This window comes from Priestia sp. D51 (genome assembly GCF_053345675.1).
The window spans coordinates 56469-112603 of the sequence record NZ_JBLTIR010000002.1 but is presented as its reverse complement, the minus strand read 5'-3'; the positions used below and the strand labels follow the sequence as shown (position 1 = coordinate 112603).

65 protein-coding genes and 1 pseudogene (2 of these 66 cut by a window edge) are annotated in these 56135 nt (G+C 37.7%); 43 read left to right on the top strand and 23 right to left on the bottom strand.

Translation table 11 applies throughout. The features are described from left to right. Together ACNHOZ_RS07245 and cobO are read left to right on the top strand one after the other, a co-directional pair. Positions 1 to 554, top strand: partial view of a nitroreductase family protein gene (locus ACNHOZ_RS07245; RefSeq protein ID WP_048019202.1) — the 3' portion only. Its footprint begins 16 nt before the window's first position; only the last 554 of its 570 coding nucleotides appear in the window; the start codon falls outside the window, past its left edge; it ends in the stop codon at positions 552 to 554. Positions 555 to 585: 31 nt separating this feature from the next. After that, positions 586 to 1125, top strand: a complete 540-nt coding sequence (gene cobO, locus ACNHOZ_RS07240; RefSeq protein WP_014459837.1) for a cob(I)yrinic acid a,c-diamide adenosyltransferase — start codon at positions 586 to 588, stop codon at positions 1123 to 1125. Between the two features lie 26 nt (positions 1126 to 1151). On the opposite strand, the gene spoIIP is transcribed toward cobO, so the two are convergent. After that, entirely contained in the window at positions 1152 to 2321 is a 1170-nt protein-coding gene (gene spoIIP, locus ACNHOZ_RS07235) for a stage II sporulation protein P (protein WP_033579162.1), read from the bottom strand. A gap of 160 nt (positions 2322 to 2481) precedes the next feature. Then, entirely contained in the window at positions 2482 to 4050 is a 1569-nt protein-coding gene (locus tag ACNHOZ_RS07230; RefSeq protein ID WP_048019203.1) for an RQC-minor-2 family DNA-binding protein, read from the bottom strand. Positions 4051 to 4299: 249 nt separating this feature from the next. Between ACNHOZ_RS07230 and ACNHOZ_RS07225 the strand changes: the two genes are divergently transcribed. Continuing rightward, the gene (locus ACNHOZ_RS07225) at positions 4300 to 5892 is read left to right on the top strand and encodes an APC family permease (protein WP_048019204.1); all 1593 of its coding nucleotides are present in this window, start codon (positions 4300 to 4302) and stop codon (positions 5890 to 5892) included. Positions 5893 to 6047: 155 nt separating this feature from the next. Then, positions 6048 to 6587, top strand: coding sequence for an SMI1/KNR4 family protein (locus ACNHOZ_RS07220; RefSeq protein WP_048019205.1), 540 nt, complete (start codon positions 6048 to 6050; stop codon positions 6585 to 6587). Between the two features lie 42 nt (positions 6588 to 6629). Here the strand turns inward: ACNHOZ_RS07220 and ACNHOZ_RS07215 are convergent, their stop codons facing one another. Beyond that, positions 6630 to 7130 (bottom strand): GNAT family N-acetyltransferase, encoded by a 501-nt coding sequence (locus tag ACNHOZ_RS07215; RefSeq protein WP_033579159.1) that lies wholly within the window; start codon positions 7128 to 7130, stop codon positions 6630 to 6632. A 270-nt stretch (positions 7131 to 7400) separates the two neighbouring features. Here ACNHOZ_RS07215 and ACNHOZ_RS07210 point away from each other — a divergent pair, with 270 nt between their 5' ends. Next, a complete protein-coding gene (locus tag ACNHOZ_RS07210) occupies positions 7401 to 8891 on the top strand; it encodes a sensor histidine kinase (RefSeq protein WP_033579158.1) in 1491 nt (496 codons plus the stop codon). Next, positions 8869 to 9552: a response regulator transcription factor gene (locus tag ACNHOZ_RS07205; protein WP_033579157.1), complete on the top strand. Its 684-nt coding sequence runs from the start codon at positions 8869 to 8871 to the stop codon at positions 9550 to 9552. The genes ACNHOZ_RS07210 and ACNHOZ_RS07205 overlap by 23 nt, the downstream gene beginning before the upstream one ends. A 42-nt stretch (positions 9553 to 9594) precedes the next feature. Here the strand turns inward: ACNHOZ_RS07205 and ACNHOZ_RS07200 are convergent, their stop codons facing one another. Both ACNHOZ_RS07200 and ACNHOZ_RS07195 read right to left on the bottom strand, forming a co-directional pair. Then, positions 9595 to 11214: a SulP family inorganic anion transporter gene (locus ACNHOZ_RS07200; protein ID WP_047750849.1), complete on the bottom strand. Its 1620-nt coding sequence runs from the start codon at positions 11212 to 11214 to the stop codon at positions 9595 to 9597. Positions 11215 to 11230: 16 nt separating this feature from the next. After that, positions 11231 to 11818: a beta-class carbonic anhydrase gene (locus ACNHOZ_RS07195; protein WP_013057294.1), complete on the bottom strand. Its 588-nt coding sequence runs from the start codon at positions 11816 to 11818 to the stop codon at positions 11231 to 11233. A gap of 248 nt (positions 11819 to 12066) precedes the next feature. Between ACNHOZ_RS07195 and ACNHOZ_RS07190 the strand changes: the two genes are divergently transcribed. The 4 genes from ACNHOZ_RS07190 to ACNHOZ_RS07175 all read left to right on the top strand — a co-directional run bounded on the left by ACNHOZ_RS07190 (position 12067) and on the right by ACNHOZ_RS07175 (position 14926). Further along, entirely contained in the window at positions 12067 to 12729 is a 663-nt protein-coding gene (locus ACNHOZ_RS07190) for a hypothetical protein (RefSeq protein ID WP_048019206.1), read from the top strand. A 155-nt stretch (positions 12730 to 12884) separates the two neighbouring features. After that, entirely contained in the window at positions 12885 to 13331 is a 447-nt protein-coding gene (locus ACNHOZ_RS07185; RefSeq protein ID WP_048019207.1) for a MerR family transcriptional regulator, read from the top strand. After that, complete coding sequence (locus tag ACNHOZ_RS07180; protein ID WP_048019208.1) at positions 13301 to 14473, top strand: MFS transporter; 1173 nt, start codon at positions 13301 to 13303, stop codon at positions 14471 to 14473. Before ACNHOZ_RS07185 ends, ACNHOZ_RS07180 begins: the two co-directional genes overlap by 31 nt. 153 nt (positions 14474 to 14626) lie before the next feature. Further along, positions 14627 to 14926, top strand: coding sequence for a TIGR04104 family putative zinc finger protein (locus ACNHOZ_RS07175; RefSeq protein ID WP_016764349.1), 300 nt, complete (start codon positions 14627 to 14629; stop codon positions 14924 to 14926). Between the two features lie 32 nt (positions 14927 to 14958). Here ACNHOZ_RS07175 and ACNHOZ_RS07170 read toward each other — a convergent pair whose 3' ends face one another. Further along, positions 14959 to 16158, bottom strand: coding sequence for a multidrug efflux MFS transporter (locus ACNHOZ_RS07170; RefSeq protein ID WP_048019624.1), 1200 nt, complete (start codon positions 16156 to 16158; stop codon positions 14959 to 14961). A gap of 284 nt (positions 16159 to 16442) precedes the next feature. Here ACNHOZ_RS07170 and ACNHOZ_RS07165 point away from each other — a divergent pair, with 284 nt between their 5' ends. The 7 genes from ACNHOZ_RS07165 to ACNHOZ_RS07135 all read left to right on the top strand — a co-directional run bounded on the left by ACNHOZ_RS07165 (position 16443) and on the right by ACNHOZ_RS07135 (position 20430). Further along, a complete protein-coding gene (locus tag ACNHOZ_RS07165) occupies positions 16443 to 16883 on the top strand; it encodes an alanine:cation symporter family protein (protein ID WP_329959221.1) in 441 nt (146 codons plus the stop codon). Positions 16884 to 17019: 136 nt separating this feature from the next. Further along, on the top strand, positions 17020 to 17382 hold the full coding sequence (locus ACNHOZ_RS07160) for a YidH family protein (RefSeq protein ID WP_048019210.1): 363 nt from the start codon (positions 17020 to 17022) through the stop codon (positions 17380 to 17382). Between the two features lie 281 nt (positions 17383 to 17663). After that, positions 17664 to 18494, top strand: coding sequence for a YihY/virulence factor BrkB family protein (locus tag ACNHOZ_RS07155; protein WP_048019211.1), 831 nt, complete (start codon positions 17664 to 17666; stop codon positions 18492 to 18494). A 146-nt stretch (positions 18495 to 18640) separates the two neighbouring features. Beyond that, positions 18641 to 19183 carry an alkaline shock response membrane anchor protein AmaP gene (gene amaP, locus ACNHOZ_RS07150; protein ID WP_048019212.1) on the top strand — a complete coding sequence of 181 codons (543 nt, stop codon included), beginning with the start codon at positions 18641 to 18643 and terminating at the stop codon, positions 19181 to 19183. Between the two features lie 15 nt (positions 19184 to 19198). Beyond that, complete coding sequence (locus ACNHOZ_RS07145; RefSeq protein WP_048019213.1) at positions 19199 to 19408, top strand: DUF2273 domain-containing protein; 210 nt, start codon at positions 19199 to 19201, stop codon at positions 19406 to 19408. Between the two features lie 27 nt (positions 19409 to 19435). Beyond that, complete coding sequence (locus ACNHOZ_RS07140; RefSeq protein WP_048019214.1) at positions 19436 to 19876, top strand: Asp23/Gls24 family envelope stress response protein; 441 nt, start codon at positions 19436 to 19438, stop codon at positions 19874 to 19876. Positions 19877 to 19959: 83 nt separating this feature from the next. Further along, positions 19960 to 20430, top strand: coding sequence for a DUF523 domain-containing protein (locus ACNHOZ_RS07135; RefSeq protein ID WP_048019215.1), 471 nt, complete (start codon positions 19960 to 19962; stop codon positions 20428 to 20430). 45 nt (positions 20431 to 20475) lie between these two features. Here ACNHOZ_RS07135 and ACNHOZ_RS07130 read toward each other — a convergent pair whose 3' ends face one another. Together ACNHOZ_RS07130 and ACNHOZ_RS07125 are read right to left on the bottom strand one after the other, a co-directional pair. Next, on the bottom strand, positions 20476 to 21645 hold the full coding sequence (locus ACNHOZ_RS07130; RefSeq protein WP_048019216.1) for an MFS transporter: 1170 nt from the start codon (positions 21643 to 21645) through the stop codon (positions 20476 to 20478). Between the two features lie 104 nt (positions 21646 to 21749). Beyond that, positions 21750 to 22508 (bottom strand): TrmB family transcriptional regulator, encoded by a 759-nt coding sequence (locus ACNHOZ_RS07125; RefSeq protein WP_048019217.1) that lies wholly within the window; start codon positions 22506 to 22508, stop codon positions 21750 to 21752. Positions 22509 to 22726: 218 nt separating this feature from the next. On the opposite strand from ACNHOZ_RS07125, the gene ACNHOZ_RS07120 reads away from it, so the two are divergent. Beyond that, complete coding sequence (locus tag ACNHOZ_RS07120; protein ID WP_048019218.1) at positions 22727 to 22954, top strand: hypothetical protein; 228 nt, start codon at positions 22727 to 22729, stop codon at positions 22952 to 22954. Between the two features lie 32 nt (positions 22955 to 22986). Here ACNHOZ_RS07120 and pssA read toward each other — a convergent pair whose 3' ends face one another. Continuing rightward, a complete protein-coding gene (pssA, locus tag ACNHOZ_RS07115) occupies positions 22987 to 23478 on the bottom strand; it encodes a CDP-diacylglycerol--serine O-phosphatidyltransferase (protein WP_196299084.1) in 492 nt (163 codons plus the stop codon). Positions 23479 to 23648: 170 nt separating this feature from the next. On the opposite strand from pssA, the gene ACNHOZ_RS07110 reads away from it, so the two are divergent. From ACNHOZ_RS07110 to ACNHOZ_RS07095, 4 genes and pseudogenes are all read left to right on the top strand, one after another. After that, complete coding sequence (locus ACNHOZ_RS07110) at positions 23649 to 24056, top strand: MarR family winged helix-turn-helix transcriptional regulator (protein WP_033579142.1); 408 nt, start codon at positions 23649 to 23651, stop codon at positions 24054 to 24056. Beyond that, positions 24049 to 24388: pseudogene (locus ACNHOZ_RS07105) on the top strand (DUF3147 family protein). Before ACNHOZ_RS07110 ends, ACNHOZ_RS07105 begins: the two are co-directional and overlap by 8 nt. 67 nt (positions 24389 to 24455) lie before the next feature. Beyond that, the gene (locus ACNHOZ_RS07100) at positions 24456 to 25151 is read left to right on the top strand and encodes an SAM-dependent methyltransferase (protein WP_048019220.1); all 696 of its coding nucleotides are present in this window, start codon (positions 24456 to 24458) and stop codon (positions 25149 to 25151) included. Positions 25152 to 25294: 143 nt separating this feature from the next. Then, the gene (locus tag ACNHOZ_RS07095) at positions 25295 to 25495 is read left to right on the top strand and encodes a hypothetical protein (RefSeq protein WP_048019221.1); all 201 of its coding nucleotides are present in this window, start codon (positions 25295 to 25297) and stop codon (positions 25493 to 25495) included. Here ACNHOZ_RS07095 and ACNHOZ_RS07090 read toward each other — a convergent pair. From ACNHOZ_RS07090 to ACNHOZ_RS07070, 5 genes are all read right to left on the bottom strand, one after another. Further along, positions 25492 to 25962, bottom strand: a complete 471-nt coding sequence (locus ACNHOZ_RS07090; protein WP_447697077.1) for a DUF4188 domain-containing protein — start codon at positions 25960 to 25962, stop codon at positions 25492 to 25494. The two genes, ACNHOZ_RS07095 and ACNHOZ_RS07090, sit on opposite strands and share 4 nt — an antisense overlap. Beyond that, positions 25959 to 26513 carry a PadR family transcriptional regulator gene (locus ACNHOZ_RS07085; RefSeq protein WP_034266508.1) on the bottom strand — a complete coding sequence of 185 codons (555 nt, stop codon included), beginning with the start codon at positions 26511 to 26513 and terminating at the stop codon, positions 25959 to 25961. Before ACNHOZ_RS07085 ends, ACNHOZ_RS07090 begins: the two co-directional genes overlap by 4 nt. A gap of 76 nt (positions 26514 to 26589) precedes the next feature. Next, a complete protein-coding gene (locus ACNHOZ_RS07080) occupies positions 26590 to 26721 on the bottom strand; it encodes a hypothetical protein (protein WP_013057274.1) in 132 nt (43 codons plus the stop codon). Positions 26722 to 26813: 92 nt separating this feature from the next. Next, a complete protein-coding gene (locus ACNHOZ_RS07075; RefSeq protein WP_048019223.1) occupies positions 26814 to 27710 on the bottom strand; it encodes a hypothetical protein in 897 nt (298 codons plus the stop codon). A 147-nt stretch (positions 27711 to 27857) separates the two neighbouring features. Then, positions 27858 to 28331: an Hsp20/alpha crystallin family protein gene (locus ACNHOZ_RS07070; RefSeq protein WP_047750864.1), complete on the bottom strand. Its 474-nt coding sequence runs from the start codon at positions 28329 to 28331 to the stop codon at positions 27858 to 27860. 70 nt (positions 28332 to 28401) lie between these two features. On the opposite strand from ACNHOZ_RS07070, the gene ACNHOZ_RS07065 reads away from it, so the two are divergent. Beyond that, on the top strand, positions 28402 to 28641 hold the full coding sequence (locus ACNHOZ_RS07065) for a hypothetical protein (RefSeq protein WP_048019224.1): 240 nt from the start codon (positions 28402 to 28404) through the stop codon (positions 28639 to 28641). Positions 28642 to 28766: 125 nt separating this feature from the next. Here the strand turns inward: ACNHOZ_RS07065 and ACNHOZ_RS07060 are convergent, their stop codons facing one another. Beyond that, on the bottom strand, positions 28767 to 29000 hold the full coding sequence (locus ACNHOZ_RS07060) for a hypothetical protein (RefSeq protein ID WP_013057270.1): 234 nt from the start codon (positions 28998 to 29000) through the stop codon (positions 28767 to 28769). A gap of 12 nt (positions 29001 to 29012) precedes the next feature. Then, positions 29013 to 29243: a hypothetical protein gene (locus ACNHOZ_RS07055; protein ID WP_033579133.1), complete on the bottom strand. Its 231-nt coding sequence runs from the start codon at positions 29241 to 29243 to the stop codon at positions 29013 to 29015. A gap of 184 nt (positions 29244 to 29427) precedes the next feature. Here ACNHOZ_RS07055 and ACNHOZ_RS07050 point away from each other — a divergent pair, with 184 nt between their 5' ends. The 9 genes from ACNHOZ_RS07050 (at position 29428) to ACNHOZ_RS07010 (ending at position 39571) form a co-directional block, all read left to right on the top strand. Continuing rightward, positions 29428 to 30432, top strand: a complete 1005-nt coding sequence (locus ACNHOZ_RS07050) for an XdhC family protein (RefSeq protein ID WP_048019225.1) — start codon at positions 29428 to 29430, stop codon at positions 30430 to 30432. A gap of 2 nt (positions 30433 to 30434) precedes the next feature. Then, positions 30435 to 31079 (top strand): NTP transferase domain-containing protein, encoded by a 645-nt coding sequence (locus ACNHOZ_RS07045; RefSeq protein WP_048019226.1) that lies wholly within the window; start codon positions 30435 to 30437, stop codon positions 31077 to 31079. Between the two features lie 18 nt (positions 31080 to 31097). Next, positions 31098 to 33428 (top strand): xanthine dehydrogenase family protein molybdopterin-binding subunit, encoded by a 2331-nt coding sequence (locus ACNHOZ_RS07040; RefSeq protein ID WP_196299080.1) that lies wholly within the window; start codon positions 31098 to 31100, stop codon positions 33426 to 33428. Further along, positions 33415 to 34248 carry an FAD binding domain-containing protein gene (locus ACNHOZ_RS07035; RefSeq protein WP_048019228.1) on the top strand — a complete coding sequence of 278 codons (834 nt, stop codon included), beginning with the start codon at positions 33415 to 33417 and terminating at the stop codon, positions 34246 to 34248. Before ACNHOZ_RS07040 ends, ACNHOZ_RS07035 begins: the two co-directional genes overlap by 14 nt. A 1-nt stretch (position 34249) precedes the next feature. Beyond that, positions 34250 to 34729, top strand: a complete 480-nt coding sequence (locus tag ACNHOZ_RS07030; protein WP_048019229.1) for a (2Fe-2S)-binding protein — start codon at positions 34250 to 34252, stop codon at positions 34727 to 34729. A 71-nt stretch (positions 34730 to 34800) separates the two neighbouring features. Beyond that, on the top strand, positions 34801 to 35253 hold the full coding sequence (locus tag ACNHOZ_RS07025) for a hypothetical protein (protein WP_372451734.1): 453 nt from the start codon (positions 34801 to 34803) through the stop codon (positions 35251 to 35253). 431 nt (positions 35254 to 35684) lie between these two features. Further along, positions 35685 to 37319, top strand: coding sequence for an MrcB family domain-containing protein (locus tag ACNHOZ_RS07020; protein WP_048019231.1), 1635 nt, complete (start codon positions 35685 to 35687; stop codon positions 37317 to 37319). Beyond that, on the top strand, positions 37273 to 38985 hold the full coding sequence (locus ACNHOZ_RS07015) for a DUF2357 domain-containing protein (protein ID WP_048019232.1): 1713 nt from the start codon (positions 37273 to 37275) through the stop codon (positions 38983 to 38985). Before ACNHOZ_RS07020 ends, ACNHOZ_RS07015 begins: the two co-directional genes overlap by 47 nt. A gap of 187 nt (positions 38986 to 39172) precedes the next feature. Next, the gene (locus ACNHOZ_RS07010) at positions 39173 to 39571 is read left to right on the top strand and encodes a hypothetical protein (RefSeq protein ID WP_048019233.1); all 399 of its coding nucleotides are present in this window, start codon (positions 39173 to 39175) and stop codon (positions 39569 to 39571) included. A gap of 22 nt (positions 39572 to 39593) precedes the next feature. Here the strand turns inward: ACNHOZ_RS07010 and ku are convergent, their stop codons facing one another. The 4 genes from ku to sspO all read right to left on the bottom strand — a co-directional run bounded on the left by ku (position 39594) and on the right by sspO (position 41673). After that, positions 39594 to 40427, bottom strand: coding sequence for a non-homologous end joining protein Ku (gene ku, locus ACNHOZ_RS07005; RefSeq protein ID WP_048019234.1), 834 nt, complete (start codon positions 40425 to 40427; stop codon positions 39594 to 39596). A 150-nt stretch (positions 40428 to 40577) separates the two neighbouring features. After that, complete coding sequence (locus ACNHOZ_RS07000) at positions 40578 to 41018, bottom strand: Hsp20/alpha crystallin family protein (RefSeq protein WP_048019235.1); 441 nt, start codon at positions 41016 to 41018, stop codon at positions 40578 to 40580. A gap of 152 nt (positions 41019 to 41170) precedes the next feature. Further along, positions 41171 to 41311 carry a small acid-soluble spore protein P gene (locus ACNHOZ_RS06995; protein WP_013057256.1) on the bottom strand — a complete coding sequence of 47 codons (141 nt, stop codon included), beginning with the start codon at positions 41309 to 41311 and terminating at the stop codon, positions 41171 to 41173. A gap of 212 nt (positions 41312 to 41523) precedes the next feature. Then, positions 41524 to 41673, bottom strand: a complete 150-nt coding sequence (sspO, locus tag ACNHOZ_RS06990; protein WP_013083371.1) for a small acid-soluble spore protein O — start codon at positions 41671 to 41673, stop codon at positions 41524 to 41526. A gap of 221 nt (positions 41674 to 41894) precedes the next feature. On the opposite strand from sspO, the gene acnA reads away from it, so the two are divergent. From acnA to ACNHOZ_RS06970, 4 genes are all read left to right on the top strand, one after another. Beyond that, entirely contained in the window at positions 41895 to 44615 is a 2721-nt protein-coding gene (gene acnA / locus ACNHOZ_RS06985) for an aconitate hydratase AcnA (RefSeq protein WP_048019236.1), read from the top strand. 195 nt (positions 44616 to 44810) lie between these two features. Further along, on the top strand, positions 44811 to 45410 hold the full coding sequence (locus ACNHOZ_RS06980) for a TlpA disulfide reductase family protein (protein ID WP_028413159.1): 600 nt from the start codon (positions 44811 to 44813) through the stop codon (positions 45408 to 45410). A gap of 212 nt (positions 45411 to 45622) precedes the next feature. Continuing rightward, a complete protein-coding gene (locus ACNHOZ_RS06975) occupies positions 45623 to 45766 on the top strand; it encodes an FbpB family small basic protein (protein WP_014459884.1) in 144 nt (47 codons plus the stop codon). Between the two features lie 44 nt (positions 45767 to 45810). Further along, the gene (locus ACNHOZ_RS06970; protein WP_014459885.1) at positions 45811 to 45954 is read left to right on the top strand and encodes an acid-soluble spore protein N; all 144 of its coding nucleotides are present in this window, start codon (positions 45811 to 45813) and stop codon (positions 45952 to 45954) included. 31 nt (positions 45955 to 45985) lie between these two features. On the opposite strand, the gene ACNHOZ_RS06965 is transcribed toward ACNHOZ_RS06970, so the two are convergent. Continuing rightward, a complete protein-coding gene (locus ACNHOZ_RS06965) occupies positions 45986 to 46597 on the bottom strand; it encodes a hypothetical protein (protein WP_034266493.1) in 612 nt (203 codons plus the stop codon). Between the two features lie 172 nt (positions 46598 to 46769). Between ACNHOZ_RS06965 and tlp the strand changes: the two genes are divergently transcribed. From tlp to ACNHOZ_RS06950, 3 genes are all read left to right on the top strand, one after another. Beyond that, positions 46770 to 47012: a small acid-soluble spore protein Tlp gene (gene tlp / locus ACNHOZ_RS06960; protein ID WP_048019237.1), complete on the top strand. Its 243-nt coding sequence runs from the start codon at positions 46770 to 46772 to the stop codon at positions 47010 to 47012. A gap of 112 nt (positions 47013 to 47124) precedes the next feature. Then, a complete protein-coding gene (locus tag ACNHOZ_RS06955; RefSeq protein ID WP_048019238.1) occupies positions 47125 to 48552 on the top strand; it encodes a phospholipase D family protein in 1428 nt (475 codons plus the stop codon). Positions 48553 to 48630: 78 nt separating this feature from the next. Then, positions 48631 to 49053 carry an acyl-CoA thioesterase gene (locus ACNHOZ_RS06950; protein WP_048019239.1) on the top strand — a complete coding sequence of 141 codons (423 nt, stop codon included), beginning with the start codon at positions 48631 to 48633 and terminating at the stop codon, positions 49051 to 49053. A gap of 41 nt (positions 49054 to 49094) precedes the next feature. On the opposite strand, the gene ACNHOZ_RS06945 is transcribed toward ACNHOZ_RS06950, so the two are convergent. Further along, positions 49095 to 49385 (bottom strand): HesB/YadR/YfhF family protein, encoded by a 291-nt coding sequence (locus tag ACNHOZ_RS06945; RefSeq protein ID WP_013057245.1) that lies wholly within the window; start codon positions 49383 to 49385, stop codon positions 49095 to 49097. Between the two features lie 379 nt (positions 49386 to 49764). Then, entirely contained in the window at positions 49765 to 50358 is a 594-nt protein-coding gene (plsY, locus tag ACNHOZ_RS06940; RefSeq protein ID WP_014459891.1) for a glycerol-3-phosphate 1-O-acyltransferase PlsY, read from the bottom strand. 205 nt (positions 50359 to 50563) lie between these two features. On the opposite strand from plsY, the gene ACNHOZ_RS06935 reads away from it, so the two are divergent. From ACNHOZ_RS06935 to ACNHOZ_RS06920, 4 genes are all read left to right on the top strand, one after another. Then, complete coding sequence (locus ACNHOZ_RS06935) at positions 50564 to 50977, top strand: CoA-binding protein (protein ID WP_048019240.1); 414 nt, start codon at positions 50564 to 50566, stop codon at positions 50975 to 50977. 333 nt (positions 50978 to 51310) lie between these two features. Next, complete coding sequence (gene parE, locus ACNHOZ_RS06930) at positions 51311 to 53287, top strand: DNA topoisomerase IV subunit B (RefSeq protein WP_028413163.1); 1977 nt, start codon at positions 51311 to 51313, stop codon at positions 53285 to 53287. Continuing rightward, on the top strand, positions 53284 to 55710 hold the full coding sequence (gene parC, locus ACNHOZ_RS06925) for a DNA topoisomerase IV subunit A (protein WP_033579117.1): 2427 nt from the start codon (positions 53284 to 53286) through the stop codon (positions 55708 to 55710). Before parE ends, parC begins: the two co-directional genes overlap by 4 nt. A 213-nt stretch (positions 55711 to 55923) precedes the next feature. After that, positions 55924 to 56135, top strand: partial view of an alpha/beta fold hydrolase gene (locus ACNHOZ_RS06920; RefSeq protein ID WP_275211085.1) — the start only. Its footprint extends 610 nt past the window's final position; only the first 212 of its 822 coding nucleotides appear in the window; the start codon lies at positions 55924 to 55926; its stop codon lies beyond the right edge, outside the window.

Below are 56135 nucleotides of genomic sequence, written 5' to 3'. Positions count from 1 at the left end.
AGTTAAAAGAACGAAGAGCGGTACGAGATCATGAAGCACGTGAAGTGGAGCAAGAGAAAATCGAACAGCTGCTTGAAGCAGCGACGTGGGCTCCAAATGACCGAATGAGAGAGCCTTGGAGCTTTTATGTGATTCAAGGAGAAGCAAAAAAGAAGTATGAAGAACTGGCTGAAGCGTATCTAAAGGAGCGCTTTCCGACAAAGCCTCATTTAGTAGAAAGTTCGTTAAAAGCAGTAAAAAATACGCCCGTACATATCGTCGTAACAGCTGACATAGTTGAAGGAGACGAAGAAGCCACAGAAGATAACAAATATGCGGTTTCATGCGCGATTCATTCCATGTGGTTAGCGGCTAAAGAATTAGGGCTTGGATTCGTTTGGAGAACAAGAGGAGTTGGTCTCGTTCGAGACGAGCGACTGTATGAGTTTATCGGAAAGCCTGCAGGTAAAGTCGTGGTAGGAAACGTATTTTTAGGCTACCCAAATGAAGAGTCTCTTACAAAAATGAAAGAGCCTGCTAGAACATCGTTTACAGAAAAAACAACATGGCTGTAAACTGAAATTCGAAGAAAAAGAGGTTTTTAGATTGAAAGACAAACGGGGTCTTACGTTAATTTATACCGGAGACGGTAAAGGAAAAACAACCGCTGCTTTAGGTCTCGCTCTGCGCGCTACGGGACGCGGACAAAAAGTATTAATGATTCAATTTATTAAATCTCCTCAGCGTACATATGGCGAAAAGCTGATGTTTGACAGAATAGGAATTGAAATGATTCAAACAGGAGTCGGCTTTACGTGGACAAAAACACCGCCTGAACATCGTGAAGCTTTGCAAAAAGCCTGGGCGCTAACGAAGGAAAAAGTCTTCTCAAACGAATATGATGTGGTTATTTTAGACGAGTTAAATAACGCACTGGCTATCGAGAAATTTCCTATTGATGATGTGCTACCGCTACACGAAGTAATTGACCTTATTCAAAAGCGCCCGGAGCATATGCATTTGGTCATTACCGGACGTTCTGCAAAAAAAGAAGTGATGGAAGCAGCAGATCTTGTGACGGAAATGAAGCCTCATAAACATTATTACGATGAAGGAATTCCGGCTGTAAAAGGAATTGAATTTTAAAAAGCCCTCAGTGAAGAGGGCTTTTTTTATGGAGCAGGGGCATCTACTTTTTCAGCTTGCCAGTAAAATTGGCTAATGACATCAGACAGTGCTTTTGTTGTGTTGGTTAGTTCATCAAAGTTATTGTCAACTCCGCCTACTTCAATTAAAATCGCATTTTTAGAAACATCTTGATTATATACACCGTTACCGCTGGATTTGTTTTTGCCAATAACTCCGCGGCTTAAGCCGGGATATTTCTTTTCAAGTCCTTCATGAAGCGCTTTTGCCATCTTTAAGTTTTGTTCAAAGTTTTGATTCGCTTTCCCTAAAACAAACACAACTTTTGCATATGATTTATTGTTAATCTTAATGGTTGTATTATCTTTTCGAAGCGAATCTCGGTGCAAATCGATAAAGTAAGTTAAATCTCTATTTTCAGTCATCGCCGTTTCAATGACTGTGCGAGACATGGCGTAAGATTGATTGGTGTTCCAACCTTTTTCTTTTAATTTCTGTCCAATATTGGTTTGATCCACTTCTGCCCCAATTCCCTGAGCCTCTAAATCTTTTCCTAGCATATTTGCGACTATATTAATATTGGTTTTACTATCTACAGCTTTATTAGCATCTGGATCACCTTCAAGTCCTAACAGAGGCAAGTAAGATTCCCAGCTGTGCGTATGATAAATATAAAATACCTTCTTTCCGCCAGTTGTATTATTATTTGGAGCATTCGTACCATTGTTTTCTTTAGGCTGCTGAACTTTTGTAGTAGAATTTCTCTCTTTTAGTGTTTCATCTAGCGGCGGTGCAGATTCTCTAGGGAAGTTTGTGAAATTTGTACCTTCACCGGCGATGATAATATTGGAGTCGTAAATACTGAATCCAGGAAGTTCGGAACCAAACAAGCTTCTCGCGTCTTCTGCTCGAATACTTGTTGATAACTCTAGCAGTGTAGAAGAAAGACCTGGAGGCGAGTAGTTTTTATCAAAAGCCGTTGAAAAATGATGGTTTTCTTGGCTCATTAAATAATAAAGACTTTCTGCTTTATGCTTCGATAACGTTTGATAGACAATAGAAGAATTGAACTGTTCTTTAAATGCTGAGTAACTTACTAGAACAATAATAGATGATGTCATTAAAACAACGGATAAAATAACAAGAACCATCTTATATGTTAACACTACAAAATTGGCGCGATTACTAGATTTCAATGGCGAAATCTCCTCTCTATGTCAGCGTCAGGCTAATAGGTATGAAGGACTTTGCTAATCTAGTAATCATTATATGAATGGAGATTTCTAATTATGATAAGCATTTAATAGAGAAAGTAGTCTTCAAAATCAAAAAAGAAGAATCACGTGAGATATAATCTCATATTCTCCGTGATTCTTCTTCAAATAGACGTCGGATGGCTTCTCCTTTTGGAGTGAGGCTGAATCCTTTTTTCTCTTTTTTTAGCAGCTGATAGTTTTGTAATTCTTGTAAATACGTAACGATACGCTTGCGCTTTACCGAATTTAATAATCCAAATGCGGTTATTTTATCAAGCTCTTTTTGACGAATACTGTTAGTAGAAACGCCTTCTAAAATTTGTACGTAACTCTGCTGAGTTTCCGTGTTCTTTAAGGTATCTATAAGCGTTAATAACCGTAGCAATTGGTTTGAATCAAACGTTATTTGACCGATTTTTAGTGGAGTCAAAAGCAGGTTCTGACGCTGCTTATGAAGTTCATTTTCTATCTTAGCACTTATTTCTGTCAGTTTCTTTTCTATTTCGTTTGGATCCATATAACATGTAAATTTGTTTGTTTCCTGCAGCAGGGTGACATCTGAAAAATCCCACTGTGAAAACCATTGTATGGAACCAATTTTGAGATTGGCATTCGGTGTTTTTACTTGTAATACGTTTTGAATGAAGGAAAGAAAAGGATCATTTTCCCGTAAAACTTGTTCTTCATTAAGTTGATAAGTGGTTAGGCTGCACAATTTGTCTTGGATCTCTTTAATGTGCACTTCATGGTGCTTTAAAAGACTTTTCCACTTAAAAAAGACAAGAAGTTTTTGAATCACTTCTTTATTTTCATCCATAATCTCTTCGAACTGCCGCTGAGTTGTCACTAAGCGCTTGGCTGCTAGTACTACATTATACTCATCATCAAGTGAAATGGCATCACCTGTGACATCATATGTTACGGCGAGACCTCTGTTTTCTGAAGTTAAGCGAATGATTTCGTTTTCCCCGTGAACAGTTAATACCGTATCTTCCGTATCTGAAAATCCTCTCTCAAAAGCGGTGGAAGAAAGAGAGCGAAAAGGTCTCATAATGATTTCAATCCGATTGCGCCAAAAAGCAATTTGCTCAGGGTTTTTCATAATAAAAAGCAAAGGTGATTTTTTTGATTGTTCAATTGCTTCAATCACATCTGCATTTCGGTGATAAAGAGAAATGAGGGGGTGTTTGAAAAAACACTTATTAATATGTTGAATCCATTCTTCTTTTGAAGAATCATGTATTCTAGCGCAAAACATGTAATCTTTCATAATGCTTCCGAGATAATTTTCCAACTCATTTTTAGTCAAAACCGTAAAATCTTGAGAATAAAACTCATCATGATGAATAGGAATGCCGCGATTCTTATTATATTCTTTCCATAGAAATGAAGTTGGTTTCCAAAAGTAAGGATAAACGTCTTCATTTTTATCAATTGCGACGGGAAAACCGCCCCTATGATTTCCATATAAGAATGTTTGAAAAAGGATGATATCTTCTTGAGGTAACTCATTCATTGCTCGCTCAAAGTAGTCATTTAAACGTCCAAGCAACCCTTTAGTATGTTTACTTCCTACGGACCGAATCGATTTATTCTTACGTCCGAGCGGAAGGAATGTTAAGTGGTTGTAAGCTGTAAAATCAACTGGCAAATTCTCTGGTAAAGTCATTTATCTAACTCCTTTCATTTATTGAGTATTTTACCCATTAAAGAAAAGAAGAAAAAGTTTTAATGTGTCTTGAACGCAAGAATGATTTTTTAAAATTTTCTGTTAATTAACCTTCAGAAATAAAGAAAAGGGATTCAAAGTAATTTTGAATGGGTATAGTAATAAAAATTTTGACATATATTATCGAATATATATGAATGTTGTCAAAAAAACCAACAAAAGTGATGATTCATCCAAAGGAGGAAGCTTATGGAGAATAAAGGTCCGTTTAAAAAGACGATATCCCTATTAGATTTAACATTGATTGGATTAGGGGCTATTTTTGGCTCCGCTTGGCTGTTTGCCGTTAGTAATGTCGCTACGCAAGCAGGTCCTGCAGGAAGTTTTTCTTGGGTTATTGGTGGAGTTATTATTTTATTAATAGGCCTTGTATACGCCGAGCTAGGGGCTGCCTTGCCTCGTACAGGAGGAATTATTCGATATCCTGTTTATTCACACGGTCATCTTGTAGGCTATATGATTTCGTTTATTACGATCGTAGCTTACACTAGTTTAATCGCTATCGAAGTAACAGCAGTGAGACAGTATGTGGCTTACTGGTTTCCAGGTTTAACAAAATCCGGATCTGACTCACCAACGATATCTGGATGGATTCTACAATTTGTGTTGCTTTGCTTATTCTTTTTACTCAATTACTGGAGTGTAAAAGCATTTGCGAAATCGAATATTATCATTTCTATTTTCAAATATTTTGTACCGCTTACGGTAATTGTAACGTTGGCATTTTATTTTAAGTCAGGAAACTTTACGATGGGAGAGTTTGCTCCCGGGGGATTTGATGGTATCCAGGCCGCCATTGCTACAGGCGGGGTTATGTTTGCTTACTTAGGCCTTCATCCAATTGTATCGGTAGCTGGAGAGGTAAAAAATCCTCAGCGCAATATTCCAATTGCTCTTGTGATTTGTATCATTCTAGCAGCTCTCATTTATACTGCTCTACAAGTATTGTTTATCGGAGCTATTCCATCTGACATGATTAAAGGCGGTTGGTCCGGCATTCAAGATAAATTCTCACTGCCGTTTAAAGATATTGCTGTTGTTCTTGGCCTTGGCTGGCTAGCAACACTTGTTATTTTAGACGCTATTTTATCACCGGGTGGTAACGGTAATATTTTTATGAATACAACATCTAGACTTATCTATGCTTGGTCTCGTAACGGTACGTTATTTAAAACGTTTGCCCATGTGGATAAAAAAACAGGGATTCCACGATCATCTTTATGGCTTTCATTAGGACTTTCGATTTTTTGGACACTGCCATTTCCTTCGTGGAATGCACTCGTAAACGTATGCTCTGTTGCGCTTATTCTATCTTACACGATTGCACCAATTTCATCAGCGGCCTTTATGGTGAACGCAAAAGATTTGGAAAAGCCTTTTAAATTAAGAGGAATGAGTATAATTGGTCCATTATCCTTTATTTTTGCTTCCTTTATTGTGTACTGGTCAGGATGGAAGACTATTTCGTGGCTGCTAACTTCTCAACTGGTCATGTTTGTTATATATTTGATTTTTGCTAAATATGTGCCTAAAAATGAAGTAAGTCTTCGTCAGCAGATTAAATCAACATGGTGGCTAGTTGCTTATTATATCATCATGCTCTTTATTTCTTATATCGGTTCGTTCGGCGGAGGGAAAGGTTTAATTGATACGCCTGTAGACTTAATTATCATAGCGGTCGTATCTCTTGGGATTTATTATTGGGCTAAATATACGGGCCTTCCAAAAGCGCTTATTGATTACGATCACCATCCTGAACAGGAAGAAAAAGCGCCTGTATAACCTGTAAAGCAGCGACATTCGCTGCTTTTTTCTATGTTATGCAAACATGAATTTCTAAAGTTTATCGTATAATTGAGTAGGAAAGAAGGAATTAGCACATTATTGTTTAATTAATGTAATGTAACCGTTTTAAATCCAACGCTTGGAGGAAGAGTATGATTGAAAAAATAATAAATTCACTTCGAAAGCGGCTGTGGGAAAACAATAATGTTATAGAAGTGTGTAAAAATGAAGGAGAAGTATACAGAACCACTTGTACTTTTTTTGATGGAGTAAGCAAGAACCAACTGCAAGTTTTTGAAGAAGAAATGCATGTATCACTTCCTGAAGACTACAAGCAGTTTTTGCAGCTAACAAATGGGTGTAATTTGTTCATTGATGCTGACAAAAAAATAACAGGGAATTTTTATAGCTTAGAAGACGTAAGAGAAACAGCTTATAAAAGTCAGAGTCTTTATATGACAATTGGGTCTGTCGGAGAAGAAGAGATTATCATTGACTCTAAAAAATCAGCGCACTCTGCATATATAATAGTAAAAAAGCGGAACGCATCGTTTCAAGATGCACATGTATTACATATGAATTTTCAGAAATGGCTGGATTGTTTTATAGTGAGTCAAGGGAATTGTTTTTGGCACTGGAATAGGCTTTGTAATAAAGCTCATTCAACGGATAAAAAGACAACGGCTCAATAATATTATCGTCTAATAAATAAACGAGCACACTAGTGTGCTCGTTTATTTATTAGAAGGAAGACGTTCCCAACCGTATGCTTCGTCTTCAACTTTAGTTTCTCCAAATTGACTTGTACGATTCAAGCTTTTTTTGCCGCCTAATTTTTTATAAAACTGAACGGCTTTCTTATTTTTCTTCATGGCCCAAATAATCATAGACGTATAGTGCTGATCAGTAAATTCTTTTACTGAATGAGAAAACAGAAGACGACCAACTCCTTGGTTTTGCACTTCCTTGCAAACGTATAGCGCGTATATTTCAGCAGCAGACAAATGAGGTTTACCTGCTGAAAAGCCGACAATCTCTTCTCGTTCATCGATAGCGAGCAAAATAAAATGAGAAGGCTCGGTAAGAAAAAGGGACCACTTTTCTGCACTTTGTTTATAAGACAAGTTGTTTAAATAAGCATCAGGTACTAACCCTTTGTATGTAATGCGCCAGCTGTCTACGTACAGACGGGCAACAGAAGGGATGTGAGAGGAAGTAGCTTTAATAATTTTCATTAAAAAGTCTCCTTTTTTAAAATATTAAGGCATATAGTATACCTTTCAGCCTAAGAATATTATGAAAAATAGATCATAATTTTCCAGTAATTCATAAAATGGTAAAAAAGGTGGTGTTCATCCTTACTCTATCACGGTAAAGTGAGAATATACATTTGTTTTGTTGTTTTAATTTTTACTATTTGTATAATGTCTAACGATCTATTTGTTATTCACCTTTACTAGTCTATCAAATAGTTTTGTTAAAGCCAAAGGGGCATAGGGTAAGTCATGTCAATTCAGCTGCGTTTTGTTTTAACGTATATCAGTATTGTGTTTGTTTTTATTATTTTGCTTTTTTTATCGGGCTTTCTTATTTTTTTCTCCATTACTGGAGACGCCGATTTTGTAAGAAAACTGTACAGCCACTCCTATGAGTATAAATTGTTAACGCCAGAAGAAGAAAATGCATTCTTAGATTTAAAGTTATTGAGTGAAAAAAAACCAGAACAGCTGCTGCGGCCGGAGACAGTTAAAAAATATGAATTTGAAAATATTGATATTGTGATTCAAAAAAACACAGAGGTTGTATATGCTTCAGAATCCATTAAAGGAGAAAACCTTCGTAAATACTTGCCAAAGCATCAAAAAAGTAAAGGAAATCATTCATATCAGCAGGACATGCTGCGCATAGGCAAGCAGTATTTTACATATATCAACCTTGATTTTCCTTTCTCAAATCAAGAAAAAGGAAGCATTTACGTTTTGCGAAAAATCAGCCCTTATGTAGGCATTATTAATCGGATTTTCCCTTTTTTAATCTTTCTACTATTAATTTTAGTGATTGTGATTATTGGATTTTTAAACTATCTTGTTTCAAGAAGCATTATTAAACCCATTCGTGAATTAAAAGAAGCGGCCGAAAAAATAAAACAAGGTGATCTTCACTTTGAGATCTCTGCTAATTCAAAGGATGAAATAGGCGAATTAACGCAAGCTTTTGAAGAAATGAGGCAAAAACTAAAATCTTCTGTTGAACTGCAAATTCAATATGAAGATAATCGAAAGCAGCTGCTTTCAAGTATTTCACACGATTTACGAACTCCCATTACTTCCATTGTAGGATATGTAGAAGGAATTCAAGATGGCGTAGCTAATACGCCAGATAAGCTTTCTAAATATTTGTTAACGATTTCAACGAAAGCAAAAGACATGAATGCGTTAATCGATGAGCTGTTTTTATTTTCTAAATTGGATTTGCACGAAATTCCATTTGTGTTTAAAAAACTTAATATTTCTGCCTTTATGGAAAGTTATGTGCAAGAGCTTCAGTTTGAAATGAGCGAACATGATATTGATGTTTTATTTTCTAATGATTCTCTAACGACACTGTATGCAAAGGCAGATGCTGAGCAGCTGCGAAGAGTTTTAATAAATTTAACAACCAACAGCATCAAATTTATGGATAAAGAAAAAAGAAGAATCGATATCGTTCTTTCTGCTACCGAAAGTGAACTCATTATTGAAGTAAAAGACAACGGCTCTGGGATTTCACCGGAAGCATTAGCGCATATTTTTGACCGGTTTTATCGAGCAGAACAGTCCCGCAATAGCAATACTGGAGGAAGTGGACTTGGACTGGCCATCGCAAAACAAATTGTTGAACGCCACGGGGGAGACATCTGGGCACTAAGTAAGCTTGGCGAAGGAACAAGTATTTTCTTTTCTTTGCAAAAAATGAATGAAAATGGTGATACACATGAAGAAGATATTGTTAATTGAAGATGAAGTAAGTATTGCTGAATTGCAAAGAGATTATTTAGAGATTAACGATTTTGAAATAGACGTTCAATATAGCGGGGATAAGGGATTAGAAAAAGCGTTAAATGAACATTTTGATTTGATTATTTTGGATATTATGCTCCCTAAAGTGAGCGGATTTGAAGTGTGCAAGCAAATTCGAGCTGCAAAAGATATTCCAATCATTTTAGTTTCAGCTAAAAAAGAAGAAATTGATAAAATTAGAGGGCTCGGGCTAGGTGCAGATGACTATATTACCAAGCCATTCAGCCCTGGGGAGCTGGTCGCAAGAGTCAAAGCGCATTTAGCGAGATATGAAAGACTCTCTGATAAGCAGGAAAAGCGTATGATTCGCATTCATGGTTTAGCGATTGACACGCTCGCTAGAAGAGTATTTGTGAATGACAAAGAAGTGTTTTTTACAGCGAAGGAATTCGATTTGCTGAAGTTTATCGTTTCTCATCCAAATCAAGTATTAAGTAAAGAACATCTATTTGAAAAAATTTGGGGATTTGATTCTTCAGGAGACATTTCAACCGTAACAGTTCACATTCGAAAACTAAGAGAAAAGCTAGAAGAAAACCCAGCAGATCCTCAGTACCTAGAAACGGTTTGGGGAGCAGGGTACCGGTTTAATATTTAAAAAAAGAGATCCGAACGATTAATCGTTCGGATCTCTTTTTTATTACGTAGTAACGATTCTATGACGAGCTTTAATCTTACTCACGGGAGGTTCGGAAGAAAATATATTTTTTTCACCGATTTTATCATATAGACCGGTTGACTTTAACATTTCTTTCGGCTGGTGCTGTAAGCCAGAAATAACGACTTGGCTATGCGAATCTTTCAAACGTTCGACCACCTTCGATAGTAAAGCTTCTCCAGATGTATCAATAAAGGAGACTTGGCTCATTCGAAGCAATAAAACTTTCGGTTTCGCTTCAGCGATGTTATCAAAGGAATCTTCTAATACTTCAGCTGATCCAAAGAAAAGAGATCCTTGCATGGTATATTCCATCAGCTCAGATTTGTGAGCGTTTTCAGATGTTTCCGCTAAAACCTTTGAAATCTTCAGTGATCCGCTCATTCGTTTCACGAACATAACAATAGCTAAAAGTAGACCTACGCCTACACCTGTTGTTAAATCGATTGAAACTGTTAATAAAAACGTAGCTACAAGTACAAATGAATCAGCTGACTTGGTTTTTAAAATATGTGCAAATTCTTTACGTTCACTCATATTCCAGGCCACAAACATTAAAATAGGTGCCATACTTGCCAGCGGAATGTTTGATGCATAAGGAGCCAGCATCACAAGGACCAATAAAACAACTAAGCCGTGTATAACTCCTGATAACGGAGAAGCTGCGCCGTTTTTGATATTAGTAGCTGTTCTGGCAATGGCACCAGTTGCAGGAATTCCGCCAAATAGCGAGGTAGCGATATTAGCAATTCCTTGACCCACAAGCTCTTTATTGCTATTATGCTTGGTTTTGGCCATATTATCAGCAACAACAGCTGATAGTAAAGATTCAATACCTCCAAGCATCGCAATTACGCAGGCAGCAGGAAATAGCATCACGATGTTATCCCATGTTAAATCTGGGAAGCTAAAAGATGGTAGTTTACTCGGAATGGCACCGTAAGTAGAGCCAATCGTTGCAACTTTTCCTGGGAACAGTGTAATGGCTACAAGTGTGGAGACAAGAAGACCTAGAAGGGCACCGGGAATTTTAGGTAAAAACTTTGGCGTTATAATCACGATAGCTAAACAAATAGCGGCTATGATGACGCTGTAAATGTTAATCGTTGCAATTTTTCGTAGGATTTCAATCATATTTAAATGAAATTCCTCATGTTTTGCAATTCCCTTTAGGCCTAAAAAGTTAGCGATCTGACCTGAGAAAATAATAATCGCAATTCCTGCTGTAAATCCAATCGTCACAGGGCGCGGAATAAACTTTATAAGTTTCCCTAGTTTAAATATTCCGAGAAGCGTAATCATAATTCCAGCCATAAAGCCGGCAATAATGAGGTTCTCATAACCATATTGCATGACAACTCCAAGCAGCACCGGAACAAATGCACCTGTTGGGCCTGCAATTTGAAATTTCGATCCGCCTAATATTGAAACCATAATCCCTGCGATAATGGTTGTATAAATTCCGTATTCAGGTCTTACACCAGAAGCGATGGCAAAGGCCATTGCTAAAGGAATAGCAACGACCCCAACAACCAAACCGGCGATAATGTCTTTTTGTAAATGCCCTGCTGAATAGCCTTGAAATCGGTTATCTTTTAGCATTCGATAAAACCCTCCTTCATGAGCTTACGGTTTCAGCTCGGTCTTGGGAATAGCCGTTTACAACGACGTCAAGTTTTCCTGTTGAAGGATGAATAACCATTCCAGAAACAAGCACGTCTTTTGGTAATAAAGGGTGATTTCGAATCATATCCACACTGTTTTCGACACTATCCTCTACACATTCAAACCCAGTCAGCCATGATTCTAAATCAATACCAGCATATTTTAGATTACGAATCTGTTCCGTGCTAATCCCTCTTTGTTCAGCAGAGGCTAAAATAGCTTCAGCTTTCATGCCCGTCATTCCACATTCATGATGACCGATGACACATACTTCATCAGCTTGCAAAGCGTAGACGGCAACTAAGATACTTCTCATGACGCTACCAAAGGGATGGGAGATAACAGCTCCGGCATTTTTTACTATTTTTGCATCTCCATTTTTTAGCCCCATAGCTTTAGGAAGTAATTCTAACAAACGTGTATCCATACAAGTTAAAATGACTATTTTTTTGTTAGGAAATTTGGATGTTTGAAAAGCCTCAAATTGATTATTGGTTACAAATTTTTCATTAAACTTTAAAACTTCAGATAGACAAGTCATTGTTTTCCTCCTGCGTTATTTATTTTTAACTTATTTTTTAGTCTAAAGATAAAGTTTAAAAACGAACTAAATAAAATATTAAAATTTTCTTAAAATATTCAGAAAAAACTTATAAATAAACAGAAATTATATGCGTGAAATTATGTAAGCGTATTCTTTGTTTGTTTTCGCAAAAAATAGGAATTATATGTTAAAATGGTACAAAGTTGGGATTTTATAAAAGAATGGTAGAGAGGAGGAAGGCAAAAGTGAAGGTTCTTATAGTAATAGGCATTATTTTCTGTTGTTTAGTAGGGTGCAGTTCTAATGCCCAAGTCACCAACGACAAAGAAATGGGAGAGAATATTCAGCAATCATTTGAAAAAAAAGGTGTAAGCTCAGTGGATGTATCGAAGTTAAGTGATTTTAAATGGGAAAAAGGATATTTATTCACAAACAAAAGCAAGAAAGCCGACGTAGAAAAACTTGTAAACGCACCGGTTAGTGAGGAAGTGATGAAAAAAATATCTGCTACTGATCAAATGCTTGTGTTTGTACACGAAGGAGAAGTTGTCCGCTATGTAGAACTACCCCAAGATTTCGTAGCGCATGATAAAAACCAGCTTGAATTTTCATCTTCTCATTCGGAACTAAAATTTAATAAAAACAGGGAGGGCAAGCCTATAAAAGCAGGAGATAAAACGTTAAGTTCAGAAGATGCTTTAACTGTAGAATCAATTATGAAACAAATTCAATGGAAAAAAGCTGATTACAGCGTCGCTCTTGACCCAGATGTACAGCTTACTTATGAGGGCGCTGTATACAATGTACGATTCACCTCCGATAGTGCGGAACTTACTTCTAAAAAAAGAGGAGTGTACGGTAAAGTAACAGGAGAAACAGCACAGCAGCTATATGACATATTGATGTAACCTATTGATTTTTCAATAGGTTTTTTCGTGCACATATTTTTAAGATTTACATAAAATACCTTAATATTGTTGACATTAACGTTAACGTTAATCTATAATGAGTATATGAATGATTAACGTTAACGTTAATGTTAATGAGAGGTGAGGTGAAACATATGTATTTAATCGATGACGTGACGAAAATGACCGGTTTGACCAAGCGAGCTCTTCGGTATTATGAAGAGATTGGACTCATTTTACCCCCGCAGCGCACAAAAGGAAATGCACGAATTTATTCCGAAGAAGAGGTAAAAGAACTAAGAAAAGTAGCGGAAGCAAAAGAAGTTCTCGGTTTTTCTCTACAGGAGCTGCAGCAGTTTATGTCGCTTAAAAGAATGATTGAAGAAAGAAGTGAGCGGCAAGGGTTGTCAGTGAAAGAGATCACGCAAATAGAAGATTTGCTAGAAAATCAAATCAAGATGATTGATTTTAAAGTCGTAAAAATGCAGGCATTTAAAACAGAATTAAAAGAAATGCGAGAATCTGCTATGGAAATACATGAAAAAACAAAAACAAAAGGAGAGATGAAAGAGTGGAAGGACAGCATTCAACTAACCGATTAGGTCAAATTATTACGGTAGTAGCTACTTTTTTAGCATTTATGGGAATTGGAGTAGTAGATCCGATTTTACCGGAAATTGCTAAGCAAATTGGAGCTTCTCATTGGCAAGTAGAAATGTTATTTACTTCCTATTTGTTAATGATGGCTATTATGATGATTCCAGCAGGCATCCTAGCGTCACGTGTAGGAGACAAGCGCTTAATGGTAACAGGACTTATCATTGTGACGATTTTTGCAGCCCTATGCGGGTTTTCTAACAACATTCCTCAGCTTTCCATTTTCCGAGCAGGTTGGGGACTTGGTAATTCGTTTTTCTTTGCAACAGCTATGACGCTGCTTATTGCATTATCAGGTGAAGTGAAAAAAGCAGTAGGATTATATGAAGCTGCAATTGGTTTGGGAATGGCCGGAGGGCCGCTTGTAGGAGGCGTGTTAGGAAATGCTTCTTGGAGATTGCCGTTTTTCGGTACAAGTGCTTTAATTTTTATCGCCTTTATTTTAGTATTAACGATTGTTAAACAGCCTACAAGCACTAAACCTCGTAAAGCAGCAGGTTTTAAAGACATGGTTAAACTTTATAAATTAAAACCATTTACTCAAGGCGCTGTATCAGGCATGCTTTATTACTACGGATTTTTTACAGTGTTAGCTTATACGCCGCTTATTCTATCGATCGGAGCTCTTCAAATTGGCTTTGTTTTCTTTGGGTGGGGATTATGTTTAGCTTATGGCTCAGCGGTTTTAGCACATCAGTTAGAAAAAAGATATCAGCCAAAACAAGTGTTACATGTTAGCTTAATTGTTTTTTCACTTATTTTAATTTGTTTATTTGCCTTTGATGCAACATGGTTGCGCATTGTTTTAATTATGGCAGCAGGTCTTGTATCAGGACTTAATAATGCCTTATTTACGAGTCATGTAATGGAAGTATCTCCTTATGAACGAGGAATTACATCTGGAGGATATAATTTCTTAAGATGGTTAGGCGCAGCGTTTGCTCCTTTATTATCAGGAGTTATCGGCAATGCCGTAGCGCCTCAAGCTCCTTTTCTTGTAGCAGCGATTCTTGGATTGCTCGCTTTTGTTACTATGGTTATAAAAGTAAAAACAACTTCTCAAACGAATGAAGCTGTTTCTAAATAAACGTTGACATAAAAGGCTTTTTCCTGTAAAAAGCCTTTTATTTTGTTTTATGTTATAATAGTAAAAACGTTTTTAATCATAAAAATGAAACTCTTTACCAACTTGTACGTATACTTTATATGTACATAAATTCTTTTTAGGAGCGTGATGCCCATGGCCACCTGTCAAAATTGTAATCATAAATGGAACTGGAGGACAACCTTTAAACAACTGTTAACATTTAGAAACGTTTTAGAATGCCCACACTGTGACAAACAACAGTATATCTCTGCAAAATCCCAAAAGCGATTATCAATCTACTCATTTGCACCCCTTATTATTTGGCTTATTCTCTCACTATTTGACTTTTCCTTTCCATCCATTGTTGTCGCGGAGCTTATTTTCTTCATAGCAGCGGTTGTTATGATGCCACTTTCTTATGAAGTAAGCAGCGAAGAAGAACCCTTGTGGTAATAAAAAAACCTTCCGTTAACACGGAAGGTTTTTTATGCGGCTTTACCGTCTAGCTGTTGTCTGTGATGGCGCTGATAATACACCCACCCAGCATTCAACAGTAGAAGAACACTCGTTGTTAAAAATACGTAAGGAATTCCTTTAGCTCCGGCAATTTGTCCGCCAATAACTGGGCCAGCTAAATTCCCGAAGTATTGTGCTGTTTGATTATAACCAAACATTTTACCTGTAATCGAGTCCGGCACAATTTTCTTCAAATAAGAATTAATAGAAGGTAACAATCCTCCCATTGCAAAACCGAGTAAAAAACGTAGTAAAAATAGCTGCCAAGTACTATGCACAAAGGCCTGCAAGCCGCAAATAACCGCTACGATGAGCAGGCATATTTGAAGCACATTTTGAGGACCCACGCGATCGCTGACTTTGCCAAGTCTGGATGCAGCTAAAATATTTGATATTCCTGTTGCCGCCACGACAAAACCTGAAATAAGGGCAAGGTGATCGGTATGAGTAGACAGTTGTTTTACATACAGTGTAACGATTGGCTGAATAGCCATAACCGCAAGCTGCAGTAAAAAAGTTGTAACAAATACACCAATCACGGCCTTTGAATTCTTAAGAGAAAGTAACCCAATGTTAGATTCTTTCGTGGTTTTCGTCGTCTCTTTTTTGTCTTCTTGAATTAAATTTACAATTAAAAAAGACAAAAACATAAATGCACCTGTCACGAAAAAGACGTGACGCAATCCAATTGTATCTCCTAAGTAGCCGCCTACTAGCGGTCCTAATAAAGATCCTGATACAGCCCCTGTAGACAACGTCCCTAATGCTTTACCGCTGTGCTCTTTAGGCGTTTGAGTCGCTACTAACGTAATGGCTGCAGAGATGAAGCCGGAAACGGCCCCCATTAAAAAGCGCAGTCCGACAAGCTGATAGACATTTTGTACAAAACCAATAGAAGTCATAACAATTGCCATACCCAAGCTTGCGCGAAGGAGCATCAGCTTTCGGCCGTATTTGTCGGCCAAACTTCCCCATAAAGGAGAAACAATAGCAGCCATTAAAAAGGTAGCTCCAAATGCAATACCAGCCCATCTGCTGATGGAGCTTGTATCGTGAACCCCCAGCTTTTCAATATAAAGCGGTAAAAACGGAATAACTAAACTCATCCCGGCTGTGGTGCAAAAAGAACCGAACCAGCAAATGTACAAGTTTCGTTTCCATAATTCCATTCTATTTCCTTCTTTCATTGTGCCGCATAGCGTAAAAACAACAAAAGAGCGAAACCATATGGCCTGCTCTTTTAGCATACATGCAGCATCTTTTTATCAGCTTAAATTATACCACATATCAGAAATATTTAAAAATAAAATGATTCACTTAGTGAACTATTAACATGAAATAAAAACAGAAAGATGTGCTGCGGTTACACTCCGCTTAGAACATAAAGTGACCCTTAGTTCACTCATTACCTTATGCTGTAACAGTAGCGGATATGTAAAGAACTTATGCTTCACTGAAAAAAGCGTCAGATAATCTGTCTAAAATATACGTTATATCCACACAGTATTATATTGCGGAAACGAACTTAGCTTACGTAATGAAAGGCAAACAAAATAAAATAGTATCCATGATCCTTAAGGCAGCTCTTTTAGCTACTACTTTGTACGGGTCTATCCGAACAGTTGAAACTGCATGGGCATTAGCAGACATCGGAGTTGGAATAATGGGTTGGTTCAATTTAATTGCAATTTTGATTTTAGCTAAGCCTGCTTCAATAACCTTAAAAGATTATCGCGAGCAGAGAAAACAAGGCATAGATCCTGTCTTTTCTCCTGGGAAATTAGGAATTCAAAACGCTGATTATTGGGACGAGGAATATCAGCATGATCAAGATAAAGAAAATGTTTCACAAACTAAAAAAAGCCAACTGGGGTTGGCTTTTTTTAGTTTGTGAAGAAGCTCTTTCGACCGCTTGAAAATGGTAATGATTCGTTTTTTTCGGGTATAATGTGGCATGAAGCGTCCTCAATTTATTTTCGTTTGAGCATTTATTTATAATAGAAGACATATAAAAGGACGGTGGTATGTGCATGACTAAAAAAGAAAATGAATCTATTTATATTCAGCAGCATTTAGCAAATGAACGAACGTATTTAGCGTGGATTCGAACGTCTATTGCTACACTTGGCATTGGTTTTGTTGCAGGCGGCCTGCATTTTAATTCCGGAAAAAAATTAAATGAAGCAGCCGATACTCTTATTATTGCTGTTATCATCTTTTCTTTAGCTGCAAGTGCAGGTTTGCTTCTTTTCTCAACCTATCATTATTTTTCAACACGTAAAAAAATTAACAGCCAAACGTATCAATCTTCTCACGTTTTAGTTATTTTCGTTTCAATGATTATGCTGATGCTGATCGGGGCTCTTATGTTTTACTTTTTTAACATAGCGTAAAAAGTTTAAGGTGTAAGAAAAAAGGGAATACACCCCCAAAGAATTTACGGTTTTATGAAAGAAAAAGAAGATCTATTGATATGGTGGTAATGGCAGATGTAATTATAATAATATCTTCTTTATGAACCGGCTGTATAATTTTACAGGTTAAATTCTTTGTTAACCGCGGATAATGGAAAAGGAAAGCTTTATAAGCCGAAACTTATCCAATCCATGTTGAACATAAAAAATTGAATATGAATTTCACTGTAGAGTGAAGCGAAAGTAAAGGAGAACGCTGTATGATTCAAACATCTAAGACCGTTGCCGCTCGTTTTTTTACGGAGCGTTTCTTTGATCAGGCTGCTCAAACAGCCTACTATTTTTTGTTATCTTTTGTACCGTTTATTATCTTTCTTTTTTCTCTGCTGAGTTTTTTTCCAATTGATACAAACAATCTGCTGATATTTATTGAACCATTTACACCTAAAAGCGCCTACGACGTAATTGAACGGTCAATTGAAACAGTTAACAATAGCGGGAAAAAAGTTTTATCTTTTAGTTTATTGGCGACTTTTTGGCTCGCATCTATGGCTATACAATCTTTGGTTCGTTCGTTAAATGACGCGTATCATATTCAAAGAAAACAAACGTTTTTGCGCGGTTTAATCAATGATTTAATTTTAACTTTTGGTTTTATGGTTGTAGTAGCTATTTCATTATTTGTACCAATTATTGAAGAGGTCATTCGACATTTGGTCCTAACAAAAGTCCATGTTCCTGACATATGGTTTCAAAGCTGGACGACAATTAGATGGGGAATTGGGACATTATTTTTATTAGGTTTTTTTATTCTTTTTTACAAACTGATGCCAAGCGCAAGAGTAACGTGGAAAGATGTACTTCCAGGAGCTGTTTTCTCCACGCTAGGATGGCAAGTCGTATCTACCGGATTTGGATACTATGTCCAGTTTGGAAGCTACTCGCAAATCTATGGTCAGCTTGGAAGTATTATTATTTTAATGGTCTGGTTTTATTTAACGGCCGCTATTTTATTAATTGGCGGTTTAATAAACGGTAATAAGTTCATCAAAGCTCACGAGACAACGTATAGAGACGTGGAAAACGACTAGGGAAACCTAGTCGTTTTTTTATATTCAGTTTTACAGTTAAAAGGTTTATTAAAAAAATATCGCGGGTAACTATTGAATATCTCGTTGCTTTTTCTATACACATAACTAAAAAACAGCAGGAGTTCACGTTGAGATGAGGTGGAAAATTGAATAATTTTAATCGGTTTTTAATCGCAGTTATTGGAATTGCAGGACTGATTTGTTCCGGTATGTTAGCACTGATGGTTTATAGGGTTCCTCACCTTTCAAACTGGGTAGAAAAGTGGCAGCATCAGGAGTGGTTTTACTACACAATATTGTCAATAAGCGCATTTTTAGCTGTTATTTTTATTATTTTTCTTTTAACAGGCATATTTAGCAGGCCGCCTAAAAAGAATTTAGCAATTGTGACAGGCGAAGGCAAAATAACCATTTCTAAAGCCACGATTGAATCTACAGCTTTGCGAGCAATTAGAAGCTTTCAGGGAATACGCTCTCCTGAAGTCCAAGCATCTATTCATTCTCGTAAAGAAAGAGTTAGTCTATATATTAACTGTTCGCTGTTTGGACGAGATGGACTACCAACACTAGGAAAAGAGATGCAGCTTGAAACAAAACGTGCCGTAGAGGCTTTACTTGAGCTTCCCGTTCACTCCGTCCGCATCGATTTAACAGACACACAAACGCGAAAGAAAGAGCGTGTTGTGTGATGAAGGAGGGACATAATGGGTACTCCAGATAAATTGATTCCATACCGTGGCCGAGTACTTGGTATTTTGGCAGGTTTAGTGTTGGCAATTTTACTATTAACAATTGGTTTTGGCCCCACGCTGCTAATTGTAGCTTTTATGGGAATTGGTTATGTAATTGGGAAGTGGCGAGATGGTCATTTAGACCTAAATAATTGGGTAGGATTTTTTACTAAAGGAAGATAGAAAATCACTTTAAGGGAGATGTTAGTTATGGCAGTTAATGAAACAAATACAGCAGTAAAATCTCAGGAAAATACAAATCAAAATACATTAACATTTGAAGATCAAGTTATTAAAAAGATTGCTGGAATGGCAGCTAATGAAATTAAAGGGATTTTATCTATGAGCGGCGGATTTATGAGCGGGTTAACAGATCGCTTCCGCAGCACGGAAGATATCACAAAAGGGATTAACGCTGAAGTTGGAGAAAAGCAAGTTGCCCTTGATCTAAAAGTAATTGTTGAATACGGAAAAAACGTTCCAGCCATTTTCTCTGAAACTGTTCATAACGTGAAAAAATCAGTTCACGATATGACGGGCTTAGAAGTAGTAGAAGTAAATATGCACGTAGAGGACGTAATGACTCGCTCTGAATTTGAAGCGAAAACGGATCGAGACAAAGAGCAGGAGGCAAAGCGCGATCTCGAATAGAATATAAAAGGTAAACACTTCCATTCGTCATATATTCTCTGTATGATGAATGAGAAGTGTTTTTTTATGGGAGGGAGAATTCTGTGATTTTAGTTAGTTCCTGCTTAGCAGGTCAAGCTTGCAGATATAATGGAAGCAGTGCCTTAGTTAAGGAAATGGAAGCGCTCGTTGAAAATAAAGAAGCGGTGATGATGTGTCCAGAGCTATTAGGTGGATTTCACACGCCCAGAGAACCGGCAGAAATTATAAAAGGAACGGGAATAGACGTAATAAACGGACATGCGCGAGTTATTGAACAATCGGGAAAAGACGTGACAGATATATATATAGACGGGGCCTATAAGGCACTGAGCATCGCAAAAGAAATAAAAGCTACTGTTATTGTACTAAAAGAAAACAGCCCTTCATGCGGAAGTGAACATATATATAACGGAGCATTTCTAGGTGTTAAAATAGCCGGTGAAGGGGTAACGACTGCGTTGTTAAGAAAGCATGGTTTTATCGTTATATCCGAATCTCAATTTGCAGCTGAAATGCATGGAGACCAATCATAATCAAAAAAAGCGTACACTATGTGTGTACGCTTTTTTTCTAAAAGCTTATTTACTGTGAAGCGTATCTGCTGTGCTTTCTGTTCGTGTTACCGCATAAAGAGAGAAGCAAAGACCAAGCAATACAAAAATAGACCCGACCCAGCCGTTATAAATAACAGAGTATTGATTAACGACAATTCCTCCGACATAGGAGCCGATCGCAATTCCTACGTGTGAAATCGCTGCATTGGTGCTGATTAAAATGTCCGACGTGTCGCGTGCACTATGAATAATTAAATTGCTTTGAGCCGGTGAGACCGCCCAGCTGAGCGCACTCCAAATAATCATAAGAAGCAAGAACACAACGAATGGCAAATGAACGCCAAACGGCATAGCAATCATGCTAACAAAAAAGAGAGCAATCATGGTGATAACAGACGAAGAAGGGTTCCATCTATCAGAAACAGCTCCTCCAAGTCCTCCTCCTGCCACTGCAGCAAGACCGAAAATACCATAAATAATGGTCACCATCGTTGTATTTAATCCTAGCGTTTCTTGTAAAAATGGCGTGAAGTACGCATAAAGCGTTAAATGGCCCGCCAGTACAAACAATGTTGCTAGGTGAATAGCAAGCATTTTTTTATTGCGTAAAGCTTTTATCTGAGTCTTTAAAGGTACAATTGGAGCGGGAGCTAGACGTTCCATTGTAAACCAAACGGTAATCATAATAATAGCAGTTAAGATTGCAATCATAACAAATACTTGACGCCAGCCAAGCGCATTTCCAATCAAAATACCAAGAGGAATACCCAAAACAAGTGAGCCGCTGATTCCCATAAACACAACGCCAATTGCTCTGCCTTGATATTCAGGCTTTACCATTCTAGAGGCCATTGTGGTAGATAGGACAATAATAAAAGAGCCGCTCGCAGCAGCGAGGATACGCCCGATTAATAGCATATAATAACCTGAACTGTAGGCTGAAAATACATTGCTCAATAAGAAAATAAATAATGTCCACATATAAACTTTTTTCCGCTCTATCTTAGCCGTCACATTTAGTAAAATCGGCGCAGACAAAGCATAAACAAACGAATAAATAGAGATTAAATAACCTGCTTTTGCTAGTGATACATGAAATGCATCGGCAATTAAGTCCAAGATGCCTCCTAGAATTAATTCGACCGTTCCAACAACAAAAGAAGCAATCGCAAGTATGTAAACTTTTTTATTCATCAAAAAACCCCCTCTTTAAAAAGTTACAACTAGAATAGTAACCTTTTTTAGAGTGGATTTCAATAGGTAATATTAAAAAGGTTACTAATGAATTAGTAACCTTTTTAATATCGCAGTCGAGTAAGCAGCTCCATGATCTCAGAATCCTGAAGAAGCTGCTCTTGATATTTCTTTGTAATATGGGTAAGTGCGACATCATGATAAAAGAAATCAGCAAAAACTTTTACAAGCGGCTGCGACATGGTTTTTATTGCTTTCCATGTCTCATGTTCAATGCCGGCAAATAAAAGGTAGGCATCGTCAACAATAATCAACTGCGACGGCTCAAGGTTTTTATGATCATCTATTGGATTTAATGTATGTAAATGTTTGAGGGCAGTCTGCAAGTTTCCTATGGTTAAGACCTCGACGTTTACGCCTTGTTTCTCTTTTTCTTCTAGCAATGAGCGGTAATGTTCCAACTCATCATTCCAAGCCGATAAAATAATAGAAGATTCCGCTTCGTGAATCAATTGTTCAATGTGAGCAGAAATAGAGGATTTATCTTTTAAACTCCAAACATGATCATCTGTAAACGTTCTTTTAATTTTATATGTTTTTAATTCATTAATGTCATTTTCAAAATCAGCAGTAAGTTTTTGAATGACGGTTTGAAGGGCTACCGCTGAATAAAGTTTCTTTTTCCCGGACAATGTATTTACTACAATGCCTTTATCAATTAAACGATTAAGTACTTCATAAATCTTTGCTTTTGGAACATGCGAATACGTAACAATCGAACTAGCATCCAGCGGACCTTCATTCGCAAGCAGCGCTTCATATACTTGACTTTCATACTGAGAAAAACCAAATTTTTGCAGCATAATTCTCTATTCATCATCCTTTCTTTTTTTTAGTATATCACGGTTTGTAAAAGTATTACTAATTGTAACTATATCTTATTAAACTATGTTCTAAATAATCAACAAAGATAAAAAATAGGCTATTAAAGGGTCTTTACTACGATAAAACTATTTTTAATCACGTGCTTTTCATACTAAAACACTCATCATCGGGTAAAGAAAAGAAAGAGGTGAAAAAAATGAAGAAAAATGAAAAACTACTGTTGAAAAAAATGAACATGAAACAGCAAAGAGAAGTTGCTGCTCAGCTTGAAGACGTACTGGATTCCTTACTGTCTCTTGAAGAAAAATTATGCTCAGCACCTGATAATAAGGAGTGGCTGTCTTTACAAGCTCAGCTTGAAAAAAGAGAACATGAGCTGAGATTTAAGCATAAAATGCTGTGTGAGGAATGGACAGCGCTATAAAAGACAGGCATTTTGTCTGTCTTTTATGGCATCTAAATTTTCATGATCCGGATAGGACTCACCATCAAAATGGCTAAAATAATCATAAGATAAGGATTCACATAATAAAACATGCCGAGCAGTGCGATAATTAGAGCTGGAAAAGGAATAGGCAGTCCTATAAAATAACCTACGGTTGGATTTGCGCTAAATTTAGCTAACCTTAATGCACCCATGCTTGGATAAATCATAAAAGCGAGTACGGTTAGCCAAGAGTGGGGAGAAAGAGTATGAAATAGCATTGCAGGCGCTACGCCAAAGCTTATAATATCAGCCAAAGAATCTAGCTCTACACCAAACTCACTGTTAACTTTTAGCTTTCTCGCAATTTTGCCGTCAAATAAATCGAAAAAAGCGGCTAGAAAAATAAAAAGAGCAGCTAAGCGTTCGTAGCTGTTCATATTAAAGGCTATGGAAAATACGCCGCTTAGCAAATTTCCAATCGTAAAGAGATTCGGAACCCATTTTAACAGTCGAAGAATCAATGTCATACAACCGCCTTTCACAGTGTGTACAATTAGTGTAACTGTTAAATCGTATTATTATGTGAGATGCAAGATAAAAAGAAAGGAGTATTGAAAACTGGCTGTCGTTTCTGTAATATATATCGTATAATACGATAATAACTAAAAATACGATATAAAGGAGCAGGATCATGAAAGTAGAGGAGTTAAACAGCTATTGGACGTCTATTTATTATCATTTGCACTATACGCATCAAGAGAAAATTACGCACCAAACCATACGTCTTTTGCAGCATATCGACAAATCATCTTCGGTTGGAATAAGAGAAATCGCAGATTATTTAACTATTTCACATAATACGGCATCTGAACATGTAAAGAGAAGCATCAAGAAAGGATATGTGTATAAAAATAGAGATATACAGGATGAAAGAAAAGTAATTCTGCATTTAACAGAAGCAGGAAAAGACATCTTAAAACGGAATTCAAGCTTGGATGAAGAAAAAGTATCAGCTATTTTACGCGAAATGACAGCATCTGAAAAACAGCTAATTCAACAGGCTTTTCAGTTATTGAGCGAGCGTGCAGAACATGTATAGTATCATCAAAATTTTAATGTCGGCTCTTATTATTGCAGGGGTAACAGAAATGGCCAAAAGATTTCCGGCATACGGTGGAATCGTGGCTGCTCTTCCAATTGTGAGCTTACTAAGTATTATATGGTTGTCAGTGCGAGGAGAAAAAAGAAGTGGTCAGTCAGTTTACGCTTGGCGTTCTTTATGGACTCCCAGGCACTATTTTATTACTTGCTGTCGTCTATATTTGTGTAAAAAACTCTCTTCATTTGTTTGTGAGTTTATCCATAGGAGTTATGTGTTGGGCCTTGTTTTTAGTGCTTCAAAAGATGGTGATTAACCTAATTACTACATAAACTATTGGAATTTAATCCAATTTTCTGTAAAATAAAGGTCTAAGTAAAAGATAGGAGCTGAGTAGAGTTGAGTTTAGCAGAGAAAAAGTTAGGAATTGACCGAGTTGTTTTTATCGGCAGAACGTTTGAAGAGTATAGAGCTATGTTTAATTTGAATGACAAGCGTTTAAAAGGAAAAAAAGTGTTAGATTGTGCTAGCGGAGCCTGTTCTTTTACTGCTCATGCCTTGCAGCAAGGTGCGGCGGCTACTAGCTGTGATATTGCCTATAAATTTACGGCAGAAGAGCTTGAAAAGAAGGGAAGCCTGGATTTAATTCATACGATGAATAAAATGCAGCACGTACAGGAGCAATATGTGTGGAAATATTTTTCATCTATTGATAATTTAACTGAACATCGAAAAAGAGCATTAAAAGATTGTATTGCTCATATGAAAAAGAGCCCCGAAGCCTATCAGTACGGAGCGCTTCCTAATTTGCCGTTTCAAAAGAACGAATTTGATTTAACGCTTTGTGCAAACTTTTTATTTATGTACAGCGACCGGTTAGATTATCCGTTTCATTTAGAGGCTTTAAAAGAACTGATACGCGTTACAAAAGAGGAAGTGCGCTTGTTTCCTTTAACGGACCTGAGCGGCAAGATTTCTACCTATTTGCCGCAGCTTTTAGAAGAGATTGCGCCTCTAGTAAATGGAACAGAAATAGCAGATGTCCCGTATGAATTTCAAAAAGGTGCCAATCAAATGCTGAAAATATATGTATAACAAATGTAATGAAGAGGCTGAGGAAAAAGTATTTTAGCTCAAGTGAAAAACGAACCCTTGATCAAACATGTTAATCAAGGGTTCGTGTTTTTTTCTTTTGTTAGGGTGAACGTATGTTTCATCTGTGTCATTCCTTTTAGCAGTTGATTGGAGGGCAAGGCGAAGACTCCTGCGGGAAAAGCGGAACAGGTGAGACCCCGCAGGAGCGGAATCGACGAGGAGGATCACCGGCCGCCCGCGGAAAGCGAAGCCTTGCATGGAAATCAACTGCGGCGTCACAAGCGGCTCAGCTCATGCATCCCATTTGTTCGTTTTTAGATTGGATTCATTTCGTCATGTCTTAACCTCTTTTAACATTCAAACGTTTTTTAGCAGTTTGAGTATGCTTCGTTATGGTTTCAGATCCAAGAGCTTTAGCTAAGCCGAACGAAGGCATATTCACATATACTGATTCGTAATTTCCTGCAGGAATGACGTAAGTTTCATGATAAATGCCAACTGCATTCGTTTTTGAAGCCTGTTTATAAAAAGAATTCCAAGCTTTTAAGTGCTGAGGACCTTTGGCATAGGAGGTCAATTGATCAACTGACTCCCAATATTTAATCAGCGTAATGGTTCTTAAATTAAAAGATCCTTGCAAAGATAAAAAGCCAAGATTTTTGTTTGCATACAACTCTCGAATCATAGGAGGCATTGCTTTAAATACAGGGAGCCATTTGTGTACGGCTGTCCATTTATTAATACGCATTCCTATAACAAAGACGATCAGATCCTGACCGGGCTTAGCCATTACACGATTGGAATGAATCATAAATTCTGCGCCTCCTCATCATATAATTTATTAATCGTATCTTTGCACCATTCCATCGAAGCACGAGTTGTTCGTTTACCGTAGTCTAGGGTAATAAGCCAATACGTTCTGTCAGGAGAAGGGCTTTTAGAAATGCTGTCTTCGATTCCGCAATACATGTGATAGCGTTCAGTTAGTTTCTGCTGAGCGTTTTTTAACTGCGAAATTGTGAGCTGCTTTTCTTGGTGACTACTAAAAAATAGTTTTAACAAAAGTTCATTTCGTTCTGAGGGGAGCTGCTTAATAGGTTCACGCAGCCAATCTTGCAGAACTTCTTTTCCTTTAGTTGTTATTGCGTACACTTTTTTATCCGGCTTATCAGTTTGAGCAACGGAATTTACCGTCGCTAGTTCTTCATTCACAAGCTTTTGTAAAGTGGGATAAATTTGACCATAGCTAATTTTCCAAAAATGATTTAAACTTCGATCCATTAACCGCTTAATTTCATAACCAGTTCTGCATTCAGTGGTAAGCAGTCCTAAAATCGCATATGTCGTTTGATTTTCCTTCATTTACTTTCCTCACCTATATCTTTTTGATATATATATTACCATAAACAGGATATTATTCAATAAAAAAACGCGAGAGTTATGCACTCTCGCGTCTAAAAAAAGGTTTGTATTGCTGAACCATCATTTGCGAAGCAGCAATAAATAAAAAGATAAAGCCTCCACACATTAGCAACATGACAGCACCTATTCTCCATAAAAGCTTTGGCATCAGCATATCTCCTTTTTTGAAGTTATTACCTATAGTGTAAAGAATAGCTTGCAAAAATTCTAGTCATAACTAAATATAATTTTATAACTTTTTTAGACTGACTCTTCCTTTGGATCATCTTCATCAAAAATAGGAACTTCTGTATACGCTTCTTCTTTTTCGAAAGCGGAAGAAGAATTCTCTTTATCCTCTTGTGCAGGCTTCGGTTTACCAGAAGAAATATCTGATTTAGCGTTTTTTAACTCTTCCATATCTTTTTGGATTTGGTCCGTAAAATCCTTTGGTATAGCTCCGCTTCCGTATGTAGCTCCGATGTTTAAAGCACCTCCGAGCTCCTTAATGCCCACTTGGCCAATATTGTTGTTTTGTTCGTATTTATCAAGAAAAAATTTATCAATATGAATAGGCGGAGGAGCATTTTCTAAAAGTGCCGCTTTTTGATGAATCAATCTTACTTCTTCTTGAAGAGAAGACGTTCGTTTTAGCATGTCCACCTGTACTTCAGTTAAAAGCGACATGCTTCGCTCTAATGCTGAAACTCTGTTATCTAGTTCGGTCATTTTTTCGAGATAAGGAGCCATTTGTTTCTCTACAGATTGTTCTACTAAGCTAGCTATATCCGGATAAGGCACAGCTTCTTTCTTTTTATCGCGAGGGTTTTGCGTGGAGATGATTTGTTCCAATTGCGCTACTTTTTCTTTTAAAAAATGAAGCTGCCTAGCAGTCTCTTGCATGTCTTTTGTATATGATTGTTCAGTGTTTTTGTGAGCATCTCTTTGTGAAGATGAAGAATCGTTGGAAAGCACTGGCTGAGCCTCCAGCTTTTTTTTGAACATTATGAGAGAACCCATTTGCGGTTCGAGTTTTAAAAAACGGTTCATGTGAACTTCAAGCGTGTTAATACGCTTGATTTGATGTTTGAAGTCCGCTAGCTCAGTTTGAAGATGTTGGTTAGTCTGTTTGGGGTTGAAAAATCCTTTCATAGACATTTCGCTTCTCCTCATCTTGGGCTTATTTCCTCTGTAATCACAGTTAGATAAATACATATTTATTCAGTTTGGGAGTTAATATTAAATTTTTTGCATTTATAAATGCTTATGTGCAGCATTACATTTCATTCGTAAAACTACTAAACCTTATTCAATATGAATACGCTCTTCTTGAAAAAACTGCCTGTGATAAGAAAGAATAAGCAGTCCATTTTCAAATTTTGCACGCAGATGATGCGCATCTGTAGGCTCAGGCAATTCGATAATTCGGTTGAAATCTCCAGAAGGTCGTTCTTGTACAACAGGCTGCCCTGTAATGAGAGGGTGGGGCGAGCCTTTTAATAGAAGCCGGCTGCCTGAAACAGAAACGTGCAAGTTTTCTTTTAGATAACCAGGCAGGTCAGCGATAACAATGATCTCGTGAGGAGTAACATAAATGTCGATAGGTGGAAAATTACTTCTAGGAGGTTGAGGAGCCTGATGCGAATCCTGGGCAGTCATATCCATATTTTCTTTCATAAATTCGTTAAAAGCAGTTTGATCAAAAACACCGTTCCAAAAGTCGTTTGTTTGATATTTTTTAGCAAATTCCATCCATTGCATAAGTTTATCAAAGTCCATATGGTTTCCTCCTTACCACACATCATAAAAAGATGGAATTTGAATATAGTTTGAAAAGGGGGTGGTTTAAATGTCAGGTGCATCTATAAACATTAATATTTTAATGCTAAAGATAAATTCCTTTGAAAATGCGTCTGCAGTAAATATCGGACAGAATTTACTAGCAGACTGGAATAATTCAGATAAAAAAACACAGGGGTTTGGGCAAAATTTCGGTGATGATAGCGGCTTTATAGGAACGAGAAGCTGTGTTGATGATCGAGATCAAATTGACAGCCCATCATCTTTTCAAAAAGTCCCCATTTTATAGAAAGAGCCTAATAAATATAGCCAGTTCAGATGCAGGTTATATTTATTAGGCTTCAGATTGAATACTGATAGACAAATAGATGAAGGTATGCTGCTAGTCATGTTCGTTAGAGGCGGTGTAGAAGCTTAAATTACACTGTTTTTAACTGAGTTTGAATCGTTTACATCTGAATCTATAATCCATGAGAACGGAGTTACGTTTGGAGAAAAATCTCCGTTTGATTCTCCTAGACCTTGATTACGTTTGTAAGATACGAACACGTCAAGCTGCTGATTAGGTCCTATGCTTAAAACAGATGAATTATCCAGAACGTTCACTTTGAAGGCTTGTAAGTTAATGACCATAGGCGAAAAAATCATATGGTTTCCTCCTTATTTATCATTTTTTGTTGCAAATGCATCTACATAATCATTATCTACAGTTTTGTAAGCAGATCCTGCTGAAAAACATTGATCAGCGAGCTGCTGTCCGAAGGCCTGATTTTTCTTTGCTGTTACATACCTTGTAACTTTTGACGTATTTCCAATAGAAATACTGCTTGCTTGATCAGCACTGCGAACGTTCAATTTTCCTAGGTTGATTTTTGTTGAGTCAAATAGCATACTATTCTCCTTTCAAACGACAGTTCTTCTAAGTCTTTAAAAGCTTATTGTAGCTTCGTTGAAAATATGAATAATACATGGATTCATTCCGAGAGCAGAAGTAGCCTACTGTAGCGTATTTTAGTTCTCCACAAAACGTGAAAAGATTTTAAAAAATCAGTAGTAAAAGGAGGAAATAATAAAAATGCACGACATTTTACATACTGTAGAAAAATCAACAGTAAAAAGCGTGTTGGCAACGATTATTCATGTAGAAGGATCCTCTTATTTAAAAGAAGGAACGTCCATGCTGTTTCAAGAAAACGGGGAGAACATTGGGATGTTAAGCGCTGGTTGTGTAGAAGCAGATCTTGCTGAGCGCGTAAAAGAGTTGTTCGATACTGAGCACGTATTAACCGTTACGTACAATTTAAAAGAAGAAGGTGATGCGGGGTGGGGACAAGGAGCAGGTTGCAATGGAATTCTCTATATTCTCCTAGAACCTGTAACTGCGAAGATGAAGCAAGATCTTCTGCGGGTAAAACGTCATTTAGATAACCGAAATCCTGTTTTGCATATTAAAAAATTAGAAAAAGACTTTATTCAAACAACCTCTTTTTATGTAGAAAAGACGGGCCAAACATTTGGTGCAAATAGCGACGAATCATCTTTTGCAACAGATGATTGGAATGGGAGAAAGAGCGGTATTCAACTTTCGAATTGCTCTCTGCTCACATATGCTCATCTATATAAACCGAAGCCTCGTCTAATTATGTGGGGAGCAGGTGCCGATGCAAAATATTTAGTATCACTTGCTGCCAATACGGGGTTTTTTGTTACTTTATGCGACTGGAGACCTGCTTTATGTAATAAGGAACATTTTCCGCTAGCAGAGGAAATACAGATTGGATTCCCGGAGGAAGTAGAGAAAAACTTGTCCGTTCAGAGCGATGATTTTGTTGTGATTATGACGCATAATTTTTATCGCGATCAAGAAATTCTCTCGCTATTAAAATCAAGTCCTGTGAAGTATATAGGAGTTTTAGGGTCTAAAAAGCGAACGCTTCGATTATTGAATACCGATATTCCTTCCCATATTCATTCGCCCGTGGGACTTTCTATAGGAGCGGTAGGACCGCAGGAAATTGCGGTTAGTATTGTAGCTGAATTAATTGAGATCCTCCGAATGTATGATGAGAAAAAGGGGTGAAAATGTCCGGGTTAAATATTGTTGCTGTTTATCTTGCCGCGGGAGCTAGTAAAAGGATGGGCAGCAATAAGCTGCTGCTGCCTTTAGGGAATGGATGTTTAGGGAGTAAAGCTTTACGAACAGCGGTTTGTTCAAAAGTAAATCATACGATAGTAGTCACAAAGAAAGGAGATTCTCTTGAGTGGATTGACCCTATTCTTTTTTCAGAAGCATATCAGCAGAAGTGGAGTCATACTTCTTGTAGTAGCGCCTTAAAAGGTCAGTCTGCGTCTTTAAAATGCGGATTAAAAAAAGCAAAAGAATTAAGCGCTGATGCTATTATTGTGCTGCTGGCAGATCAGCCTCTTATAAGTATCGTGCTGATAGATACATTTGTTTCTCTGTTTGAGAACCATTTTTCCGCTCCGTATATTTCTTCTTTTTATCAAGGAATTGCCAGAGCACCGGTTTTATTTTCAAAACAAATGTTTTCAAGCTTGGATAAGCTGCAAGGAGATCAAGGAGCAAGAAAAATTATAAGGCAAAACGGACCTGGAAATGGAATGTTTTATGAATGTACCGACGCTTCCTTTTTTATGGATGTTGATACAAAACAAGCGTATGAACTCATTAAAAAGATATATAAAGAGAAATGTAGACGGGTTTGATTGATGGAGGTGAAAAGAGTGGATGTTATTGGGAAAAGCGTGATTCGAAAAGATGCGTTAGAAAAAGTAACGGGTACGGCTAGGTACACAAATGATTACAGTTTTAAAGGTTCCCTGCATGCCAAAATAGTGGTCAGCCCTTACGCTCATGCAAGGATTCAAGCAATAGACGTTCAAGCAGCGATTGCTACTCCCGGTGTTCACGCGGTTGTGACCGGTGAGCATTTGCCGTTAACCGGGGAAGGAGTTCGTGACCGGCGACCGCTTGCGTTTGAAAAAGTGCGGTATCACGGAGAAGCGGTAGTCCTTGTAGTAGCAGAAAATCCTGCACTCGCTGAGCGTGCGGCGAGTGCTGTTCATATTCAATATGAGCCGTTACCTGTCGTTCATTCTCCTAGCGCCGCTATTGAGCCGGATTCTCCTTTAGTGCATGAACATATGCACATCTACAAGCATGATGAAACGGTGTATCCAGAGCCCGGCACCAACGTAGCAAACAGAGTCAAAATACGAAAAGGCAATACGGAAGAAGGTTGGCAAAAAAGTGAGTTAATAGTTGAAGAAACGTTTTCTCTATCTCCTTCAGATCACGCGGCAATGGAAACAAGAAGTGCCGCTGCTGAAATTCTTCCGAATGGATTAGTTAAAATTATCACTTCTTCTCAAGCTCCTTTTATGGTGAAAAAATTAATCAGTGAGTACTTTGAAATTGAAGCGGGAAAAGTGATCGTTGAAACACCGCTAGTAGGAGGAGGCTACGGAGGAAAAGCAGCTGTCCAGCTGGAGTTGCTTGCCTATATAGCTTCAAAAGCTGTTGGTGGAAGACTGGTTAAAATATTAAATACAAGAGAAGAAGATATGCTCACTTCGCCTGCTCACATAGGTCTAGATGCCAAAATCAAGCTAGGTTGTTCTAAAGAGGGACTCTTGCAGGCTGCTGACATTCTTTATTTGTTTGACAGCGGTGCTTATGCAGATAAAGGAACGGACCTGAGTAAAGCTGCAGCAGCTGACTGTACGGGACCTTATCGTCTTGAACATATTGTTTGTGATTCATTATGTGTATATACAAATCACCCTTACGCTTCTCCTTTCCGAGGATTCAGCCACTCAGAACTATTGTTTGCGTTTGAGCGTACGATGGACATCCTTGCTAAAAAAGCAGGTATAGATCCTTTGGAGTTTAGAGAAAAAAATGCTATTTTGCCGGGCGATACTACGCCTACGCAAGTACGTTTAACGTCTAGCAGCGTCGGTAACTTACCGGAATGTATTCGTCGCTTGAAGCAGCTGATCAAATGGGAGGAAGGACAGAGAACGGTGCATGAAAACGGCCTTATTACTGCCAAAGGGATTAGCTGCGTCTGGAAAACCTCTACAATTGAAACAAACGCAGGTTCCGGTGTTATTCTCACATTCAATCCGGATGGAAGCGTGAATTTAATGTCTGGCGTTATTGAATTAGGCACGGGGACGAAAACCGTGCTAGCACAAATACTGGCTGAAAAATTGCAGATGCCCGTGGAACGTATTCATGTGCGAATGGAAGTAGATACTCAAACGACTCCTGAACATTGGAAAACGGTGGCTAGCAGAGGCACTTTTATGGCAGGAAGAGCGGTTTTAGAAGCGGCTGAAGATGTGATTAATCAATTAAAAAAGATAGCTTCTTGTATATTTCGAGCTTCTGAGGAAGATATCGAAATAAAAAATGAAAAAGTTTTTTTACGGGATGAGCCTGAGACTTCTTTGAAATTTAAAGAAATTGTGTATGGCTATAAATATCCGAACGGAAATGCAATTGGAGGGCAAATCATAGGGAGAGGAAACTATATTTTAAGAGGCATGACCTACTTGGATAAAGAAACGGGAGCTGGGCGTCCAGGGCCTGAATGGACGGTAGCAGCTGAAGGAGTTGAAGTGGAATATAACCCTAGAACGTATAGATATCGTATTGTAAAAGCTATTTCTGTTATTGATATAGGAACCGTGCTAAACGAGAAAATGGCAAGAGGGCAAGTCATGGGTGCGATGAGTATGGGACTATCGTTTGCAGGCAGAGAAACATTTTGGTTTGATTCAAATGGCCGTATTTTAAATCCTCAGCTTCGGAAATATCGTCCTCTTCGCTACGGAGAGCATCCGGAGTACTTAGTAGATTTTGTTCATACGCCTCAATTAGATGCGGCGTATGGAGCTAGAGGAGTCGGAGAACACGGGCTGCTTGGTATGCCGGCTTCTTTAGGAAACAGCTTAACGGTGGCAGCAGAAACAGAATTAAATCAACTTCCTCTTATTCCAGAATTGATTTGGAGAATGAAAGAAGGGAATGCAGATGATTTCGTTTGACTTTGAATACTATAAACCTGCAACTGTTTCAGAAGCAGTTGCCTTGTTTCAAGAGTTAGAGAATCAAGGCAAACAGCCGCGGTATTATGCTGGCGGCACCGAAGTTCTGACATTAGGCAGATTGGGTTTGTTTGTTACCCATGCTGTTATTGATATAAAAAATATACCTGAATTTCAACAAACCGAAGCTAATGAAGATTGGATGATTTTTGGTGCAGGAGTAACGTTAACTGAACTGGAAGAGAAAAATTTGTTTCCTTTATTAAGTAAGTCTGCTAGCGAAGTGGCTGATCACACGGCTCGAAATAAAATAACGCTAGGAGGAAATATTTGTGGGCATATTTTTTATCGAGAAGCGGTATTGCCGCTGCTTTTAACGGATAGTCAACTTGCGGTGGCAGGTCCTGCTGGAACAAATATCTATTCGATTCACGACCTTTTTAACCGGCGTTTGCAGCTGAAAAACGGAGAACTTCTTGTTCAGGTGTTTGTTGAAACGAAGTATGCTGCCCTGCCATATATGAGTATAAAAGAGCGCCAGCAGTGGGATACAGGATATCCGTTAGTGACAATAGCAGCGTTAAAAACAGAAGGAACCATTCGAGTAGCTTTCAGCGGAGTATGTTCGTTTCCTTTTCGCTCAGCAGAAATAGAAGAAGTGCTAAATCATAAAGAAACGCCATTAGAAGCTCGAATTCAAACTGCTCTTGAGTATATACCCGCTCCGATTTTGAATGATGGAGAAGGGTCGGATCGCTATCGCAAATTTGTGATTAAAAATTTATTGTTTGATATTTTCACAGAGTTGGGGGGAAGGTAATGTGCTAAAAGATGAACGGTATAGAATAACAATTAAGCTAAAGGTTAATGGTGAAGAAAAAATGGTTGATATCCGAACAGCAGATACGTTGCTTTATGTATTAAGAGAAAAGCTCGGCCTTACCGGAGCAAAACCAGGCTGTTTAAACGGGGACTGCGGAGCTTGTACAGTAGGGATAAATCAGCGGCCAATGAAATCTTGCCTCATGTTAGCGGCAGAAACAGAAGAGAAAGAAATAATGACTATAGAAGGGCTGAAGAGTTCACCTATGCAAAAAGCTTTTATTAAACACTTTGCTTTTCAGTGCGGTTATTGCACATCGGGTTTTATCATGAATGCTCATTTGCTTTCCAAACACCATCCTTCAGGCAGTGACGATATTATAAAGGAGTGGCTTGCTTCCAATATATGCAGATGTACAGGATATAAAGAAATTGAAGACGCAGTAAAATCTGTTTTACACTTTTCGGAGCGGGAGTGAGACAGGAAAAAGAAAAAATAGAATAACATTTACACGTGTTTAGAATAGTATGTGCTAAGGGTGTGGAGAATGTGGAATGGAAAAGCGGCTTTGACAAAGAAAGGGAACTGATCTTTGCCATTCAACGAAATCTGGATGTAGTAACAGCTATATTATTATTAACTGGCCAAATAACAATTATAGGCGTATTTGTGACACCCGGAGCTTTTCGTATTTCAGTAGGGGGACCTATTACAGGAACTAGCCGAATAGAAGGAAAAGGCGGAGATGCGGGAATTAATATCATTATTGATATGATTGATGTAATTCTTGCGGCGTTGCTGCTTAATAACCAGATTAATGTGTCGGGCGCCTTTATTTCTTCTGGAAGGTTTACCATTAATGTAAGTGGACCTATTTTTGGCGTTCCTAAAACAGAACCTGCATTAAGTGAACTAAATCAATCCTCTCAGTTTTTTCATCGTACCGTATCAAAACATTTTTATGTAAATCCTGACTTAGTTGAAAAATTTACAAAGGACTGATTAAGATGTCATTAACGGATATACCTACAGTAAGACCTTCAGAGACGAGTATTTTTCTTATGGCGCTGCCGCTGGTTATTTTTATTTTTTTCTTTACTCAGCCAAAAGCATCAGACATTAAATAATCGTGTAGCATAATGGCGATTGTATCACTGCGTACAGAAGCTGCCTAATTTTCTGTTCGTATCATTACCTCTTCATTCATTAAGCCCCCTAACGCTTTTCTTTTCTGTCATGTTTCATTAAAATGAACATAAACATATATGTAGAGATAAGTAGAGAAAAGAATAATGTAGTGTTTTCTAACGTTATAAAATAGCTTACGATACGAAGAAAACGTCTATAATAAAAGAAACGAAACTTTTGCGTGGTCAGCTGACGATGCTTTTTATTTTTACAAACTGCAGTAAAGGCAGAAAGGAGAGAATTCGATGAGTTTGCGCGATCGGCTGCTTTATGTAGCGGAACATTATAAACAAATGGGTGGAGACGTACTTGTAAAACACGAAGTAGAAAATATGCTTACACGCAGGCTTCCGATTTCTCTTTATCGATTGGATCATATAAATCGAGAAGAAATGCGTATATCGGGCCACCACGCTGAAACATTTCCTTACGTGACTCTTGCTAATAAGAATATAGAGAGTGATGTGATAGTAGCATATTTATTCAGTGAAGACGGTCAGCGCATTTACTTAGTCATGATTAAAGGAGATGCAGGGGAAGGAACTGATCTGAAAGACATTCGTTTTTTTACTCCTGAACATGCCCGCGTATTGAAAGATAATCATATTGTCATTGGTACAAGCATGGAAGCGAAAAGCTTTGAGGATAGAGTAGCTCTTTACCTTCCTTACAATATAGCAGACTTACCTAACAATGATCAGCTTCAAGATGATTTGCATTTACTGCTGAGTATACATGAACAGTATATAAAAACATACGGAATGAGCAAAGAGATGATGGGCGATAAAGACGCCATCGTCCACATTCATGAGTATATTAAGAAATCTGGATTTACATACGAACGACAAGATATAGCCAACGCCTACTTTGCTTTAAAGACCAAGCCGTTTATTGTTTTATCAGGAATGAGCGGGACGGGAAAAACAAAGCTTGCGCAGCTCTTGGCAGATAGTATCGGTGCTACGATTGAAAATGGAAGACAAGTGCTTATTCCAGTTCGGCCCGATTGGCACGATAGTTCAGATTTATTAGGGTATATTGATTTAAGAGGAGATTTTCGCAGAGGATCGTTTCTGTCGATTATGCAGCAAGCCATTCAGCATCCAGCTTATACATATGTTTCCATATTGGATGAAATGAACTTAGCTCGAGTTGAACATTATTTTAGCGATATTTTAAGCGTGATGGAAAGCAGAAGCTGGTCAAAAGGGAAAATCAAAACAGCTCCTTTATTTCCTGGACATAAGATGTTCCGAGATATTTATTTGCCGTCTAACCTTCTCATTATTGGTACGATTAATATGGATGAAACAACTCATGGGTTCAGTCAAAAGTTGTTAGATCGTACCAACACCATTGAGCTGAATAAGATTCAGCTAGATTCTTTTGATTTTTTAGATGATAGAGAGCCACCTCGGCACAGTATTGAAAATGTACAAATTCAAAGTCAATACGTTCACTTAAAAGATGCGTATGTTGAACATGCTGAGCTCATTCACGAAGTAACAAATGAACTGCTAACCGTCAACGAGATGCTTACAGAAGTCGATTTGCAAATAGGTTACCGCGTACGCGACGAAATATGCTTTTATCTAATTTACGCAGTGAAAAGCGGAGTGTTTACATTTGATCAGGCGTTTGATTTTCAGATATTGCAAAAAGTTTTGCCTCGTATTTCAGGAAGCGATGCTTACACATTTGACCTATTAAAAAATCTTTATTATTACTGTACAAATACGCTGTTAGATGATGAATTTGAGACAGCTGTCGTAAATGCAGATGGGATGAGATTTCCTAAAAGTGCACGCAAAATAATGGAGATGATGAGACGTTTTGAAGTATACGGATACACGTCATTTTGGATTAATACCGTACGTTGAAATTGAAACTGACACGTGTACGGTGGTTATAAAAGGGAAAAATAAGAAAAAAATAAAATCTGCAGAAGAAATGATGTTTTTTTCTTGTACAGGAAAAGGAATTACACATGTAAAAGTATTAAATCAAACAAAAGGCATGATGACTTCAAAACCGCCGCTTGAGCCTTTATTTTTTGAAAATGAAACCTATCAAATTACAGTTGTTTCTAAAAATCAAACAAGACTGTTTGTTAACCACGATTCAAAAGGGGTTGAACAAAGCTTTCAAAGCGTAGGATTTCCCTACATTTTGACGGGAAATATAAGCTTTCAAAATGAGGTAGGGTATTCTACGTTTCATGTTTACAGCGAAAGAGAAAAAGAGCTCTCCTTTACTCTTGAAATTTTCCCTTCAAAGATGAGCTACAAGACAGACTATGTACACATGGTCGATGAAGTGAACGAATACATTCATGATTTGGCATACGATATGCTTCGTAAAACATATATTCAAGCCAAATCTGTTTGGTCTAAGCAAGCAACATGGACAGAATTTTATCATGTTCTCTCTCACTATATGAAACCCTTTCTTCATTCTGTGCGTCAGATTGAAAATCAGCCGTTTCAATCGGTAAAAGTTGAACATGAGCTCATGAGAGGAGATCAAATAAAAAAACAAGATAGCCGTGCTATATCTTTTGTCCGAACCCACCCTACCTATCTTGCACCTTCAAGCAGGGGGATTAAAATTAATCGAAATATAAAAGTAGTACCCACAAAAGCGATTGGCACCAGGCATGTGTCTACCTATGATAATCTGGAAAATCAAAGTGTAAAATGGATGATGACGCAGCTGTATCACAAGCTAACTACACTAATTGACAAATTGATAGAAGATAGATATGTAAAAAAAGAAGCCGTATCGGCTCTAGAAACTAATCATACCGAATTAAAAAGGCTGCTAAACAATGTGTTCTGGCAAAGAGTGAAGACCATACAAGTTTCAACGCTTTCTTCTACACTGCGTACGGCACCCCGCTACCGGGAAGCAAGCAGATACTTTATGTTCTTAACGCGAGGGTTGGCTCTTAACGGAGAGTTTTACCACCTTTCATTAAAAGATATCGCAACTCTCTATGAATACTGGACGTATGTTAGTCTTTTAAAGAAGTTGCAAATTTACGGCAAACGGATAGAACAAAACATCATGACAACGACAGAACAAGGGTTGAACGTCAGGATGCAGCCGTCTTATCATCGTTTTCAAGTGGGGAAAGCAGAAGTCACGCTATGGTATCAGAAAGCATACCATCATACTCATACCGTTATTCAAAAGCCTGACTTACTGCTTGAAGTAAAGCAAGGGGAGAAAAAAAGTGTATACCTTTTTGACGCTAAGTATCGTATCAAACCAAATCACGATACGCCTTCACCTAGAGAAGAAGATATTAATACCATGCATCGTTACCGAGACGCTATTGTAGAGGGAAATGGAATAAAACCGGTACAAACAGCGGTTGTGCTGTTTCCAGGGAAAGCAGAAGGCTATAAGCAGCATCATTTTTATAAAAGTATTGAACGCGTTGGAGTGGGTGCGCTGCCTTTTTTGCCGGGAGAGGAAGGGCTAGTAGAAGAATTTATTAAAACTATTTGTACGGAAGAACCAAATCTTTTCAGCGCTGATTAGGTAAATAGGTAGAACGTGAACAAGCCTTTTTTTTATGCGTTGACATAGTGTTAAGTTTTTTATGTTTTGATGACATTTCGAGATTTTAGTTGTATTTTCCTGTTGAATTTTCTAGAATAGTAGAGAATAAAACCGTATCGAAAAGAAGTCGTATCATGTGCAGAGAACGTATCAGGAGGACAACGAAGTGAAAAAGATTCTACTATTCACGTTAGTAGCGCTATTGGCAACTTTTTTTATTGACAGGGTATACAGCGAACGCAACCAAGCGCAACTTCAGCAAACCGTAATTAATGAAATTAAAAAAACAAATCAAAGTAAAGAAGAAGCTTCCATCCTTGATTTTAATGAATTATGTGATTTTAGATGGGATAAAGTATATGTTTTTGGACCGGAAACGACCCGCAGTGAGGTAAATGAAAAGCTGGGCTTCAATTGGTCTGAAGCAAAAGCAAAAGGTATTGGAAAAGATAAAAAAGATAACTTTATTGTTTTTGTGGAAAATGATCAAGTAACGCAATATTTAAAAATACCGGCGTCATATGGAGCAATTATTCCTAAGACTTCTGTTGCAAATGAAAGCTAACGAACTTCTTCGTTAGCTTTTTTTATGCTTTCTTTTTTAAAGATGACGTTTTTTTCTCTGCTGTTGATTTTGTCGGCTGTAAAGTAGAAGGATCTATGCTCACTTTTAACATTTCCATCAAATGTCGAATGTCTCTTTCTTCACTTTCGCTGCTTTTTGTAACTTCGCCTTGATTTATTTTTTGTTGAATGACGTTTTGTAAGGCGTCTCGGTAGTTGTTTTTGTAAATAGACGGATTAAAAGAAGTAGATAGCTTATCAATTAATTCCACCGTCACTTGGGTATCACTTTCATTAATAGAAGAAGTACTAGATAAGTTAGGCACATCTGTAACTGAACGAAGTTCTTCTTCAAAATGCATCGTGTGAAGAACGAGAGAGCCGCCCACGGAACGAATAATGGCGATTTGCTGTTTGGAATATAAAAATACATTGGCAATACCGACTTTATTCGTTATTTCAAGCGCATTTAACAACGTATAATAAGCTTTTAGGCTCGTTTCTCCAGGAGAGATATAGTAGGGCTTATCAAAAAACAGGGGATCAATGTCATTTAATGAAACAAAGTGTAACAATTCAACAGCTTTGTTTGCTGCGAAGGGTCCTTTGACACTGTCAATTTCCTGTTGTGAAAGTACAACAAACTGACCGGTCGCTGTTTCGTATCCTTTAACCAGTTCATCGGATTCTACTTCTCGTCCACACGTTTGGCAATGTTTTTCTTGATGAATAGGTGTATGGCAAACGGAGTGTAGCGTGCGCAGCTTTACATCTTTTTCCTCAATTGCTCCGTGGAGTTTAATAGGGATATCAATTAATCCAAAGCTGATTTTACCTTTCCAAGCAGTATGAAGCATAAACGTTCTCCTTTTACTCTTTTTTAGTAGTGTGCCGTAAAACCAATTAGATATCCTAGGGTTTTGAAAAGGAAAACTTTCTAAAAAAACTATGTGCTAAATAAACAATTAAATAGTTCCAATAAAGCTGCAGAGACAACATCTGCAGCTTTATTGGAACTCAATAGGAACTATTTGCTGATTAGATTCATTTGTCTCATGTTTGGAAATCGTAATTTCAAGGATTTCGTTACTAAATGTAGCGGTAATCTTTTTATTCAACAATAAAAATGGAAAGTCAATTGTACGTTCAACGCTTTCTTCCATTTGTTCTCTTGCAAGCGTTCCTTGCTTTTCATCATGAAATTCTCTAATACAGTATTTTTTGGCTGTCAGCTGTAAATGGTCAGCTTGTATCTGAACGATAATATCCTTAGGGTGATACCCTAACAATTCAGCTTCAACAATAAATGATTGTTCCGTTTCAAATAAATCTATACGAACGGAATCATAATCTAAATAACTCATAAAGGGATTTGAAAGCATGACTTCTAACAACTCTTGAAAGCCTTTTACAAACATTTGGTCTGCTGGCAGACGCTTGTTTTTCATTTCTACGTTCCTCCATTATTTAAACTGTTTCACTATACTATCATATGCGCGTTTATGTACTTAGTGAACTCCTGTTCAAAGAATAAGCTTGAAGTACTAGCTGCCTTTTCTATGCATAAAAAAGCAAGCTCTGTAGAGAGCTTGCCGCTGTTTTACATATCATGTCCGCTATTGTGTTTTTGGCGAGAATGCTTACGGTTCTTTACTTTATGAGATCCGCTTAGCGGTTCAGGCTGTCCAGAATTGCTTTTTGGCGCATTTCTTCTGATGTCTTTGCTGCTGTTTTTGTTCATAGTTAAACCCTCCCTTTCATTTATTAGGGTGGGATAGTGACAGGGGATTTATCCGATGAAAAATTCCCCTTTCTAAAAATAGGTTTAGCAAAAACAGGAAATGGGAACAGAAAAAAAGCGCCATATATAATGACGCCTTCTCGTTAGATTTCATGGAGTTAAACGATTTTGCTTTTCTAACTAGTGATTAGTATATCCAATAAGAGAGTGTTTTATTGATTTTTTTTGCGTTTTTTATTATTTTGTTTCTGTTGTTCGGTTAATGGTTCATTTGAAAATTCTTCATTATAACCCGCTCCTTTTCCTTGAGCGCTAGCCGCGTTAGCTCCAGGAATGACGTGGTTTGACTTGCGTTTAGCCATGTTGAATCACCTCCGTTTCTAGCATGCGTAAAAATCAATGAAATATGAATTATTAGAAAAATAAAAGGAAGATGGAAAAAGGTTATAAGTGAAACTTATGTTAATTAATAACATTCTTTTTATTTACTTATGTATAATATTATATTAAGATAGATGGTGAAGGGAATAGAGGATGGGGTAAGAAAATCCTTTATACATAGAATTTTAAGGGGGTAAAAGCAATGACTAAAAAAGACGTTTTTAACGCTCGTTCGTCATTCGATCTTAATGGCAGCACATATAATTATTACCGCTTACAAGCTTTAGAGGAAGCAGGTTTAGGTAACGTATCTAAGCTGCCGTATTCAATTAAAGTATTATTAGAATCTGTTCTTCGTCAGGTAGATGGCCGTGTTATTACAAAAGAACACGTCGAAAACCTTGCAAAATGGGGAACAAAAGATATCAAAGATATCGATGTTCCTTTCAAACCATCTCGTGTTATTCTTCAAGATTTCACTGGAGTTCCAGCGGTTGTAGACTTAGCGTCACTTCGTAAAGCAATGGCTGATTTAGGAGGAGATCCTGACAAAATCAATCCAGAAATTCCAGTAGACCTCGTTGTCGACCACTCCGTACAAGTTGATAAAGCAGGTACAGCTGATTCATTACGAATTAATATGGACCTTGAGTTTCAACGTAATACAGAGCGCTATAATTTCTTAAGCTGGGCTCAAAAATCATTTAATAACTATCGTGCAGTTCCGCCAGCTACTGGTATCGTGCATCAAGTAAATTTAGAATATTTAGCAAACGTTGTTCATGCTGTTGAAGAAGACGGTGAATTCGTAGCTTTCCCTGATTCTCTAGTAGGTACTGACTCTCACACAACGATGATTAATGGTATCGGTGTTTTAGGATGGGGTGTTGGCGGTATTGAAGCGGAAGCAGGCATGCTTGGTCAACCTTCTTATTTCCCAGTTCCTGAAGTAATCGGTGTTAAACTTGTTGGTGAATTACCAAACGGTACTACAGCTACAGACTTAGCGTTAAAAGTTACGCAAGTGCTTCGTCAAAAAGGAGTAGTCGGAAAATTCGTTGAATTCTTCGGTCCTGGCGTAGCAGAACTTCCATTAGCTGACCGTGCAACAATTGCTAATATGGCTCCTGAATACGGTGCAACATGTGGATTCTTCCCAGTTGACGCAGAGGCATTAGCATACATGCGTTTAACAGGAAGAGATGAAAAAGACATTCAGGTTGTCGAACAATATACAAAAGCAAACGGTTTATTCTTTACACCAGAAAATGAAGATCCAGTTTTCACTGATGTTGTTGAGATTAATCTTGCTGAGATTGAAGCAAATCTTTCAGGTCCAAAGCGTCCGCAAGATTTAATTCCACTTTCTCAAATGCAAACAGAATTCAAGAAAGCTTTAACAGCTCCTGTTAGCAATCAAAGCTTCGGACTTGATGCTAAAGACGCGGATAAAGAAATTACGTTTAAGCTTGCAGACGGTTCAGAAACAACAATGAAAACAGGTGCCATTGCCATTGCGGCTATCACAAGCTGTACGAACACATCAAATCCTTACGTATTAGTAGCAGCCGGTTTAGTTGCGAAAAAAGCGGTAGAAAAAGGATTGGATGTTCCAGCTTACGTGAAAACTTCTTTAGCACCAGGTTCAAAAGTAGTAACGGCTTACCTTCAAAATTCAGGGCTGCTTCCATACTTAGATAAAATTGGCTTTAACATCGTAGGTTATGGCTGTACGACTTGTATCGGTAACTCTGGTCCATTAGAAGCTGAAATTGAAGCAGCGATTGCAGACAGCGACTTGCTTGTAACGTCTGTTCTTTCAGGAAACCGTAACTTTGAAGGACGTATTCATCCATTAGTAAAAGGTAACTACCTTGCTTCTCCGCCGCTTGTTGTAGCATATGCACTGGCTGGAACGGTAGATGTAGATTTACAAAAAGATCCAATCGGCATTGATACAGACGGCAATGAAGTATTCTTTAGCGACATCTGGCCTTCTCAAGATGAAATTAAAGAAGTGGTTAGCCGTACCGTAACGCCTGAACTATTCCGCAACGAGTATGAGCGTGTATTCGATGACAATGAGCGCTGGAATGAAATTAAAACGAGCGAAGATGCTCTTTATACGTGGGAGAATGATTCAACATACATTCAAAACCCACCGTTCTTTGAAGGCTTATCAGAAGAGCCAGGTGAAGTAGAACCGTTAAATAAGCTTCGCGTAGTAGCGAAATTTGGTGACTCAGTGACAACGGATCATATTTCACCAGCGGGTTCAATTGCTAAAACATCACCTGCAGGTCTTTACCTTCAAGAAAACGGTGTAGCACCAAAAGACTTTAACTCATACGGTTCTCGTCGTGGTAACCATGAAGTGATGATGCGCGGTACGTTTGCAAACATCCGCATTAAAAACCAAGTAGCTCCTGGTACAGAAGGCGGCTGGACAACGTACTGGCCAACAAATGACGTAATGAGCATTTATGATGCTTGTATGAAATACAAAGAGCAAGGTACAGGTCTTGTTGTACTTGCAGGTAAAGATTACGGCATGGGAAGTTCTCGTGACTGGGCAGCAAAAGGCACAAATCTTTTAGGTATTAAAACAGTAATCGCTGAAAGCTTTGAGCGTATTCACCGTTCAAACCTAGTATTAATGGGTGTTTTACCTCTTCAATTTAAAGATGGTGAAAGCGCGGATACATTAGGTTTAACTGGAAAAGAAACAATTGCAGTAGCAGTTGATGAAACAGTAAAACCACGTGATCTTGTAAAAGTAACAGCAACTGATGAAGCTGGAAACAAAAAAGAATTTGAAGTACTGGTTCGTTTCGATAGTGAAGTTGAAATTGATTACTATCGTCACGGTGGTATCCTTCAAATGGTGCTTCGTGATAAATTACAGTCTAAAACACATGCGTAAGGTATAAAGAAAAAGAGCGGTTCTCGTGAGCCGCTCTTTTTTTATGCAAACGCACCGTTTTCGACAAAAAGTGAGAGGGAAATATGCTATATTATAAAAGAAAATGCCCGATAAAAGGATTATTTTAGTAGATATTGCACATATCTATTAGTACATAGATTATCACTTTTTAGAAGAAATAAAGGAGCCGATCATATGGTTAAAAAAATAATTGCGGTCTTGCTTCTAGTAGGCTTTCTTAGCTACGCACTTTGGGAAGGGCTTTCTCCAAATGAAGCATCCGATAATTCTAACTTAAGCGAATACAAGGATTTAAATATTAAAAAAGGCGATAGTGCTCGTCAGGCTTCTGGTCAAGCTTATGGGTTAGAACCAAAAGATACAGCACCTCCGTTTACACTTTCAGATACGAACGGAAAAACTGTTCAATTATCGGACTTTAAAGGAAAAAAAGTTATTTTAAACTTTTGGGCCACATGGTGTCCGCCGTGTCAAAAAGAAATGCCCGATATGCAAGCATTTTATAAGAAATATGGAAACGACGTACAGCTGCTTGCGGTTAATTTAACTTCATCAGAAGGTAGTAAACAGGCAGTATCTAAGTTTCTGAAAGAAAAACAGTTTACGTTTCATGTATTATTGGACGACCAAGATACTGTGGGAAGTAAAAAATACCGGGTGTCCACCATTCCGACATCTTACTTTATAGATGAAGAAGGGAAAATTGTTCAGCGAGTGAATGGTCCAATGACGCTTAAACAAATGGAAAACTTTGCCCAACAAGCAGCGAATTAACTTCGCTGCTTGTTTTATTAAAAATGAAACTTATTTACTTTACCATCGTATATATAGATAAGTCAGTAAATATGTCAAACTTTCTTACAACTTTTCAAAAAGTATGTTTACTTATCTGACAAATTGGTTACAATATAGATAGTTATATGATATCAGTTTCTTTTGATTTTTCAGATTTTTCATAAAAATTACATAAAGTAGGTGTTGGAATCATGAGAAAATTACGCAAACGTTCATTTGAAGAGTTAGTGCAAGAAAATAAAACGCAGCTGTTAAAAGATCAGTCAGAAATTGAACGCATTGAATTGGAAATTGAAAAGCGGTTAGAAGATCGTATGCTTGAAAGAGCTGAATAACTTTAAAGTAAGTTGGTTAGAGTAACGGTGAGGAGGGGATAAGCATGGGAAATCCTAAAAAACAAAGCAAAAGTTTTGTTCCGAATCACATCGGCACTCAACCGAGAGAAGCTGGTGGAAATAACGGAAAACAAATGCAAGATACATCCGGCAAGCATCCTCAAGTTATTCAAACCAAAGGTGAATGAATAAAAAGTCGCTGAATTCAGCGACTTTTTATTATTTGAATTCTACTGTGAATAAATAAACGTAAGGGTTGCTCGAAATAAGCTCTTTAACAACTTCTCCGTCATCGGTTGAAAGCGGAGCAACTCGTATGCCACTGCCATCGTCACCAAATAAAGCAGCAACTGGATATGGTTTATTCATTTTCACTTTTTGTTTTTTCTCTAATCCAGTAAAGGAATAGCCGTTCATTTTCTTTGGCTTTTCCGCTTCTATCCCTAGGTTTGTATCGTTGCTTCCCACATTAAACATTACTTTGTGAGTATCATCATCGATTTTATATGTAATAGCAAACATGTCAAATTCTTTTGAAACAGTCAACCCTCCTGAGAATAAAGGTTGTTTGGCTTTTCCCTTTTCATAATAAGTAGCTTTTACATAGGCTTCTTTTGCTCCATTAGGAGCTTTAACATCGTATGCCATGATATTGCTTTTGTAGTCTAAGTTTGTCACGGCTAACATTTTTTCTTCATGTTTTGAGTAATGGTGAGGCTTGATAGAGGCACTTATTGTCAATTTTGATGCCAATGAAGTTTGCGACATAAAAAATACGGCAAGCACTGCAATAAAGATGACGCTTAGTAATGTTATCATTCGTTTGGTCATAGCGATTCCCCCTTTGTATGTATATATTACCATATTATGTATGTTTTATATATATATTTTAACTTAATTATAATTATATTATGTAAACTAAAATCATTTTTTTCCACTTATAGAGATGAACAAATCCGGCATACTACAATTGTAACAAAGTTATTTTGAGGAGGAAGATACAATGGCATGGAATAAACCGAATCCAGACGATCGTAGTGATAACGTTGAAAAATTACAAACAATGGTACAAAATACAATGAAAAACATTGAAGAAGCAGAAGAAGTTGCTGCATGCAGCACTGAAGAAGAACGTCAGCGCATTCAGCAAAAAAATCACAATCGCGAAGTAAGCATTGAAGCAATGCGCAGCGAAATAAAAGATGAATCAGAAGCTCGTCAAAATGGTTACGAAGGTACGATTTAATAAGTAAAACAGCGACAATAAGCAGCTAAAAATAAACGGTTTTAGCTGCTTTCTTTCTATATTTTTTTAGTAAGGTGAATAATAATATAAACTAGTGAAGAGGTTTATGTAGGTGAAAAAGCACGTGAAAAAGAAAATAGTAAGGATTTTGGTCAGTTTACTTGTCGTTTTGATTATTGTGGGCTCTTATCAAACGCATAAGCCCTTGCCTAAAGGAGTTTCATACGAAAGTAAGCCTCACAAAGTAGAAGATGTATTTCTTTTATCGGACCTAACGTATCAAGACCAGCAGACGTCGGTTTCCGAACAACATATTTTTCAAGCAGTTACGAATGCGATTGATGACGCAAAAGCTTTTATTATTATGGATATGTTTCTATTTAATGGCTACTATAACCAAGGTGAAACGTTTCCTCACCTTAGTGATACGCTTGCAAGTAAGCTGATTGAGAAGAAACGAAAACATCCCAATGTCGAAATAGTCTTTATTACGGATGAAATAAACACAACCTACGGCTCACATGATTCAAAGTGGTTAGATTCACTGCGGCTAAACGGAATCAAAGTGGTGCAAACCAATTTATCTAAGCTCAGAGACTCCATTCCACTATATTCTTCAGTGTGGAGAACTTTTGTTCAGTGGTTTGGTGAAAAAGGAACTGGATGGATCACGAATCCTTTCGGAAATAATGCGCCTAACGTGACGGCCCGTGCTTATTTTAAGTTGTTAAATGTAAAAGCTAATCACAGAAAAGTAGTAGCAACCGATCAAAGCGTTATTATCTCCTCTGCCAATCCTCATGATGCAAGCTTTTATAATTCCAACATGGCCTTTGAAGTAAAAGGGAATATCATTGGAGATGTTGTAAAAAGCGAACAAGCCGTGTCTGATTTTTCTTACGGAGGAGATTTACCTCTATATAAAAAGAAAGAAAAAGAAAAGGGAGACCTCTATGTTCAGCTGTTAACAGAAGGCAAAATCTATAAGCACGTATTACAAGATTTACGTCATGCTAAAAAAGGCGATGATGTGTGGCTTGGCATGTTTTATCTTGGAGATCGAGACGTAATAAAGGCGCTTTTGAAAGCTTCCGAACAAGGGGCAAACGTACGATTAATTTTAGACCCTAATGAAAATGCGTTCGGAAGAAAAAAGTTCGGACTGCCTAACCGTCCAGTCGCAGCAGAACTTGTGAAAAAATCTAAAGGCGATATTAAAGTTCGCTGGTATCATACAAGAAAAGAGCAGTATCATCCTAAAACTTTATTTATTCGAAACAAAAGAAAGGCAATAATTATTGCTGGAGCAGCAAATTTCACAAAACGAAATTTGGATGATTTGAACTTAGAAACGGATATTAAAGTATCAGGACCTTCTAACGAAAAGGTTATGACCGAACTAAACGCTTATTTTGAGCGTCTATGGACAAATAAAGGTCACACATATACGCTTCCCTATAAAAAGTATGAAAATAAGATGACGGGGCTGGAAACACTGATATACCGAATTCAAGAAGCGCTTAGTCTTACAACCTACTGAGTCAGGACCAAACTAGTAGGAGTATATTCTCCTTATATGGTAAGATAAAACAGGAACAGTGCAAGAGGAGGTAGAATCATGCTAGTATCGAAGAAAGAAATCGAAGTTCGCTATGCAGAAACCGATCAGATGGGCGTTGTGTATCATGCTAACTATTTAGTATGGATGGAAATAGGCCGAACACAGTTTATCAGTGATTTAGGTTTTAGCTATGCACAAATGGAAAGAGACGGTGTGCTGTCGCCAGTTATTGATATACAGGCATCATATAAAAAGCCGCTTCATTATGGCGAGACAGCTGTGGTACATACTTGGGTTGAGAACTATGACGGTCTACGCGTTGTGTACGGATACGAAATTTTTAATTCAGATGAAGAACTTGCGTTAACAGGAACATCGTCACACGTATGTGTAAAAAAAGAAAACTTTAAGCCTATTTCGATTCGCCGTAATTATCCGGAATGGCATAAAGCCTATGAAGACGCCAAAAAGCAGGGTTAAGCGTAAGAATAAAAAGCATCGATAAATCGATGCTTTTTTTCTTACGCTTCGTAATGAAAGTCAGGTTCTTTTGTTTCTTCATTATAATTTACGGTCAAATCATGACCATCAAAGTACCAAAGGTCTTCATCTTCTACGAAAAATGTTAAACCGTCAACTTTTGTTTCAACGCCAACGTTTTTAGGAGAATCTGTGTTTACACCTAAAGAAAAACCTTTTTGAACGTTGCTGCATCCGCCGTAGCGAACAAAAAAGCGAATTGTTTCGTTTCCTTCTAGCATCATTTCGTCTTTGTACCACGTAGCTGCTGCTTCTGTTACTGTTAATTTCATTAATTATGCTCCTTCCAATACTGCGGATACATTTATTATAGTAGAAAGATAGATAAATTACCAATATATACGAATTCAGCTAGGAAGGAATAAGATAAAATAAAATAAAACGATTTAATATAGAGGCGAATGCTTCATTTCTATATTAAATCGTTTCATTCTTTCATTTAAAATCATATTGTTTTCCAATGGTTTCCCAGCAGTGAACGCAGTAGCGGCTTCCTTCTAGCTGTGAATCCATTTTCTTATTACGTTTGCAAATGGGACATTTTTTCTTCACATTATTCACCTCCTTATTTTAGTATCAGTATAACTAATAAACAAGAAATGTATTCGCTTACAAAGTGATTATAAAAAAAGAAATAAGAGGATCTTTCTCTTATTTCTTTTTACCTGATAAAAATGTGACTTTCGGTTCTGTTTTGTTAAGAATTCGCGTAATGTTTGCGCGGTGTCTGTAAATGACAAAGGCTACAATTACACCAATAATCATAATAAGCATGTAGTCTTGTTTAAATAGCGTGTAGATAAAGGTTAATACCCCAGTAACCATTGATGACAGTGATACATACTTCGTTATGTATAAGCAGATAAAAAAACATAATAGCACGAAAACAAATAAAAGAGGTTCATAACATAAAATCACTCCGGCGGATGTGGCAACAGCTTTCCCGCCTTTAAATTTTGCGAAAATAGGAAAAATATGACCAATGACAGCAAATAAACCAATGAAGAGAATGTTCTGATTTGTATCAAATAAAAGCGGTAAAGAAGCTGCTAAGGTGCCTTTTAGAATGTCTCCAAGCGTAACGATAATTCCGGCTTTTACACCCAATGTACGAAATGAGTTGGTGCCGCCTAAATTGCCGCTTCCATGCTCTCGTATATCGATGCCGTATCCTAGTTTTCCAACAACTAGTCCAAAAGGAATAGAGCCCAAGATATAGGCAAGAATAGGTAATAAATAATTCATGTTTGAAAGCTCCTTTATTTCTATATCGTTTCTATTTTACCATGAGATACTTAAAAAAACATAGTTAGTTTTGGGTGAGAGCCAATTATTTTTAAAAAAGAAGACGTTTACAAAAATAGAGAAAACGGGTACTATATGCAGGAAATCAACTGTAAATCGCGAATGTTGTTCAGTACATATTATATAGCTAAGAGAGGTAATAGACATGTCCATTAAAATTCCTTCCCGTCAAGAGCTTGGCAAAATATTGAAAAAAAGCAAGCGCATTGCTGTAGTAGGTTTATCAGATAATCCTCATCGAACGTCTTATATGGTTTCAGAAGCCATGCAGCAGCAAGGTTACGAGATAATTCCGGTGAACCCAACAATCAACTCAGCGCTCGGCGTAAAAGCCGTATCTTCATTAAAAGAAATTGAAGGGCATATTGATATCGTTAATGTATTTCGTCGCTCTGAGCATTTGCTTGAAGTTGCAGAAGAGTTTTTAAAAGTAGATGCAGACGTATTTTGGGCACAATCTGGTTTAATTAATGAAGAAGCATATGACCTGCTCGCTAAAAAAGGGTATACTGTAGTTATGGATCGTTGTATAAAAGTCGAGCATGCTTTAACAAAGTAAGATCTATAAGCAGAACAACCAACCCATGCACACTGCTTGCATGGGTTTCACCATGCGTTGAAATAGTAAGAGAGTTTCCGCTACAATAGACGTTAGACAGCTAGCTTTATAAGGCTTATAATCCATGAATACACAAGATATTGCTTTTATAATACGGAAATTTGTGCTAAAATCTTGTAAGTACGCAAAAATAGAAACATACGTTCTGTTGATGCGAACACTATAAAATTAAAAGATAGGATACATGATCATTTATTCTTAGACACGAAGCGCAAACGTTTGTGTTTCATACATAATGTAGTAATGTTCGTTGTGATGAAAGGGGTAGTATGAATGGCTCGGAAACAACAATTTAATTATAATGAAGATGCAATTCAAGTACTAGAAGGATTAGATGCCGTTCGTAAACGTCCTGGTATGTATATTGGAAGTACAGATACACGAGGTCTGCATCATTTAGTATATGAAATCGTCGACAACTCTGTCGATGAAGCTCTAGCAGGCTACGGAGAAGAAATTATTGTAACCATTCACAAAGATAATTCAATTTCTGTACAAGATAAAGGTCGAGGTATGCCAACGGGCATGCATAAACTAGGAAAACCAACGCCTGAAGTTATTTTAACCATCTTGCATGCAGGAGGTAAATTCGGACAGGGTGGATATAAAACAAGCGGAGGCTTACACGGAGTAGGTGCATCTGTTGTAAATGCGCTGTCTGAATGGTTGACTGTAACTATTCATAGAGATGGATTTATTTATGAACAGCGTTTTGAAAATGGAGGAAAGCCGGTTACGACGCTAGAAAAAATAGGGAAAACAAAAAAAACGGGAACAACGATTCATTTCAAACCGGATGCCACGATTTTTTCAACAACCGTGTACAATTATGATACGCTTTGTGAACGGCTCCGCGAATCGGCTTTTCTGTTAAAAGGATTCAAAATAGAGTTAATCGATAAAAGGCATGATCGTCAAGATATCTTTCATTATGAAACAGGTATTCAAGCCTTCGTTTCATATTTAAATGAAGAAAAAGATTCACTTCATCCAGTCGTCTTTTTTGAAGGGATTCATCATAATATTGAAGTTGAATTTGCGTTTCAATTTAACGATGGTTATTCTGAAACCATTTTATCATTTGTTAATAATGTTCGTACCAAAGACGGGGGAACGCATGAGTCCGGTGCAAAAAGCGCTATGACGCGTGCGTTTAATGAATACGCCCGTAAAGTAAGCCTGCTAAAAGAAAAAGACAAAAACTTAGAAGGAACGGATATACGAGAAGGATTAGGAGCCATCGTTTCCGTTAGAATACCTGAAGAGTTGCTTCAGTTTGAAGGACAAACCAAAGGAAAGTTAGGTACAAGTGAAGCTCGTTCGTCGGTAGATGCAGTTATTTCTGAAAAACTTGCCTATTTCCTAGAAGAAAATCCAGACGTAAGCTCTCTTCTTGTAAAAAAAGCAATCAAAGCTGCTCAAGCGCGTGAAGCGGCACGTAAGGCGAGAGAAGACGCAAGAAACGGGAAAAAACGAAAGCGTCAAGAAACCGTTCTAAGCGGGAAGTTGACGCCTGCGCAATCAAGAAATCCTCAGCGAAACGAACTGTACCTAGTCGAAGGGGATTCCGCCGGAGGTTCAGCAAAACAAGGAAGGGATCGCCGCTTTCAAGCTGTGCTGCCGCTGCGAGGGAAAGTTATCAATACCGAAAAAGCCAAACTTCAAGATATTTTTAAAAACGAAGAAATTAGTACGATCATTCACGCGATAGGCGGAGGAGTAGGCGCAGATTTTACAATCGATGATATTAACTACGATAAAATAGTCATCATGACCGATGCGGATACGGATGGGGCTCATATTCAAGTGCTTCTTCTAACGTTTTTCTACCGCTATATGAAACCGCTTGTGGAAGCAGGAAAAGTATTTATTGCTCTTCCACCGCTCTACAAAGTAAGTAAAGGGTCAGGTAAAAAAGAAGTGGTTGAATATTCATGGAGTGACGAAGAGTTGCAAGGTGCTATCGATAAGGTAGGAAGAGGGTATATGATTCAACGCTATAAAGGTCTCGGTGAAATGAACGCAGATCAGCTTTGGGAAACAACAATGAACCCAGAGACGCGTACGCTGATTCGTGTTCGTATTGATGATGCTGCTCGCGCTGATCGTCGTGTGACCACTTTGATGGGCGATAAAGTAGAACCACGCAGAAAATGGATTGAAAGCAACGTAGCGTTTGGATTAGAAGAAGATCCAAATATTTTAGATAATGAAAATGTATTAACGGTCGCAGAGGAGGACGTACAATGACACAAACAGAACGCTTTTTAGATTTACCTCTTGAGGATGTACTAGGCGACCGTTTTGGTCGATACAGTAAATATATTATTCAAGAGCGTGCACTGCCGGATGCAAGAGACGGGTTAAAACCCGTTCAGCGCCGTATTTTATATGCAATGCACGTAGATGGAAATACAGCAGAAAAAGGGTTTCGCAAGTCAGCCAAAACTGTAGGGAACGTAATTGGTAACTATCACCCTCATGGTGATTCATCTGTATATGATGCCATGGTTCGAATGAGTCAAGAATGGAAAGTTAGAAATGTATTAATCGAAATGCACGGAAACAACGGAAGTATTGATGGAGATCCCCCAGCAGCAATGCGTTATACAGAAGCTCGCCTTTCATCGATTGCTGCAGAACTTCTACGAGATATTGACAAACAAACGGTTGAGTTTGTGTCTAACTTCGATGATACAAGCAGCGAACCAACTGTGTTACCAGCTATGTTTCCTAACTTGCTAGTGAATGGATCCACGGGTATTTCAGCTGGTTATGCTACAGAACTTCCTCCTCATCATTTAGGTGAAGTAATTGACGCAACGATCATGCGAATTGATAAACCAACGTGTACAATTGAAGAATTAATGACGGCTATCCAAGGTCCTGATTTTCCTACAGGGGGAATCATTCAAGGTGTAGACGGGATTAAGAAAGCCTACGAGACAGGTAAAGGGAAAATTATTATTCGCGGAAAAACGGAAGTGGAGTCCATTCGCGGCGGAAAACAGCAAATTGTCATTACGGAAATTCCGTTTGAAGTAAACAAAGCCAACCTTGTGAAGAAAATGGATGAGCTTCGTTTAGATAAAAAAGTGGAAGGTATTGCTGAAGTTCGCGACGAAACGGATCGTACGGGTCTGCGCATCGTAGTAGAATTAAAAAAAGACGCAAATGCTCAAGGAGTACTTCACTTCCTTTATAAAAATACGGATCTGCAAGTACCGTATAATTTTAACATGGTTGCCATTGCTAAAAAGCGACCAAAGCTTATGAGTTTGGCTAACATTCTTGATGCTTATATTGATCATCAAAAAGAAGTAGTAACAAATCGTTCTAAATACGAACTGCAAAAAGCACGTGAACGTGAACATATTGTAGCGGGATTGATTAAGGCACTGTCGATTTTAGATGAAGTTATTGCGACGATTAGAGCTTCTAAAGATAAGCGCGACGCTAAAAATAATTTAATTGGCAAATATGAATTTACAGAACCTCAAGCAGAAGCGATTGTGTCGCTTCAATTATACCGTTTGACAAACACGGACATTACAGCTCTACAAGCGGAAGCTGAAGAGCTAGGTGCTAAAATTAACGAGTTAGAAGAAATCTTACATAGCGAGAAAAAACTTTTTAATGTAATCAAAAAAGAATTACGCCGTGTAAAAAAGCAATACAGTACAGAACGCCGCTCAAAAATTGAAGCGGAAATCGAAGAGATTAAAATTAATCTAGAAGTGATGGTTCCATCTGAAGAAGTGATGGTAACAGTCACAAAAGACGGATATGTAAAACGAACAAGTCTTCGTTCTTACGCCGCGTCTAACGGGCAAGACTTCGGTATGAAAGATACGGACCGAATTTTAGCGAAGTATGAAATTAATACAACCGAAACGCTGCTCATCTTCACAAACAAAGGGAATTATTTATATATGCCAGTGCACGAACTTCCTGATATCAGGTGGAAAGACATGGGTCAGCATATCATGAACATTGTTCCAATTGATAAAGAAGAGCAAATTGTACGAGCGATACCGGTAAAAGAATTTAAAGAAAATCAGTATCTGCTTTTCTTTACGAAAAATGGTATGGTCAAAAAATCAGAATTACTTCAATATAAAGCACAGCGCTACTCCAAAGCTCTTGTCGCCGTTAATTTAAAAGGCGATGATGAAGTAGTGGACGTATATCAAACGGATGGTAAAAAACAAGTGTTTATTGCCACTCGCTCTGGCTACGGACTGCGTTTCCGGGAAGAAGAAATTAATATTGTAGGAACTCGCGCTTCTGGTGTAAAAGGAATTAACTTAAAAGACGATGATTATGTTGTAAGCGGCGTTATCTTCGATGAAGATGAAGCTCTATCAACTGAATTATTTATCGCCACGCAGCGAGGAGCTGTGAAAAAGACAAAAATTGCTGAGTTTGAAGAATCAGCACGAGCAAAACGAGGGCTAGTGATGGTCCGAGAACTAAAATCTAATCCGCATCAAATTGCAAAAGTAAAAGTAATCTCTAAAGAGCATTATATGATAGTGGAATCATCTAAAGGTCAAATCGAGCAGGTTGATCCATCTACAATGCGAGCTAGTGACCGATACAGCAACGGTTCATTCGTATTGGACCAAAGCGAAGCTGGGAATTTAGTTGATATGTGGCTGGAAGAAAAATAACAAAAAAAGTAGTAAAGTTTTTAAAGCTTTACTACTTTTTTTTACCCAATATTTTTAAATTAAACTATGTTCTAAATAAACAGTATAAAATGATTTTCCTACTCCTCATTCCAAATGAAAATCATACATCTCCTACACAAGCCTCTAAGAAACTTTTGAATGTTCAAATTGTCCAAAACATATATATATAAGAACATCTAGGAGGTGTTATATATGAACTATTTTATTCACGTAACTCCTAAGACTAAACTTTTTGTTCGGGATATTGGAAAAGGGGAACCCGTTCTTTTCCTTCACGGGTGGCCTGTTAACGCTAAAATGTACGAATGCCAATTTACAACGCTGCCGGCCTGCGGTATTCGGTGTATTGCTCCTGATCTTCGGGGATTTGGAAAATCAGATACGCCTTTCACCGGCTATTCTTA

Coding starts and splice junctions, on each gene's coding strand:
- ACNHOZ_RS06995 (WP_013057256.1), bottom strand. CDS start 41,311: ATGAACAAAAACAGCAGCAAAGACATCAGAAGAAATGCGCCAAAAAGC.
- ACNHOZ_RS07075 (WP_048019223.1), bottom strand. CDS start 27,710: ATGTCTATGAAAGGATTTTTCAACCCCAAACAGACTAACCAACATCTT.
- ACNHOZ_RS07055 (WP_033579133.1), bottom strand. CDS start 29,243: ATGCTATTTGACTCAACAAAAATCAACCTAGGAAAATTGAACGTTCGC.
- ACNHOZ_RS07070 (WP_047750864.1), bottom strand. CDS start 28,331: ATGGACTTTGATAAACTTATGCAATGGATGGAATTTGCTAAAAAATAT.
- ACNHOZ_RS07225 (WP_048019204.1), top strand. CDS start 4,300: ATGGAGAATAAAGGTCCGTTTAAAAAGACGATATCCCTATTAGATTTA.
- ACNHOZ_RS07210 (WP_033579158.1), top strand. CDS start 7,401: ATGTCAATTCAGCTGCGTTTTGTTTTAACGTATATCAGTATTGTGTTT.
- ACNHOZ_RS07215 (WP_033579159.1), bottom strand. CDS start 7,130: ATGAAAATTATTAAAGCTACTTCCTCTCACATCCCTTCTGTTGCCCGT.
- ACNHOZ_RS07185 (WP_048019207.1), top strand. CDS start 12,885: ATGTATTTAATCGATGACGTGACGAAAATGACCGGTTTGACCAAGCGA.
- ACNHOZ_RS07060 (WP_013057270.1), bottom strand. CDS start 29,000: ATGATTTTTTCGCCTATGGTCATTAACTTACAAGCCTTCAAAGTGAAC.
- ACNHOZ_RS07220 (WP_048019205.1), top strand. CDS start 6,048: ATGATTGAAAAAATAATAAATTCACTTCGAAAGCGGCTGTGGGAAAAC.
- ACNHOZ_RS07085 (WP_034266508.1), bottom strand. CDS start 26,513: ATGAAGGAAAATCAAACGACATATGCGATTTTAGGACTGCTTACCACT.
- ACNHOZ_RS07045 (WP_048019226.1), top strand. CDS start 30,435: ATGTCCGGGTTAAATATTGTTGCTGTTTATCTTGCCGCGGGAGCTAGT.
- ACNHOZ_RS07080 (WP_013057274.1), bottom strand. CDS start 26,721: ATGCCAAAGCTTTTATGGAGAATAGGTGCTGTCATGTTGCTAATGTGT.
- tlp (WP_048019237.1), top strand. CDS start 46,770: ATGGCATGGAATAAACCGAATCCAGACGATCGTAGTGATAACGTTGAA.
- ACNHOZ_RS07195 (WP_013057294.1), bottom strand. CDS start 11,818: ATGACTTGTCTATCTGAAGTTTTAAAGTTTAATGAAAAATTTGTAACC.
- ACNHOZ_RS07090 (WP_447697077.1), bottom strand. CDS start 25,962: ATGATTCATTCCAATCGTGTAATGGCTAAGCCCGGTCAGGATCTGATC.
- ACNHOZ_RS07170 (WP_048019624.1), bottom strand. CDS start 16,158: ATGGAATTATGGAAACGAAACTTGTACATTTGCTGGTTCGGTTCTTTT.
- ACNHOZ_RS06980 (WP_028413159.1), top strand. CDS start 44,811: ATGGTTAAAAAAATAATTGCGGTCTTGCTTCTAGTAGGCTTTCTTAGC.
- parE (WP_028413163.1), top strand. CDS start 51,311: ATGGCTCGGAAACAACAATTTAATTATAATGAAGATGCAATTCAAGTA.
- ACNHOZ_RS07000 (WP_048019235.1), bottom strand. CDS start 41,018: ATGAAAAACAAGCGTCTGCCAGCAGACCAAATGTTTGTAAAAGGCTTT.
- ACNHOZ_RS06935 (WP_048019240.1), top strand. CDS start 50,564: ATGTCCATTAAAATTCCTTCCCGTCAAGAGCTTGGCAAAATATTGAAA.
- ACNHOZ_RS07160 (WP_048019210.1), top strand. CDS start 17,020: ATGACTAAAAAAGAAAATGAATCTATTTATATTCAGCAGCATTTAGCA.
- ACNHOZ_RS07050 (WP_048019225.1), top strand. CDS start 29,428: ATGCACGACATTTTACATACTGTAGAAAAATCAACAGTAAAAAGCGTG.
- ACNHOZ_RS07200 (WP_047750849.1), bottom strand. CDS start 11,214: ATGCTAAAAGATAACCGATTTCAAGGCTATTCAGCAGGGCATTTACAA.
- ACNHOZ_RS07125 (WP_048019217.1), bottom strand. CDS start 22,508: ATGCTGCAAAAATTTGGTTTTTCTCAGTATGAAAGTCAAGTATATGAA.
- ku (WP_048019234.1), bottom strand. CDS start 40,427: ATGCTTCATACTGCTTGGAAAGGTAAAATCAGCTTTGGATTAATTGAT.
- ACNHOZ_RS07205 (WP_033579157.1), top strand. CDS start 8,869: ATGAAGAAGATATTGTTAATTGAAGATGAAGTAAGTATTGCTGAATTG.
- sspO (WP_013083371.1), bottom strand. CDS start 41,673: ATGGCTAAACGCAAGTCAAACCACGTCATTCCTGGAGCTAACGCGGCT.
- ACNHOZ_RS07230 (WP_048019203.1), bottom strand. CDS start 4,050: ATGACTTTACCAGAGAATTTGCCAGTTGATTTTACAGCTTACAACCAC.
- ACNHOZ_RS06970 (WP_014459885.1), top strand. CDS start 45,811: ATGGGAAATCCTAAAAAACAAAGCAAAAGTTTTGTTCCGAATCACATC.
- ACNHOZ_RS07020 (WP_048019231.1), top strand. CDS start 35,685: ATGAGTTTGCGCGATCGGCTGCTTTATGTAGCGGAACATTATAAACAA.
- ACNHOZ_RS06950 (WP_048019239.1), top strand. CDS start 48,631: ATGCTAGTATCGAAGAAAGAAATCGAAGTTCGCTATGCAGAAACCGAT.
- ACNHOZ_RS07130 (WP_048019216.1), bottom strand. CDS start 21,645: ATGAATAAAAAAGTTTACATACTTGCGATTGCTTCTTTTGTTGTTGGA.
- ACNHOZ_RS06965 (WP_034266493.1), bottom strand. CDS start 46,597: ATGACCAAACGAATGATAACATTACTAAGCGTCATCTTTATTGCAGTG.
- plsY (WP_014459891.1), bottom strand. CDS start 50,358: ATGAATTATTTATTACCTATTCTTGCCTATATCTTGGGCTCTATTCCT.
- ACNHOZ_RS06975 (WP_014459884.1), top strand. CDS start 45,623: ATGAGAAAATTACGCAAACGTTCATTTGAAGAGTTAGTGCAAGAAAAT.
- parC (WP_033579117.1), top strand. CDS start 53,284: ATGACACAAACAGAACGCTTTTTAGATTTACCTCTTGAGGATGTACTA.
- ACNHOZ_RS06945 (WP_013057245.1), bottom strand. CDS start 49,385: ATGAAATTAACAGTAACAGAAGCAGCAGCTACGTGGTACAAAGACGAA.
- ACNHOZ_RS07140 (WP_048019214.1), top strand. CDS start 19,436: ATGGCAGTTAATGAAACAAATACAGCAGTAAAATCTCAGGAAAATACA.
- ACNHOZ_RS07120 (WP_048019218.1), top strand. CDS start 22,727: ATGAAGAAAAATGAAAAACTACTGTTGAAAAAAATGAACATGAAACAG.
- acnA (WP_048019236.1), top strand. CDS start 41,895: ATGACTAAAAAAGACGTTTTTAACGCTCGTTCGTCATTCGATCTTAAT.
- ACNHOZ_RS07175 (WP_016764349.1), top strand. CDS start 14,627: ATGGCCACCTGTCAAAATTGTAATCATAAATGGAACTGGAGGACAACC.
- ACNHOZ_RS07035 (WP_048019228.1), top strand. CDS start 33,415: ATGATTTCGTTTGACTTTGAATACTATAAACCTGCAACTGTTTCAGAA.
- ACNHOZ_RS07155 (WP_048019211.1), top strand. CDS start 17,664: ATGATTCAAACATCTAAGACCGTTGCCGCTCGTTTTTTTACGGAGCGT.
- ACNHOZ_RS07145 (WP_048019213.1), top strand. CDS start 19,199: ATGGGTACTCCAGATAAATTGATTCCATACCGTGGCCGAGTACTTGGT.
- ACNHOZ_RS07110 (WP_033579142.1), top strand. CDS start 23,649: ATGAAAGTAGAGGAGTTAAACAGCTATTGGACGTCTATTTATTATCAT.
- ACNHOZ_RS07065 (WP_048019224.1), top strand. CDS start 28,402: ATGTCAGGTGCATCTATAAACATTAATATTTTAATGCTAAAGATAAAT.